The 57,671-nt window shown below is 46.7% G+C and carries 57 protein-coding genes, 1 tRNA gene and 2 pseudogenes (1 of these 60 cut by a window edge); 27 read left to right on the top strand and 33 right to left on the bottom strand.

Annotated features, from left to right (window positions below):
• Nucleotides 1-153 precede the first annotated feature (153 nt).
• Entirely contained in the window at nt 154-957 is an 804-nt protein-coding gene (dkgB, locus tag AACS05_RS03875) for a 2,5-didehydrogluconate reductase DkgB (protein WP_045440051.1), read from the top strand.
• Nucleotides 958-979: 22 nt separating this feature from the next.
• Here dkgB and yafC read toward each other — a convergent pair whose 3' ends face one another.
• Nucleotides 980-1,894, bottom strand: coding sequence for a DNA-binding transcriptional regulator YafC (yafC, locus tag AACS05_RS03880; RefSeq protein WP_045440052.1), 915 nt, complete (start codon nt 1,892-1,894; stop codon nt 980-982).
• Nucleotides 1,895-1,998: 104 nt separating this feature from the next.
• Between yafC and AACS05_RS03885 the strand changes: the two genes are divergently transcribed.
• The 3 genes from AACS05_RS03885 (at nt 1,999) to AACS05_RS03895 (ending at nt 4,955) form a co-directional block, all read left to right on the top strand.
• Nucleotides 1,999-3,174 (top strand): MFS transporter, encoded by a 1,176-nt coding sequence (locus AACS05_RS03885; RefSeq protein WP_045449445.1) that lies wholly within the window; start codon nt 1,999-2,001, stop codon nt 3,172-3,174.
• A 131-nt stretch (nt 3,175-3,305) separates the two neighbouring features.
• Entirely contained in the window at nt 3,306-4,106 is an 801-nt protein-coding gene (locus tag AACS05_RS03890; protein ID WP_045440054.1) for an endonuclease/exonuclease/phosphatase family protein, read from the top strand.
• 78 nt (nt 4,107-4,184) lie between these two features.
• Entirely contained in the window at nt 4,185-4,955 is a 771-nt protein-coding gene (locus AACS05_RS03895; RefSeq protein ID WP_045440056.1) for a class I SAM-dependent methyltransferase, read from the top strand.
• Nucleotides 4,956-5,004: 49 nt separating this feature from the next.
• On the opposite strand, the gene mltD is transcribed toward AACS05_RS03895, so the two are convergent.
• On the bottom strand, nt 5,005-6,363 hold the full coding sequence (mltD, locus tag AACS05_RS03900; RefSeq protein ID WP_045440059.1) for a murein transglycosylase D: 1,359 nt from the start codon (nt 6,361-6,363) through the stop codon (nt 5,005-5,007).
• A gap of 71 nt (nt 6,364-6,434) precedes the next feature.
• A complete protein-coding gene (gloB, locus tag AACS05_RS03905) occupies nt 6,435-7,190 on the bottom strand; it encodes a hydroxyacylglutathione hydrolase (RefSeq protein ID WP_045440061.1) in 756 nt (251 codons plus the stop codon).
• A 33-nt stretch (nt 7,191-7,223) separates the two neighbouring features.
• Here gloB and AACS05_RS03910 point away from each other — a divergent pair, with 33 nt between their 5' ends.
• Nucleotides 7,224-7,946 (top strand): class I SAM-dependent methyltransferase, encoded by a 723-nt coding sequence (locus tag AACS05_RS03910; RefSeq protein WP_045440064.1) that lies wholly within the window; start codon nt 7,224-7,226, stop codon nt 7,944-7,946.
• On the opposite strand, the pseudogene rnhA reads toward AACS05_RS03910, so the two are convergent.
• Nucleotides 7,943-8,521, bottom strand: a pseudogene (gene rnhA / locus AACS05_RS03915) (ribonuclease HI). The gene AACS05_RS03910 and the pseudogene rnhA sit on opposite strands and share 4 nt — an antisense overlap.
• Here rnhA and dnaQ point away from each other — a divergent pair.
• On the top strand, nt 8,475-9,203 hold the full coding sequence (gene dnaQ / locus AACS05_RS03920; RefSeq protein ID WP_045449447.1) for a DNA polymerase III subunit epsilon: 729 nt from the start codon (nt 8,475-8,477) through the stop codon (nt 9,201-9,203). The pseudogene rnhA and the gene dnaQ overlap by 47 nt on opposite strands.
• A 134-nt stretch (nt 9,204-9,337) precedes the next feature.
• A tRNA-Asp gene (locus tag AACS05_RS03925) sits at nt 9,338-9,414 on the top strand.
• Nucleotides 9,415-9,459: 45 nt separating this feature from the next.
• Here AACS05_RS03925 and AACS05_RS03930 read toward each other — a convergent pair.
• The 9 genes and pseudogenes from AACS05_RS03930 to fadE form a co-directional block, all read right to left on the bottom strand.
• Nucleotides 9,460-10,413 (bottom strand): phosphoglycerate dehydrogenase, encoded by a 954-nt coding sequence (locus AACS05_RS03930; RefSeq protein ID WP_045440069.1) that lies wholly within the window; start codon nt 10,411-10,413, stop codon nt 9,460-9,462.
• A 73-nt stretch (nt 10,414-10,486) separates the two neighbouring features.
• The gene (locus AACS05_RS03935) at nt 10,487-11,083 is read right to left on the bottom strand and encodes a KpsF/GutQ family sugar-phosphate isomerase (protein ID WP_045440072.1); all 597 of its coding nucleotides are present in this window, start codon (nt 11,081-11,083) and stop codon (nt 10,487-10,489) included.
• Nucleotides 11,076-12,260 carry a MalY/PatB family protein gene (locus AACS05_RS03940; protein WP_045440074.1) on the bottom strand — a complete coding sequence of 395 codons (1,185 nt, stop codon included), beginning with the start codon at nt 12,258-12,260 and terminating at the stop codon, nt 11,076-11,078. Before AACS05_RS03940 ends, AACS05_RS03935 begins: the two co-directional genes overlap by 8 nt.
• A complete protein-coding gene (locus AACS05_RS24920) occupies nt 12,260-12,601 on the bottom strand; it encodes a PTS transporter subunit EIIB (protein WP_370637135.1) in 342 nt (113 codons plus the stop codon). The genes AACS05_RS03940 and AACS05_RS24920 overlap by 1 nt, the downstream gene beginning before the upstream one ends.
• Nucleotides 12,578-13,846, bottom strand: a pseudogene (locus AACS05_RS03945) (PTS transporter subunit EIIC); the annotation flags it as partial. The gene AACS05_RS24920 and the pseudogene AACS05_RS03945, both read right to left, overlap by 24 nt.
• A 31-nt stretch (nt 13,847-13,877) precedes the next feature.
• Nucleotides 13,878-14,702, bottom strand: a complete 825-nt coding sequence (locus AACS05_RS03950; RefSeq protein WP_045449449.1) for a PRD domain-containing protein — start codon at nt 14,700-14,702, stop codon at nt 13,878-13,880.
• Nucleotides 14,703-14,988: 286 nt separating this feature from the next.
• Complete coding sequence (locus AACS05_RS03955) at nt 14,989-15,399, bottom strand: Spy/CpxP family protein refolding chaperone (RefSeq protein WP_045440080.1); 411 nt, start codon at nt 15,397-15,399, stop codon at nt 14,989-14,991.
• A gap of 151 nt (nt 15,400-15,550) precedes the next feature.
• On the bottom strand, nt 15,551-16,318 hold the full coding sequence (locus AACS05_RS03960) for an amidohydrolase (RefSeq protein ID WP_045440083.1): 768 nt from the start codon (nt 16,316-16,318) through the stop codon (nt 15,551-15,553).
• 109 nt (nt 16,319-16,427) lie between these two features.
• Nucleotides 16,428-18,872 (bottom strand): acyl-CoA dehydrogenase FadE, encoded by a 2,445-nt coding sequence (fadE, locus tag AACS05_RS03965; protein WP_045440086.1) that lies wholly within the window; start codon nt 18,870-18,872, stop codon nt 16,428-16,430.
• Between the two features lie 239 nt (nt 18,873-19,111).
• Between fadE and lpcA the strand changes: the two genes are divergently transcribed.
• The gene (gene lpcA / locus AACS05_RS03970; protein WP_045440088.1) at nt 19,112-19,690 is read left to right on the top strand and encodes a D-sedoheptulose 7-phosphate isomerase; all 579 of its coding nucleotides are present in this window, start codon (nt 19,112-19,114) and stop codon (nt 19,688-19,690) included.
• A gap of 213 nt (nt 19,691-19,903) precedes the next feature.
• Nucleotides 19,904-20,671: a class II glutamine amidotransferase gene (locus tag AACS05_RS03975; RefSeq protein ID WP_045440090.1), complete on the top strand. Its 768-nt coding sequence runs from the start codon at nt 19,904-19,906 to the stop codon at nt 20,669-20,671.
• On the opposite strand, the gene dpaA is transcribed toward AACS05_RS03975, so the two are convergent.
• The gene (gene dpaA / locus AACS05_RS03980) at nt 20,642-21,382 is read right to left on the bottom strand and encodes a peptidoglycan meso-diaminopimelic acid protein amidase (RefSeq protein WP_045440098.1); all 741 of its coding nucleotides are present in this window, start codon (nt 21,380-21,382) and stop codon (nt 20,642-20,644) included. The genes AACS05_RS03975 and dpaA overlap by 30 nt on opposite strands.
• A gap of 338 nt (nt 21,383-21,720) precedes the next feature.
• Here dpaA and AACS05_RS03985 point away from each other — a divergent pair, with 338 nt between their 5' ends.
• Complete coding sequence (locus AACS05_RS03985) at nt 21,721-22,482, top strand: C40 family peptidase (RefSeq protein WP_045440100.1); 762 nt, start codon at nt 21,721-21,723, stop codon at nt 22,480-22,482.
• 38 nt (nt 22,483-22,520) lie between these two features.
• Here AACS05_RS03985 and AACS05_RS03990 read toward each other — a convergent pair whose 3' ends face one another.
• Genes AACS05_RS03990 through AACS05_RS04020 form a run of 7 tightly spaced genes read right to left on the bottom strand, consistent with a single transcriptional unit; the run spans nt 22,521 to nt 28,778 of the window.
• The gene (locus AACS05_RS03990; RefSeq protein ID WP_045440103.1) at nt 22,521-24,614 is read right to left on the bottom strand and encodes a flagellar biosynthesis protein FlhA; all 2,094 of its coding nucleotides are present in this window, start codon (nt 24,612-24,614) and stop codon (nt 22,521-22,523) included.
• A complete protein-coding gene (flhB, locus tag AACS05_RS03995; protein WP_045440105.1) occupies nt 24,598-25,737 on the bottom strand; it encodes a flagellar biosynthesis protein FlhB in 1,140 nt (379 codons plus the stop codon). Before flhB ends, AACS05_RS03990 begins: the two co-directional genes overlap by 17 nt.
• A complete protein-coding gene (fliR, locus tag AACS05_RS04000; protein ID WP_045440107.1) occupies nt 25,727-26,509 on the bottom strand; it encodes a flagellar biosynthetic protein FliR in 783 nt (260 codons plus the stop codon). Before fliR ends, flhB begins: the two co-directional genes overlap by 11 nt.
• Nucleotide 26,510: 1 nt before the next feature.
• Nucleotides 26,511-26,783, bottom strand: coding sequence for a flagellar biosynthetic protein FliQ (locus AACS05_RS04005; RefSeq protein ID WP_045440110.1), 273 nt, complete (start codon nt 26,781-26,783; stop codon nt 26,511-26,513).
• Between the two features lie 12 nt (nt 26,784-26,795).
• Entirely contained in the window at nt 26,796-27,554 is a 759-nt protein-coding gene (gene fliP / locus AACS05_RS04010; RefSeq protein ID WP_045440112.1) for a flagellar type III secretion system pore protein FliP, read from the bottom strand.
• Nucleotides 27,551-27,922 carry a FliM/FliN family flagellar motor switch protein gene (locus AACS05_RS04015; protein ID WP_045440114.1) on the bottom strand — a complete coding sequence of 124 codons (372 nt, stop codon included), beginning with the start codon at nt 27,920-27,922 and terminating at the stop codon, nt 27,551-27,553. The genes fliP and AACS05_RS04015 overlap by 4 nt, the downstream gene beginning before the upstream one ends.
• Nucleotides 27,915-28,778, bottom strand: a complete 864-nt coding sequence (locus AACS05_RS04020) for a FliM/FliN family flagellar motor switch protein (RefSeq protein ID WP_045440116.1) — start codon at nt 28,776-28,778, stop codon at nt 27,915-27,917. Before AACS05_RS04020 ends, AACS05_RS04015 begins: the two co-directional genes overlap by 8 nt.
• 610 nt (nt 28,779-29,388) lie before the next feature.
• On the opposite strand from AACS05_RS04020, the gene AACS05_RS04025 reads away from it, so the two are divergent.
• From AACS05_RS04025 to AACS05_RS04065, 9 genes are read left to right on the top strand one after another with little or no spacing between them, the layout of a single operon-like run.
• Complete coding sequence (locus AACS05_RS04025) at nt 29,389-30,375, top strand: sigma-54 interaction domain-containing protein (RefSeq protein ID WP_045440118.1); 987 nt, start codon at nt 29,389-29,391, stop codon at nt 30,373-30,375.
• 46 nt (nt 30,376-30,421) lie between these two features.
• The gene (locus AACS05_RS04030; protein WP_045440121.1) at nt 30,422-30,784 is read left to right on the top strand and encodes a flagellar hook-basal body complex protein FliE; all 363 of its coding nucleotides are present in this window, start codon (nt 30,422-30,424) and stop codon (nt 30,782-30,784) included.
• 4 nt (nt 30,785-30,788) lie between these two features.
• Nucleotides 30,789-32,471, top strand: a complete 1,683-nt coding sequence (fliF, locus tag AACS05_RS04035) for a flagellar basal-body MS-ring/collar protein FliF (protein WP_045440123.1) — start codon at nt 30,789-30,791, stop codon at nt 32,469-32,471.
• Complete coding sequence (locus tag AACS05_RS04040; protein ID WP_045440125.1) at nt 32,449-33,465, top strand: flagellar motor switch protein FliG; 1,017 nt, start codon at nt 32,449-32,451, stop codon at nt 33,463-33,465. The genes fliF and AACS05_RS04040 overlap by 23 nt, the downstream gene beginning before the upstream one ends.
• 3 nt (nt 33,466-33,468) lie before the next feature.
• Nucleotides 33,469-34,179, top strand: coding sequence for a flagellar assembly protein FliH (fliH, locus tag AACS05_RS04045; RefSeq protein WP_045440128.1), 711 nt, complete (start codon nt 33,469-33,471; stop codon nt 34,177-34,179).
• Entirely contained in the window at nt 34,172-35,512 is a 1,341-nt protein-coding gene (fliI, locus tag AACS05_RS04050) for a flagellar protein export ATPase FliI (RefSeq protein WP_045440130.1), read from the top strand. The genes fliH and fliI overlap by 8 nt, the downstream gene beginning before the upstream one ends.
• 2 nt (nt 35,513-35,514) lie before the next feature.
• Nucleotides 35,515-35,955, top strand: coding sequence for a flagellar export protein FliJ (gene fliJ / locus AACS05_RS04055; RefSeq protein ID WP_045449451.1), 441 nt, complete (start codon nt 35,515-35,517; stop codon nt 35,953-35,955).
• Between the two features lie 42 nt (nt 35,956-35,997).
• Nucleotides 35,998-38,064, top strand: coding sequence for a glycosyltransferase family 9 protein (locus AACS05_RS04060; RefSeq protein WP_052369268.1), 2,067 nt, complete (start codon nt 35,998-36,000; stop codon nt 38,062-38,064).
• 8 nt (nt 38,065-38,072) lie between these two features.
• Nucleotides 38,073-39,206, top strand: coding sequence for a hypothetical protein (locus AACS05_RS04065; protein WP_045440134.1), 1,134 nt, complete (start codon nt 38,073-38,075; stop codon nt 39,204-39,206).
• Between the two features lie 135 nt (nt 39,207-39,341).
• Here AACS05_RS04065 and AACS05_RS04070 read toward each other — a convergent pair whose 3' ends face one another.
• The 12 genes from AACS05_RS04070 to flgA form a co-directional block, all read right to left on the bottom strand.
• Nucleotides 39,342-40,034, bottom strand: coding sequence for an acylneuraminate cytidylyltransferase family protein (locus tag AACS05_RS04070; RefSeq protein ID WP_045440139.1), 693 nt, complete (start codon nt 40,032-40,034; stop codon nt 39,342-39,344).
• The gene (locus AACS05_RS04075) at nt 40,031-41,083 is read right to left on the bottom strand and encodes a nucleotidyltransferase family protein (RefSeq protein WP_045440142.1); all 1,053 of its coding nucleotides are present in this window, start codon (nt 41,081-41,083) and stop codon (nt 40,031-40,033) included. Before AACS05_RS04075 ends, AACS05_RS04070 begins: the two co-directional genes overlap by 4 nt.
• A 10-nt stretch (nt 41,084-41,093) precedes the next feature.
• Nucleotides 41,094-41,750 (bottom strand): acetyltransferase, encoded by a 657-nt coding sequence (locus AACS05_RS04080; RefSeq protein WP_052369269.1) that lies wholly within the window; start codon nt 41,748-41,750, stop codon nt 41,094-41,096.
• Complete coding sequence (gene neuB, locus AACS05_RS04085; RefSeq protein WP_045440145.1) at nt 41,743-42,816, bottom strand: N-acetylneuraminate synthase; 1,074 nt, start codon at nt 42,814-42,816, stop codon at nt 41,743-41,745. The genes AACS05_RS04080 and neuB overlap by 8 nt, the downstream gene beginning before the upstream one ends.
• A 6-nt stretch (nt 42,817-42,822) precedes the next feature.
• The gene (gene neuC / locus AACS05_RS04090) at nt 42,823-43,971 is read right to left on the bottom strand and encodes a UDP-N-acetylglucosamine 2-epimerase (RefSeq protein ID WP_223306974.1); all 1,149 of its coding nucleotides are present in this window, start codon (nt 43,969-43,971) and stop codon (nt 42,823-42,825) included.
• A gap of 11 nt (nt 43,972-43,982) precedes the next feature.
• The gene (locus tag AACS05_RS04095) at nt 43,983-45,134 is read right to left on the bottom strand and encodes a LegC family aminotransferase (RefSeq protein WP_045440154.1); all 1,152 of its coding nucleotides are present in this window, start codon (nt 45,132-45,134) and stop codon (nt 43,983-43,985) included.
• A 14-nt stretch (nt 45,135-45,148) separates the two neighbouring features.
• Nucleotides 45,149-46,339: a UDP-N-acetylglucosamine 4,6-dehydratase gene (locus AACS05_RS04100; RefSeq protein WP_045440156.1), complete on the bottom strand. Its 1,191-nt coding sequence runs from the start codon at nt 46,337-46,339 to the stop codon at nt 45,149-45,151.
• Nucleotides 46,340-46,559: 220 nt separating this feature from the next.
• The gene (locus tag AACS05_RS04105) at nt 46,560-49,115 is read right to left on the bottom strand and encodes a glycosyltransferase family 2 protein (RefSeq protein WP_045440158.1); all 2,556 of its coding nucleotides are present in this window, start codon (nt 49,113-49,115) and stop codon (nt 46,560-46,562) included.
• 57 nt (nt 49,116-49,172) lie between these two features.
• Nucleotides 49,173-50,117 carry a hypothetical protein gene (locus tag AACS05_RS04110; RefSeq protein ID WP_045440161.1) on the bottom strand — a complete coding sequence of 315 codons (945 nt, stop codon included), beginning with the start codon at nt 50,115-50,117 and terminating at the stop codon, nt 49,173-49,175.
• Between the two features lie 138 nt (nt 50,118-50,255).
• Nucleotides 50,256-50,684 carry a flagellar protein FlgN gene (gene flgN / locus AACS05_RS04115; RefSeq protein WP_045440164.1) on the bottom strand — a complete coding sequence of 143 codons (429 nt, stop codon included), beginning with the start codon at nt 50,682-50,684 and terminating at the stop codon, nt 50,256-50,258.
• Nucleotides 50,685-50,696: 12 nt separating this feature from the next.
• On the bottom strand, nt 50,697-50,984 hold the full coding sequence (gene flgM / locus AACS05_RS04120) for a flagellar biosynthesis anti-sigma factor FlgM (protein ID WP_045449457.1): 288 nt from the start codon (nt 50,982-50,984) through the stop codon (nt 50,697-50,699).
• A gap of 94 nt (nt 50,985-51,078) precedes the next feature.
• Nucleotides 51,079-51,849: a flagellar basal body P-ring formation chaperone FlgA gene (gene flgA, locus AACS05_RS04125; RefSeq protein WP_045440167.1), complete on the bottom strand. Its 771-nt coding sequence runs from the start codon at nt 51,847-51,849 to the stop codon at nt 51,079-51,081.
• Nucleotides 51,850-51,931: 82 nt separating this feature from the next.
• Here flgA and AACS05_RS04130 point away from each other — a divergent pair, with 82 nt between their 5' ends.
• The 8 genes in view from AACS05_RS04130 to AACS05_RS04165 are tightly spaced (at most 31 nt apart) and all read left to right on the top strand, a layout consistent with a single transcriptional unit that may run on beyond the window.
• Nucleotides 51,932-52,279 carry a flagellar basal body protein gene (locus tag AACS05_RS04130; protein WP_045440169.1) on the top strand — a complete coding sequence of 116 codons (348 nt, stop codon included), beginning with the start codon at nt 51,932-51,934 and terminating at the stop codon, nt 52,277-52,279.
• Nucleotides 52,280-52,281: 2 nt separating this feature from the next.
• The gene (flgC, locus tag AACS05_RS04135; RefSeq protein WP_045440172.1) at nt 52,282-52,713 is read left to right on the top strand and encodes a flagellar basal body rod protein FlgC; all 432 of its coding nucleotides are present in this window, start codon (nt 52,282-52,284) and stop codon (nt 52,711-52,713) included.
• Nucleotides 52,713-53,597, top strand: a complete 885-nt coding sequence (locus AACS05_RS04140; RefSeq protein ID WP_045440175.1) for a flagellar hook capping FlgD N-terminal domain-containing protein — start codon at nt 52,713-52,715, stop codon at nt 53,595-53,597. The genes flgC and AACS05_RS04140 overlap by 1 nt, the downstream gene beginning before the upstream one ends.
• Before the next feature lie 26 nt (nt 53,598-53,623).
• Nucleotides 53,624-54,856 (top strand): flagellar hook protein FlgE, encoded by a 1,233-nt coding sequence (gene flgE, locus AACS05_RS04145; RefSeq protein ID WP_045440177.1) that lies wholly within the window; start codon nt 53,624-53,626, stop codon nt 54,854-54,856.
• Nucleotides 54,857-54,867: 11 nt separating this feature from the next.
• Entirely contained in the window at nt 54,868-55,605 is a 738-nt protein-coding gene (locus AACS05_RS04150; protein WP_045440180.1) for a flagellar basal body rod protein FlgF, read from the top strand.
• Between the two features lie 16 nt (nt 55,606-55,621).
• Nucleotides 55,622-56,407, top strand: coding sequence for a flagellar basal-body rod protein FlgG (gene flgG / locus AACS05_RS04155; RefSeq protein WP_045440182.1), 786 nt, complete (start codon nt 55,622-55,624; stop codon nt 56,405-56,407).
• 31 nt (nt 56,408-56,438) lie between these two features.
• The gene (gene flgH, locus AACS05_RS04160) at nt 56,439-57,104 is read left to right on the top strand and encodes a flagellar basal body L-ring protein FlgH (protein WP_045440184.1); all 666 of its coding nucleotides are present in this window, start codon (nt 56,439-56,441) and stop codon (nt 57,102-57,104) included.
• Between the two features lie 14 nt (nt 57,105-57,118).
• Nucleotides 57,119-57,671 carry the start of a flagellar basal body P-ring protein FlgI gene (locus AACS05_RS04165; protein WP_045440187.1) on the top strand. The gene runs 569 nt beyond the window's last position, so 553 of the gene's 1,122 nt are visible here — the first part of the coding sequence; it begins with the start codon at nt 57,119-57,121; the stop codon falls past the right edge of the window.

Raw genomic sequence — 57,671 nt, forward strand, 5'->3', positions numbered from 1 at the left:
AGAGCCCTGAGCTAATGCTCAGGGCTTTTTTTTATTCATTTTTATTATTGCCAAATACGCAAAAATCCTCTGCATTTTACACTCTTTTTCTGCAAAGATCTGACGGTCATAATCCTCCCAGTTAACAAACCCTGTGATTAAAAAGAGGAATTTATGGCTATCCCTGCATTCGGTTTAGGCACTTTTCGCCTGAAAGACGACGTTGTTATCGCATCTGTTAAAACCGCCCTTGAACTGGGCTACCGTGCAGTCGACACTGCGCAAATCTATGATAATGAAGCCGCAGTGGGTCAGGCAATTGCTGAAAGCGGTGTGCCACGCAGCGAATTGTATATTACCACCAAGATCTGGACTGAAAATCTGGGCCGGGACAAGCTGATCCCGAGCCTTAAAGATAGTCTGAAAAAGCTGCGTACTGAGTATGTTGATCTGACACTTATCCACTGGCCTTCTCCTAACGGTGCCGTATCCGTTGAAGAGTTTATGCAGGAATTACTGGAAGCAAAAGTGCAGGGGTTAACCCGTGAAATTGGGATCTCTAACTTCACTATCCCTTTGATGGAAAAAGCAATTGCTGCGGTGGGTGCTGAAAATATTGCAACTAATCAGATAGAGCTTTCCCCGTATCTGCAAAACCGTAAAGTAGTTAAATGGGCCAAACAACACGGTACCCATATCACCTCTTATATGACACTGGCTTATGGCAACGCGCTGAAAGATAAAGTGATTGCTCGTATTGCGGCTAAACATAATGCCACCCCGGCCCAGGCTATTCTTGCATGGGCAATGGGAGAAGGGTACTCAGTTATACCTTCTTCGACTAAACGTGAAAATTTGGCAAGCAATCTGCTCGCGCTACAACTGCAATTGGATACAGAGGACAAACTTGCGATCGCTGCACTGGATCGTAACGATCGCCTTGTCAGCCCCGAGGGTTTGGCCCCTGAATGGGATTAATGACTGCTGCCTTTGTGTTGAGTTAATCCTGTTTCACAGCTCCTGCGGGAGCTGTTCTTGCATGTTCACTCAAAAAGTCGATAAACGCGCGAATACGTGTACTTACAGCCCGATCGCTGTAATACACTGCGCTAAAGGGCATTTCAACGGGCAGACGTTTATCTGCCAACAACTCCACCAGTTCACCCTGCGAGATTTCTTTATCAATCATATAATCTGAAAGACAGGCAATTCCGTTCCCGTTCAGGCAAAGCTGTTTCAATGTTTCACCGCTGTTAGAAGAGAGTCCGCACTCAATTTCATGAAGCTGTCCATCGCTACAGGCAATAGGCCAGGTATTGAGTGAGACAGGCTCGGAAAAACCCAGACACAGATGTTGTTTAAGCTCCTCTACGCTCTCAGGCTCACCAAATCGGGCAATGTACTCCGGTGAGGCAATAATCTTACGATAGCTGGTAAATAGTGGGCGCGCGCGCAGGCTCGAGTCCGTAAGCGCACCTGCTCGTATTGCAACGTCAACTTTTCGCTCAATAAGATTGATAAATGTCTCCGAGGAAACCAGTGACAGCGTCATCTCAGGGTAACGTTCACGGAAAGGTTTGATGAGTGGCATCAGAAAATGCAACATCACCGGCGTCGCCGCGTCGATACGCAACAGGCCGCGCGGGGTATTACGAGACTCCATAATTTCTGTTTCTGCCGCAGCCATTTCCTGCAATATCAACTGCACTCGCCTGAAATAACGTTCACCTTCTTCAGTCAGACTGAGCTGTCGGGTTGTTCGGTTGAGCAAACTGACACCCAGCTTCATCTCCAGCTTTTTTACTGCCCGGCTAATAGCGGAATTGGCTTGTCCCAACTGCTCTGCAGCGCGGCTAAAACTACCGCTTTCCACAACAGCAACGAAAATGGCCAGTTCTTCTGAAGTTGCTTTCATTTTTGCACCTGGAGCAAAATTATATTGAGATTTTGAATATTTTTGTTATTAAAACATCCCGGCATACTTCGTGTCATCTGATTACTGATGATATGGAGTTATTTATGCCTCTCGCTTTATTTGCACTGACAATAAGTGCTTTTGCTATTGGTACGACTGAATTTGTAATTGTCGGCCTTGTGCCGACCATCGCCGAACAGCTGGCGATCTCTTTGCCTTCTGCAGGAATGCTGGTTTCTATCTATGCGCTGGGCGTGGCAATTGGTGCGCCGGTACTGACTGCTCTGACCGGACGTCTGCCGCGTAAGCAACTGCTGGTTGCGCTAATGGTGCTATTTACGGTCGGTAATTTGCTGGCATGGCAGGCGCCTGGTTATATGACGTTAATTGTTGCACGCCTGCTGACCGGTCTCGCACATGGCGTGTTCTTCTCAATTGGTTCTACTATTGCGACAAGCCTGGTGCCAAAAGAGAAAGCAGCTTCAGCCATCGCTATTATGTTTGGTGGGTTAACGGTGGCACTTGTGACAGGAGTTCCGTTGGGAACATTTATTGGTCAGCATTTTGGCTGGCGTGAGACTTTCCTCGCGGTATCTATGTTAGGTGTCATTGCTCTGATTAGCAGTCAGTTGCTGATCCCTGCGAATATCCCCGGTCGGGCTGCTGCCAGTATTCGCGATCAGGTGAAAGTCTTAACGCATCCTCGCCTGTTACTCATCTATGCCGTTACGGCGCTGGGCTATGGTGGTGTCTTTACGGCATTTACTTTTCTTGCACCGATGATGCAGGATCTGGCGGGATTCTCACCGGCAGCGGTAAGCTGGATCTTACTGGGGTATGGCGTATCTGTTGCCATCGGTAATATCTGGGGTGGCAGACTGGCGGATAAACATGGCGCCGTTCCAGCGTTGAAATTTATCTTCGCAGCCCTGTTTGTTCTGTTGATGGTCTTTCAGTTAACTGCATCCACTCAGTACGCAGCTCTGGCGACAATCCTTGTCATGGGGATTTTTGCCTTCGGCAACGTACCAGGGCTGCAGGTTTACGTGGTGCAGAAAGCGGAGCAATTTACACCCAATGCGGTTGATGTGGCCTCAGGACTGAACATTGCGGCGTTCAACATTGGCATTGCATTGGGTTCAGTGATTGGTGGCCAAACGGTAGAGCATTATGGGTTAGCGCAGACCCCGTGGATTGGTGCGCTAATCGTATTGAGCGCTTTCTTTCTGATGAACGTGAGCGGTCGTCTTGATAAACCCGCACGTGTAGCTCTGGGATAAATCACCGATGTAAGTACCTACTTACAAAACAAACTGCAATTGTCCGTTGAAAGTGAGTGCTAAAATCCCTATAACAGAAGAACCAGTCCGGTTGCGGGCTGGTTGACGTTACAGAGGTTTGAAAGTCTAAAGTGCGAAAAAACACCTATGCTATGCGCTATGTTGCCGGACAGCCCGTTGAGCGAATTTTACCGCCAGGGTCGTTTGCGCATATTGGCCAGGCATTGCCCGCAGGCGTTCCGTTAAGCAGCGAGGATCGCATCCGCGTCCTGGTGTGGAATATTTTTAAACAGCAGCGGGCAGAATGGTTGTCGGTGCTGAAGAACTTTGGCAAAGACGCGCATCTGGTGTTATTGCAAGAAGCACAGACTACGCCTGAACTGGTGCAGTTTGCGACCGCTAACTATCTTGCTGCCGATCAGGTTCCCGCTTTTGTGCTGCCTCAGCATCCCTCTGGCGTCATGACGCTTTCTGCTGCACATCCTGTTTACTGTTGCCCGCTGCGTGAGCGTGAACCCATATTGCGGTTGGCAAAATCGGCACTGGTGACAGTTTACCCACTACCTGATTCGCGTTTATTAATGGTGGTGAATATTCATGCTGTTAACTTCAGTCTCGGCGTGGATGTCTATAGTAAGCAGTTACTTCCCATTGGCGATCAGATTGCTCATCACAGTGGCCCAGTGATTATGGCCGGCGATTTTAATGCATGGAGCCGTCGGCGTATGAACGCGCTGTACCGCTTTTCTCGTGAAATGTCTCTGCGCCAGGTGCGCTTTACTGACGATCAGCGCCGACGCGCATTTGGTCGCCCCCTCGATTTTGTGTTTTACCGTGGTTTGAACGTGAGCGAAGCCTCTGTGCTGGTGACGAGCGCATCCGACCATAATCCTCTACTCGTTGAATTTAGTCCCGGCAAGCCTGAACAATAAAGGTGTGTCAGGTCTGCCGTAGGGCAGGCCTGTAGTGGTGCTGCCCTTTATATTTCACAACAACCGAAGGACAACACAATGACAACACGCTCCCATCATGACAACGTCGAAAAGCAGTTTGGCTCTCAGGCAAAGGCCTATTTAACCAGCGCGGTACATGCATCCGGGCGCGATTTGCAGCGACTGGCCGAGCGACTGTCCTTTTTTCCGCAGGCAAGTGTACTGGATATGGGATGTGGTGCGGGGCACGCCAGCTTTATTGCGGCACAGAATGTGAAGCAGGTGGTAGCGTATGATTTATCTTCGCAGATGCTCGAGGTGGTTGTACAGACGGCAAAAGAGAAGGGATTGGAGAATATTTCCATCCGACAGGGGTATGCTGAAAGTCTGCCGTTTGAGGATCAAACTTTTGATGTGGTGATTAGCCGATATTCAGCGCACCACTGGCATGATGTCGGGAAAGCGCTGCGGGAAGTGAATCGCGTACTTAAACCCAGCGGTGTGCTGATTATTATGGATGTGATGTCTCCCGGACACCCTGTGCGTGATATCTGGCTGCAAACCGTTGAAGCGTTGCGCGATACCTCGCATGTGCGCAACTATTCCAGCGGTGAGTGGCTGTCTCTGATTAATGACGCGAATATGATTGCCGATACGTTGTTCACAGATCGCCTGCCGTTAGAATTCAGTTCATGGGTTGCGAGAATGCGTACTCCCGTTGCACTGACAGAGGCTATCCGATTGTATCAGGAGAGTGCTTCTGCTGAAGTGAAGGCGTATTTTGAATTACAGGAAGACGGTTCGTTCACCAGCGACACGATCATGGTTGAAGCACATAAAACGGCATAAATAAAAAAGGCACTGGGGGGAAACCAGTGCCTTAATTTTTATAATCTCATCAGGAGTCCGGCATACCGTTGTTCTTTACAAACAACGTTAGCTGATCGCCTGGTTGCAGATTTTCCGTATCGCTGTTCCAGCGCATCACATCCTTAATGTTAACGCCGTGACGTTTAGCAATGCTCGAAAGCGAGTCGCCTTTACGTACACGATAGGTGATGCTATCGCTGTTGTTAGCCAGTCGCTGCGCACTGGTGCCAGCACCAACGGTCAGGCTTTGACCCACTTTCAGGGTAGATCCACGCAGATTGTTCCACTGCTTAAGATCCTTCGCATTTACGCCAAGACGTGAAGCGATGCCAGAAAGTGTATCGCCAGAGCGAACCTTGTAGCTACGGCTGTTTAGTGGCGTGTTATCCGCAACTAACGTTGACTGCACGGCTGCAATTTCGCCAGAGGCCAGAGATTCACGCAACTTCTCTGCGTGCTTCTTTGGCACCATCACGTATTGCGGGCCGCTGGCACCCAACGTAGAGCCCTTCACACCTGCATTGAATGTCTTCAGCTTGCTGACGGAAATACCCGCCATATCGGCAACCTGAGCCATCTCAACCGGGCTGTTAAGACGAACACGTGCTAACGCGCGGCTTTCGTCTGTGGTTGGCAGACGCACGCTATAGCGTTTGCTGTTCTTGAGAATATCGCTCAATGCCAGCATTTTGGGCACATATAGCTTCGTTTCCTGAGGCAAAGGGAGCGACCAGAAATCGGTGGGCTTACCACGAGATTTGTTCGCTTTGATTGCCTTCATCACGCGACCTTCACCGCTATTATAAGCAGCAACGGTCAGCAGCCAGTCGCCATCAAACATCTTGTTCAGACGCTGCATCATGTCCAGCGCGGCAGTGGTGGAAGCCACTATGTCGCGACGTGCATCATAACTGCGAGTCTGTTTTAAACCATAATTGCGCCCCGTGCTCGGAATGATCTGCCAAATACCTGCGGCATTGGCGCCAGACGTTGCGTGAGGATCAAAAGCGCTCTCCACTATGGGTAGTAGTACCAGTTCCATTGGCATGTTACGTTTCTTAACCTGCCCGGCTATCCAGTACATATACGGCTCTGCCCGTAAAGTTACATCGTGGAGATAGCTCTTATTGCGTAAATACTTCTGTTTTTGTTCGCGAATCCGGTTGTTTTCCGGAATTCCCATCTTTAGCTCGTCACCAATGAAAGCCCACAAATCTTGATCGGCCGCGATAGATGTCCCATCGTCCATCCATCGCGCCTGACTAGTGAACTTTCCTGCTTCCCCTTGACCAGCTGCAGAAAGGCTCTGTGCGTGCTGTTGGACGTTACCAGTATTCTGGCACCCAACAAGCAGGACAGAGGCGAGTAATATCGCTTTTGCCTTCATGTGTGTGTCAATAGTTGCTTAAAAGACGACCGATCATAACGGCGAAGTTTTCAAAAGGCAACCCGGAATTGTCAGAACGTATCTTTCTTTGACCTTAACCAGGCAAAACGCTCTTCAGGTTGTTGCAATATTGTTTCTTTGTTAATTTCATTAATTAAATCAATATCTTCTGTTCTTAAAAAAATATTATTTCGACGCTCATTTTTCAGAATTACGGGCAGTGTCATTTGTTTTTTTACGCGTAACTCATTAACTTTACGATAATAATCATTTATGAACGAATCGTGCGGAAGGATGCTTAAGGCAAACTTCATATTTGCTAATGTGTATTCATGTGCGCAACAAACCAATGTATCGTCAGGAAGGGCGCTTATTTTTTTAAGTGATTGATACATTTGCGAAGCTGTGCCTTCAAAAAGTCGGCCGCAGCCGCCAGAGAAGAGCGTGTCGCCGCAAAATAAATAAGGATGACTAAAGTAACAAATATGTCCTAAAGTGTGACCCGGGGTAGCAAATATACTAAATTCATGCCCTAAAACGAGGGCGATATCGCCATCTTTGACTATGTGCGTCGTTCCCTTATCTTGTGTTTCTGCTGGGCCATAAACCACTATTTGTGGAAAATGCTGTAGAAGTTCTTTCACTCCGCCAACGTGATCCTGATGGTGGTGGGTGAGGAAAATGGCCTCAGGTACCCAATTATGCTCAGTAATGGCTTTTAATACCGGAGCTGCTTCGCCAGGATCCACAATAAGGCAGTGGCCTTCATTATTTGTCAGGACCCAGATGTAATTGTCCTGAAATGCGGGAATGCTGTTAAGATTCATAAAATACCTCTCAATGCGTAACGGAAGGTTGTGATGAAACCGGCAAGGATCCCTCAAACTGTCGTAGCGCCCGTTAGCTGGGATGATTTACCCTGGGGCGAGCACTATCGTGAGGCGCTGGAGAATGAGCTTAACCCGTGGTTCGCAAAAATGTACGGTTTTCATCTGCTTAAGATTGGCAATTTAAGCGCAGAAATCAATTCTGAAGCGTGCGCGGTTTCTCATCAGGTAAATGTTTCTGCGCAAGGCTCACCGATGCAGGTGCTGGCCGATCCGTTACATCTTCCCTTCGCCGATAAATCCGTCGATGTCTGTTTGCTGGCACATACTTTGCCTTGGTGTGCCGATCCACATCGCTTAATGCGGGAGGCAGACCGTGTGCTTATTGATGATGGCTGGCTGATAGTCAGTGGATTTAATCCGGTTAGCCTGATGGGCTTGCGTAAACTGGTGCCGGTATTACGTAAAACATCGCCCTATAACAGCCGGATGTTTACGCTGATGCGTCAACTGGACTGGCTCTCTTTGCTGAATTTTGAAGTGTTGCACTACAGCCGTTTTCACGTTTTGCCCTGGAGTAAACAAGGGGGGAAACTGTTAAGCGCACATGTTCCGGCGTTAGGGTGTTTACAACTGATTGTTGCACGTAAGCGAACAATCCCGCTTACGCTTAATCCGATGAAACAAAATAAAAGCAAAGCACGTATCCGCCAGGCCGTTGGCGCAACCCGGCAATACCGGAAGCCTGATGCTTAAGTCTCGGCCTGATATCCAACATCATCCTGACTGGGACTCATCGCTGCAGCGCGCGCAAGTTCATCACAGCGTTCGTTTTCCGGGTGACCCGCGTGGCCTTTTACCCATTCCCATTTAATTTGATGCTGGCCCAGCGCGGCATCCAGACGCTTCCAGAGATCGACATTCTTCACTGGCTTTTTATCTGCAGTTTTCCAGCCGCGTTTTTTCCAGTTGTGGATCCATTGAGTAATGCCCTGACGTACATACTGGCTATCGGTACTGAGAACCACTTCGCACTGTTCTTTTAGTGCCTCCAGCGCGACGATTGCGGCCATCAACTCCATACGATTATTGGTGGTCAGGTTATACCCTTCGCTGAAGGTTTTTTCACGTCCGCGATAGCGTAGAATTGCCCCATAACCACCAGGCCCTGGATTTCCCAGGCAAGAACCATCGGTGAAAATTTCTACCTGTTTAAGCATCTCTGGTAGACTTCCTGTTTTAGCAAATCGAAATCAAACGATAAGTCTGACATAAATGACCGCTATGAGCACTGGAATTACACGACAGATCGTCCTCGATACCGAAACCACCGGTATGAACCAGATTGGCGCCCATTACGAAGGCCACAAGATTATTGAGATCGGTGCGGTTGAAGTGGTGAACCGCCGCCTGACCGGTAATAACTTCCATGTTTACCTTAAGCCGGATCGGCTGGTGGACCCGGAAGCATTTGGTGTACACGGAATCGCGGATGAATTCCTGCTGGATAAACCCACGTTTGCCGATGTGGCCGATGAGTTTTTAGACTATATTCGTGGCGCTGAACTGGTCATTCATAACGCATCGTTCGATATCGGCTTTATGGACTACGAGTTCGCGAAGCTTAATCGTGATATCCCGAAAACAAATACATTCTGTAAAGTGACTGATAGCCTGGCGCTGGCGAGGAAAATGTTTCCTGGTAAGCGTAACAGCCTTGATGCATTGTGCTCACGTTACGAGATAGACAACAGTAAGCGTACATTACACGGCGCGTTACTCGATGCCCAGATTCTGGCCGACGTTTATCTGATGATGACTGGTGGGCAGACAACGATGGCGTTTTCAATGGAAGGCGACAGTCAGCAGCAGAATGATACCGGGATCCAGCGCATTGTGCGCCACTCCAGCAAGTTACGCGTTGTTTTCGCCACTGAGGAAGAGTTAGCGGCCCATGAATCGCGCCTCGATCTGGTTCAGAAGAAAGGCGGAAGTTGTCTCTGGCGGGCATAGTTTACGCATTTACAGTGTAGAAATGGCCATTCGGGTGATTTTTGCAGCAAACGATTAAAAAACGTGAGAAAAAGCGTTGACGAGGTGCGAGGCAATCCGTAATATTCGCTTCGTTCCCAAGCGGAACACAACGCGGAGTGGTAGTTCAGTTGGTTAGAATACCTGCCTGTCACGCAGGGGGTCGCGGGTTCGAGTCCCGTCCATTCCGCCACTATTCAGAGAGCCTGAATCAGCAATGATTCAGGCTTTCGTCGTTTTACTCATTACAAATATTTTCTATTGCTTTACCAGCAAAAAAATCAATAACTGACTTCGCAGCATGGATCCCTGTCTGATGGTACGATTCTACCGTCGCAGCAGCGATGTGCGGTGTAGTGATAATATTTCTGGAATGTAGCAAAGGGCTGAATTGTGGTAGCGGTTCATGCTGAAATACGTCGAGAGCGGAATGTACATTCCTTTCATCAGTTACCTGCAACAACGCTCGTTCATCTATTAATTTCCCTCGAGCAGCATTGATAAGCAAGGCACCATTTCTCATCATAGAAAGATATTTGTGACTGATAAAATTCTCTAATGATGGTGTGTATGGGAGAAGAACGATAATGACGTTAGACTGCATGAAGATGTCGTCAATTGACACAAACTTTACCGCCATTTTATCAGCCATCTCGTGATCCGGGAATTTGTCGTATGCGAGAATTTCAATGTCGAAACCGGATAACCTCTTAACCAGGGTTTTTGCTATATTCCCAAAACCTAATAATCCCACTCGTTTACTATTTAATTCATTTCCCAGCGAGTATCCCCAGTAACCATTTTGCATGTCCATGTGATTACCGGGAATATTTCTTAGACCAGAGAAAATAAGTCCGATTATAAACTCAGCAACCGCATTGGCATTGAGTCCTCGGGCATTATTAACCACAATACCTGCTTTTTTTGCCGCCTCTGTATCTATATTATCAATACCGGTGCCAAATCTTGAGATGATTTTCAGTTTTGGTAGAAGAGAAAACACACTTGCGTCATAACAATCTGTTCCGGCAATGACTGCATCAATAGATTCACGCACGTCATCCGGTTCAGATTGAATAAGATGAGTAATATTGTTCTTAAAAATGAGATTAAACTGGTTATCGCGCAGTAACTTGCAACCTGTAACACAACGAGCTGAAAAACTGGAAACGGTGATTAATATATTTTTCATATCTAATACCTCAGACCTGAGAACGCCATCAGGTTGTGATGGCGTAGACCGGTTACAATAAAAATGACACAAGTTATGAATTTGCTTTAACGCCGAGAGCACCTCCAGGATGAAATAGACCAAAATCGGTCCGGGTAAACTGCTTTAGTTCTGACAGGGCGAGGGCCACGGCATCTCCCACGACAAGAACAGCAGTTGAAGAACAGGATGGAGCAAGACCTAAGTTATCTGCTTCGTTTCTCACCGGGATTTCTACAGATAAATTGCAATTAGTAGCCAGCGATGAGTTGTGGCTTCGGGTAAATGAGACTAAAAAATTATTCATCTTTTTTAGACTTGGCAAGGTAGCTAACAGTTCTGTTGTTTCACCACTATTGGATATCAAGATAACTACATCTTCGCTGGTAACCATACCCAGATCACCATGAACAGCTTCTGTTCCATGAATAAAAAATGAGGGGGTGCCTGTGCTGGAAAATGTAGCAGCCAGTTTTTTAGCAATTATTCCTGATTTTCCCACGCCGATAAAAACAACTTTCCCTCTGCAAGATTGGATTACTTTGACCAAACTTGCTGTTTCTGAAAGTGGCGCGTTAATTATTTCTTCAACTGCTTTGTGTTCATTACGCATGAAGGTTTTAATGAGAGAGATGATATCAGTATTATTCATGTTTATTTTCCTGATTTATTTTATCAATAACATAAGCGACCCGACATAAGCCCTGATGTAGTTTTTCTCTACTACATGCCAGATTAAGCCGTAAGAAGTTCTCTCCGCCAGGCCCATATACACTGCCAGCCATAATCCCGACTTTTCCTTCATGAATTAATCTTGAATAGAATTTATCGAACGAACAACTGATTTGTGAGCAGTCTATCCACGCAAAGTAACAACCTTCAGACTCTTTGAGTAGCAGCGATGAAATATTTTCCTTAACATAATTAACTGCAAAATCAACGTTGGATCTAAGATGTGTTCTTAATTCGTGTAACCATCCATCACATTCATTATAAGCAACGATAGTGGCAATGATATTCAATACTGATGGCGAGTTGACAAAATCCCTGTATCGAGTTATCAACCTGAATTTCTCATTAAAATTATTATCAGGTGTAATAAGATAAGAACCCGTTAGAGCTGGGACATTAAATGTCTTTGAGATGGAGTTAAAAACAACTGTTTTATCATAATGTAACTTAAGTACAGAGGTGAATTTGTGGCTAAATGTGAAATCGCTGTGGATCTCATCGGATAATAACCAACAGTTGTTTTTTGAACAGATTTCTGAGATCTTTATCAGTTCATCTTCAGACCACACTTTTCCTGTAGGATTATGTGGATTACACAATAAAATTATCTTTGCATGCTTTGCCTTGGTATTAAAATCCTTCCAGTCAAGGCTATATCGACCGTCTTCTTCCCGAATCAATGTTGAAGTAGTTAATTTTCTTCCGGTGTTTTTGATAACATCAAAGAATGCATTATATGCCGGAGTAAATATCAGAATGTTATCTTCATAATCAGTTAATAACTCTAGCGCTTTGGCGATAGAGTACATCACACTTGGGCTATAGGTGATCCAATTAGCATCGATCTCCGTATCATATTTCTGACCATACCAATGGCATATCGAATTGAGATACTCGCTATGTTGCCAGCGACTATATCCGAGGATAGGATGTTCCAGTCTTTTTCGTAATGCGTTGGTTATCGCTTCCGGCATCGGTAAATCCATATCTGATATTGAAAACGGAATAATATCTTTTACACCGAACCTATCTTCGCAGAAGTCCCACTGAGTACAGTACGTTCCTTTTCGGGAAACAGGAGTGTTAAAAAATTCCATCAGTATGACTCCATATATTGGTCCATTTCTTTACGCAAGGCGATAACTTTTGTACCAATAATGACTTGCAGGGTGTTTTTGTCGAGTTTAACAATAGCGATCCCTCCCTGTCTTTTAATGGCCGTCTCGTCTATTATCTCCATATCGTTGATTGTCAGACGTAAACGTGTAACACAGTTATCCAGTGATACGATATTTTCCTTACCACCCAGGGCCTCAATCATTTTTTCTGCTGTGCTGGGACCCATATTGGTATTTATCTCAGGTTGTGCAACAGGTACTACAACCTCAGTTGCTGTTGCTGAAGGTGTCTGGTCACTATCTTCTCTGCCGACGGTCATCAGGTTATATTTAAGAATGGCCCATTTAAACACCGCGTAATAAATAAAGAAGTAGGCTATTTCTACACAGACAGCCACTGGCCAGCCGGTTCTTGTTCCGCGCAATACGCCAAAACTCATAAATTGAATCAAATCGCCAGTAAATCCCATTTTAACACCGAGATACGGTAGGAACATATTAGCAAAACCATTCATGAAAGCATGGAACACAAACAAAACAGGACTGACAAACAGAAATAAAAACTCTATTGGTTCGCTAACACCACCAATAATTACAGTCAGCACCGCAGAAATCAAAAGTGCTTTAATAGCCTTACGATTTTGTACATGGGCAGTCTGATACATTGCGAGAGCTGCGCCAGCTAAACCATACTGGATCATTAGCTTTCCCTGTTCCATTTTACCAGCAAGGTCCAGAGGAATGACGGCATTCTCTTTGACATAGGCCATAAACATATTGAGGGTACCGTAATATTCTTCACCGTTGATGATCGCTGAACCACCGATTGGTGTAAATCTGAATACGGAAGTGACTAAATGGTTTAGTCCGAAGGGAATCGTTACGCGCTCTGCAACGGCATAGAAGAAATAACCTATTGGGCCAGAGGTAGATATCCAGTGGCCGATTAACATAAAGAGGTTAAAGAACGGCGGCCATACGAAGGGAATAATGATACCGAAAACACTCATGACAATTAACGTAATGATCGGCGCAAGGCGCGGGCCGCTATAGAATCCCAGCGACTCAGGGATGCGTAGATTGACGATCCGCTTATACATAGTGAATACCATCAACCCTGCAACAATCCCCCCCAGTACGCTGGTGTTGTATGACTGAATTCCCAGAATGATAGTTTGTCCATGTGTAGACATCTGGTCGACGGGAACTAACAGACCATGGGTTTTCAGATAGAAGTTTGTCCCTAAATGCATTGCCATAAAACCCACCAGGCCGGAGAATGCACCATATGCTTTATCTTCTTTTTCTTTCAGCAGGCCCAACGGGATAGCGATTGCAAATAACACCGGTAAATTAACAAAAGCAAATAGCCCTAAATTAACAACAAAATCCAGAAATGATTTAACGATAGGGAATCCTAGTACAGGAATTAATTTGGCCATTTCCTCACTGGCTAATCCACTTCCCAAACCTAACATCATGCCGCATACGCTTAACAGAGCGATTGGGTACATAAATGCCTTCCCCAGGCTCTGAAAAAAACTCCAGGCTTTTTTCTGTTTCATATTAACTGTCTCGTGATAAAGTGAAAGGTAATCAGTCCATCAATACTTTAATGCGAATTGAAAGATATAATTTCTCTTCCATTGCTAGTCTATAGTTAAATTCGGATTTTAAATATTTTTCAATTTCAATAATGGAACATTGTAAAATTAAATCTTTTTCCAGGAAATATTCATAAATATCACCAATATCTTTATTTTTTATCTTTTCGTTGCATAGCACTCTACAAGAAAAATATTTCAAATGGGTCATGAAACGTGAGTAATTGAATGCATTCCGATCTACTCTTTTCTCGTAAACTTTTTCGATAATGTCTGTGATTCGTTGCGAGAATTCTATAATTCTGAAGGACTCATAGTCGGAGGTGTTTTCATAATTATTTAAAATATGCAGGGCAATGAAGCCAATCTCATCATCCGGAAGTTGGATCTTAAAATACTCATTAATAATAGATAAAGCGTCGCGACTGATAGCATACTCCGATTTGTATAATGCTTTTATTTCGTCAAGAAATATATTGCTTATTTGGATGCCTGATGCGCACCGTGAGATTGCATTGGAAATATGATCTGCAAGAATCAGCAAAAGTGATGGGTTTAATTTTTTGTCAAGATTCATTTCCGCATAGCGAACTATATTTTCAGAGACAAAAACATAATCAATATCTACTCGCTCTATGAGTTTGTATAGTTTACCTTTCTCTTCATTTCTGACATAAAAGAATCGGTTAGCCGGATGAGGCGGAACCGGCATACCATTCTTTTTATTGTAACCAACGCCAGGACCAGAAATGATGACTTCCTGACCACTCATCGATGCCAGCACACAATTGTTATTCATGACTTTTTCGATGATCATTTCATGGCTCCAAAAAAAAAGGCAAGACAAGTAAGAAGTAATAATTACTTCAAACGTTGTCTTGCCTGATTTAACAGTTACAAGATTATTCACTAATGCGTATACCCTACACAGAACTATCTTAAATAAATGAGATGTACGTCCTGTTTTAGGATTAACATACCAAATCTGAAGTGCAAACCTCACATACAGCATTCAAATGGTTTTTTTAGTGAATACATTCCTTGTATGTATATTGTTTTTCTATGTGTGATGTTGCCCGCCTTTCTTCGACAGCGTGTAAACGTCATTCGCTCAGTGTCTGCGCGATATCTTTTTGAACCTGCTGGCGTTGTTCCGGAGTCAGCACTTTGCTCAGGTCAAAGTAGTACTTCACCCGATAATAACGCGCCTGTTGTTCGATGTTGCTGAACGCGGAAAGTTGTTTCCTGACTGCGGCATCATCCCATTTTCCGGACTTGATGACGTCAATCAGCGCACCGTCTTTAACATCCTTCACTGAAATCTGGCTAACATTGGTTTCAAGCTGCTGGTGCAGCTTTTTAATCTGTGCGACCTGGTCGTTGGTCAGTTTAAGATGTTGTACTACTGGATCCTGGGCTGGAACCGGAACGTTGGATACGTTTGCTGCGAGCGTGCTAAAAGAGGCACCAGCCAGGGTAGCAGCCAGCAAAGTCATGCGTACGAATTTTTTCATTTTGATATCCTGAAAAAGAATTTACGTGTGATTGTCATTTTCAGAATACGTTGCTTGAGGCATGTCGCCACGCGAATTTGTTTTGCGGTTGGTTACGGAGTGAAACAATCCCGCTACGGAAAATTTGCGCCGTAGCAGGAGAAGGCGATATCTACAGCGTGAATGCGTCGGCATCCAGCCAGGCTGGAAACTTCTCACGATACTCCCGCAGCATAGCGAGCGATAATTCTGCGTCAATCCGCGTTGCCTGATGTGGCTCGGCGGTCGCAATGATTTCACCCTGCGGATTAATAACCCGACTGTCGCCGCGATAATGATGACCATTACCGTCAGTGCCTACGCGGTTACATCCTGCTACATAAGCCTGATTTTCAATCGCTCGAGCGGTAAGCAGCGCCTGCCAGTGCACTGAGCGTGGTGCTGGCCAGTTTGCGACATATAACGCCAGGTCGTAATCATTGCGATTACGTGACCATACCGGAAAACGCAGGTCATAACAGATCAATGGCAGAATACGCCAGCCACGCCATTCAAAGATAACGCGCTCTTCGCCTGCCTGATAATACTGATGTTCATCCGCCATGCGAAACAGATGGCGTTTATCATAGAGATGAACTCGACCCTCAGGTTCAACCAGTAAAAAGCGATTTACCGGACCACGTTCTGACTGTAACGCAACGCTGCCTGCTATCAGGGCATTTGCCTGCTGCGCTTTGGTATGCATCCAGTTGACAACCTCTTCCTGCGAAAGCGATTTGGTTGCTGCATCCATTGCAAATCCACTGGTAAACATCTCAGGTAACACAATGACGTCACGTCCGGTGACGGTTTCCAGTTGTCTGTCGAAATGGCGCAGATTAGCGGGGCCATCCATCCAGATCAGTGGTTGTTGCAGCAGAGTTATTTTCAAACCAGGCACGATCGAGGCTCCTCGTTGAACATTATTTTGACACTGTAGCATGAGCTTTAACAAAAATGTGGCAATAAAAAGCCCCGCCATAAGCGGGGCTAGCAGTCGAGCATTTGTGTTATGCTGCTTCGACTTTACGCACTTTCTCTGGCAGCTTTACCGGCTGAGTCGCCAGCGCTTCAGGTTCAAAATCATCAACGTTGATACTGCGCAGACGGCTCTCTTCGGCTTTCACCAGAATCGCAGCTTCGTCTTTATCAATCAAACCTTTTGCCAGAGCATTGCGTGCCAGTTCATCCAGACGAGTAAATGGCAGGTTTTTACCTAACTCTTTACAGATACGCTGGTGGATAGGATCGGCGGCAATCACGTCCAGCAAAGCTTCTTCCAGTAAACCAACCGGGTTGTGCTCGCTTGGCGTCAGGTACTGACCGCGACCAAGACGAGAACGCGTGGCGCTTGGAATCTGCAAAATCTTCGCAACTTTATGGTCCAGCTTGTCAGACGGTGCATGATAGTGGCGCCCGGTAGGGAAAATAACCACATTCAGCAACCCGGCAACCAGGCGGTTCGGGAAGTTTTTCAGCAGGTCATCCATCGCCTGTTCAGCCTTATACAATGCATCCTGTACGCCCCAGTGAACCAGCGGCAGGTCTGCTTCGTTACGGCCTTCATCGTCATAACGCTTCAGCACGGCAGAGGCCAGGTACAGCTGACTTAATACATCGCCCAGTCGGGCTGAGATACGTTCGCGACGTTTCAGACTACCGCCCAGTACGGCCATGGATACGTCTGAGAGTAAGGCCAGGTTCGCGCTCAGACGGTTCAGGTGCTGATAGTAACGTTTAGTGGCATCGCCAGTCGGCGTGCTGCTGGTTAACCCGCGAGTCAGGCCAAGCCAGAAACTGCGCACTTTATTACTGCCAACATGACCAATGTGTTTGAACAGCAGTTTGTCGAACGCATTGACGTCGTTGCTTTGTGCGGCAGCCATCTCTTCCAGGACATAAGGATGGCAGCGAATCGCGCCCTGGCCGAAGATCATCATGCTACGGGTCAGAATGTTCGCGCCTTCAACGGTGATGGCGATAGGTGCGCCCTGATAAGCACGCGCCAGGAAGTTGCTTTCCCCAAGCATAATGCCTTTACCGCCAGTAATATCCATCGCATCGATGATTGACTGCTGTCCGCGGTGGGTACAGTGATATTTCACGATAGCTGACAGCACCGCCGGTTTTTCGCCGAGCATAATGCCGTAGGTAATCAGCGACGCAGCAGCGTCCATCACATAGGCGTTACCCGCAATACGTGCCAGTGGCTCTTCAATACCTTCCATCTTGCCGATAGAGATTTTGAACTGGCGGCGAATATGGGCGTAAGCACCCGTTGCCATCGCAACAGATTTGACGCCACCTGTAGAGTTAGACGGCAGAGTAATACCACGACCGACAGACAGGCATTCCACCAGCATACGCCAGCCCTGACCGGCCATTTTCGGTCCACCGATAATGTAATCAATCGGTACAAAAACATCTTTACCCAGCGTCGGACCGTTCTGGAACGGGACGTTCAACGGGAAGTGGCGACGACCAATTTCCACCCCAGGCGTAGACGTTGGGATCAGTGCGCAGGTAATACCCAGGTCCTCTTCACCACCCAGCAGTTTTTCTGGGTCAGAGAGTTTAAACGCCAGACCCAGCACGGTAGCGATAGGGGCCAGAGTGATATAGCGTTTGTTCCAGGTCAGGCGCATACCTAATACCTGCTGACCTTGCCATTCACCCATGCAAACTACACCGGTATCAGGAATTGCACCTGCATCGGAACCGGCTTCCGGGCTGGTCAGTGCAAAGCAAGGAATTTCCTGCCCACGCGCCAGGCGTGGCAAATAATGGTTTTTCTGCTCTTCGGTGCCGTAATGTTGCAGCAGTTCACCAGGGCCTAAGGAGTTAGGCACGCCGACAGTGATCGCCAGGATCCCGGAAACACCGGAAAGTTTCTGCAGAACGCGGGCCTGAGCATATGCGGAGAATTCCAGTCCGCCGTACTCTTTCTTAATGATCATCGCGAAGAAGCGGTGTTCTTTCAGGTAAGCCCATAATTCCGGCGGCAGATCGGCTAATTCATGGGTGATCTGGAAGTCGTTTGCCATACGGCATGCTTCTTCTACCGGACCATCAATAAAAGCCTGTTCTTCTGCCGTCAGGTGTGGCTGAGGGTAGCTGTGCAATTTTTTCCAGTCAGGTTTACCCTGGAACAGATCTCCTTCCCACCAGGTGGTACCGGCATCAATTGCTTCTTTCTCAGTACGTGACATCGGCGGCATGACTTTACGAAAACCGCGGAATACCGGTGCGGAGATCATCGATTTGCGCATCGGCGTAAAGTTAAACGGTACGAGAATAATGGCCAGAGGAACCAGCAGCCAGACCGACCACAGGCCAGCGACGCCAAGCGCCGCCGTCCAGGCGAGCAAAATTAAGCTGCCGAGGAATAAGCTCACGCGGTGATAAAACAGTACGCTGAGCAGAACAACCGTAGCGATAATACTCAAAATCATCATAACGAAAAGCTCCCTTGCTTGTAGGAGGTCTGACCACTTGTGATGATATGGTTATAGTGTATGTGAATTCTTTTAGCAATAATTTTACAAAATAATTACAACAGGGTTCACATTGTTGCTGTTTTGACCGGCACAAAAAATCAAAAGCCATGGGCATTCCTGTGGCTTGTACTTCTCGCTCGTAGCGCTATCCGGTACACTGCATCTTGTCATTTACATTCATGCTGAAGGATATCCTCATGTACCAGGATCTTATTCGTAACGAACTGAGCGAAGCGGCGGAAACGCTGGCTAATTTTCTTAAAGATGACGCCAATATTCACGCCATTCAGCGCGCGGCGGTCCTGTTGGCAGACAGTTTTAAAGCGGGTGGCAAGGTACTTTCCTGCGGTAACGGCGGCTCCCATTGTGATGCAATGCACTTTGCCGAAGAGCTAACCGGGCGCTATCGCGAAAACCGTCCCGGCTACCCGGCTATCGCTATCTCTGACGTCAGCCATATCTCCTGCGTCGGCAACGATTTCGGTTACGATTATATTTTCTCTCGCTATGTCGAAGCGGTGGGGCGTGAGGGTGATGTCCTGTTAGGTATTTCGACCTCAGGTAACTCTGGAAACGTGATTAAAGCGATTACCGCTGCTCGCGAGAAGGGCATGAAAGTCATTACCCTGACCGGGAAAGATGGCGGGAAAATGGCGGGTAGCGCAGATATTGAAATTCGTGTCCCGCACTTTGGTTATGCTGATCGAATTCAGGAAATTCACATTAAAGTGATTCATATCCTGATTCAGCTTATCGAAAAAGAGATGGTTAAATAACTATACCCGTCATACTTCAAGCTGCAGGTGCGTTGGCTGCACTCAGAAACCCCAGTCACATAGTTATCTATGCTCCTGGGGATTTCCTCCCTTGCCGCCTACCTGCAACTCGAATTATTTAGGGTATAGGAAGCGGTTTTATTTGCTACTTTGAATCCAAACTGGCTGCAACAATTACGCCTTCCCGCTTTAAGGCGTTTGTGGAGGTGATGTATGTGCGAACTGCTCGGGATGAGCGCTAATGTGCCAACCGATATCTGCTTTAGCTTCACCGGGCTGGTTCAGCGCGGCGGAGGTACCGGGCCGCACAAAGATGGCTGGGGTATTACGTTTTATGAAGGTAAGGGCTGCCGTACGTTTAAAGATCCGCAACCCAGCTTTAATTCGCCTATCGCCAAACTGGTACAAGACTATCCCATCAAATCCTGTTCCGTCGTTGCCCATATTCGCCAGGCAAATCGTGGTGAAGTCGCGCTGGAAAATACGCACCCTTTCACACGTGAACTGTGGGGCCGCAACTGGACCTATGCCCATAACGGGCAGCTTAGTGGTTATAAGTCACTGGCAACGGGGAATTTTCGCCCGGTCGGTGAAACCGACAGCGAGAAAGCCTTTTGCTGGCTCTTACATAAACTGGTCGAACGTTATCCTCGTACGCCTGGTAACATGGCGGCAGTGTTTAAATATATTGCGGTGCTGGCAGGGGAACTACGTAAGAAAGGCGTCTTCAACATGCTGCTGTCTGACGGGCGCTATGTGATGGCCTTCTGCTCGACCAATTTGTACTGGATTACCCGACGTGCGCCATTCGGTGTTGCTACGCTGCTTGATCAGGATGTCGAAATTGATTTTAGCTCGCAGACCACACCTAATGATGTGGTCACCGTGATCGCCACTCAGCCGCTGACGGGTAATGAAACCTGGCAAAAGATCATGCCAGGCGAGTGGGCGCTATTTTGTCTCGGGGAGCGTGTAGTTTGACGCCAATTGTGGCTGAACCACTTCGTGACTCAACGGCTTGCTGACAACGTAACGGCCATCGACGACTGACACTGTCGGTGGCTTACGTGTTTGTTCAAAGTAATCGTATCCCGGTTTTAGCTGCGTCCAGAAATCTTTGTAATACGAAAACTTATGGCGCTGCATATTCGCGTCGGTCATACGGAACGGGTAAATGCTAACCTGAACGCTGGACTGCCCGAACACCAGAGCACCGGTCACAAACTGGAAAATCTCATCAATGCCGTTGTCGGTCATTGCGTAACAGCCGACGGAAACGCAGGCACCATGGATCATCAGGTATTTACCTTCGTAACCATGAGCACGATCGTAGGCGTTGGGAAAGCCAATATTAATCGCTTTATAGAAGCGACTATCCGGCTTGAGCTGACCGCGCTGTACGCTGTAAAACCCTTCCGGACTTTTAAAATCACCCTGACGCTGTTTTGGTCCCAAGCCACCGGAATAGTTACAGATCTTGTAACTGTCGAGCAATTGATACTGTTCACCCATCTTAACGTACAGATCAAGCGTTCGTTCTTCTTTGAAGATCTGAATATAGACAGGAGATCCCATCAATTGCTGCTTATATTCTTTGCTGATTGGCGTGGTCGGGCTACTGCTGCTCAGCAAACCGGCAAATGAGACGCACGGCATCAAAAGCATCGCAAGAAAAAATGCGATTTTACGCATACTGCTTGTTCCTTGATAAAACGGTTACACACGCCAGGACGGCAAAAAGAGTCCCCAAATCAGAAAAATCTGGATTTGGAGCGCTCACATTAGCACCAAGAAAGTTTTTCGCAAGTCTCTCGTGAGGCGTTTACACCTTATACTGAAAATTGGGATTAGAAGCAGTCAGACACTGACCTATTTTGTTGGGGCGCGTAATACGTGGAGCAAGCAGAATACATCAACGCTAATATATTGAATTAATAATATTAATTATTTAATAATCAAATATTAAAACGGTTCGATCGGCAATAGCAGTAGACTGCGACGAACGTGTTTGACCAGGTAATCTTTTTTTCATGTTTTTTGCATCCTCTCCCCGACGCTTTTTGCCGGGCCTGCTGTCTTTGTGTGTCGTGTTTTCCGTATCCTCAGCAGCCAAAGTTCAACCTTCCTTATCCGACGCGCACTTAAGCTATGCGGCGCAATTGCGTATGCGTAACCGCACCCGACTGCTGAAGCAGTATCATACACAGCTAAAAAAGCAGGCGGGTTACATTGTGGAAGGAAACGCAGAAAGCAAAAGAGCACTACGCCAGCAAAACCGTGTTCTGATTAAACAGCACCCGGAGTGGTTTCCTGGTCCGCTTAAAGCCAGCGACCATCGCTGGCAGGAACTGGCAGAGAACGACCATTTTCTCAGTAGTGATCACTTGCACAATATCACTGAGGTGGCGATTCATCGTCTTGAGCAGCAACTGGGCAAGCCTTACCAATGGGGGGGGACCAGCCCGGATGAGGGGTTTGATTGTAGTGGGTTGATTTTTTATGCCTACAATAAAATTCTGGCGGCGAAGCTACCCCGCACCGCAAATGAAATGTATCACTATCGCCGGGCGACCATTGTCTCTCATCGCGATATCCGTCGTGGCGATTTGCTGTTTTTTCATATTCACAGCCAGGATATTGCCGATCATATGGGCGTTTATTTGGGGCAGGGGCAATTCATTGAATCACCGCGTACGGGAGAAACCATTCGGGTCAGCAATTTAGCCGATCCTTTCTGGCAGGATCATTATCTCGGCGCCCGCCGTATTCTGACGGAAAACACTATCCTGTAATAAAAAAGGCGGTATTTTCATTACCGCCTGGGGAATCGTTAACTCAACGCTCCCATGATTTTTAATTCCAGTTCATCCGGGACTTCGTTGTAAGACAGCACCTGTAAGCCTGGCGCAAATAGCCGTGCGTAGCGGGCGAGCAGAGGGCGTAATTGTGGGGCGACTAACAGCACGGGTTCTTTACCCGCCGCTTTCATTTGCTCTTTAATCTGCGGCATATTGGTCTGGAACTGATTGAGCATATTCGGATCGACCGGGACGCTGTCGAGCATCACTTTGCCGCTTTGTTGCGCCTGATTGACCACATTAGAGAGCAAATTCTCCAGTTCATTATTGAGCGTATAGACAGCAAGCTCATCTTTACGGATAAACGGGTGTGTGATGCTGCGACGCAGCGCCAGACGTACATCAGCCGTCAGCAGAATGTGATCCTTCGTCACGGCACTGCTGGCGACCAGTACGGTGGCAATGGTGACGATATCGCGTAAGGATACCCCTTCGATTAGCAGCGTACGATATACCTTCAACAGCTGGCTGTAATTCAACGCCGTATTAAGATCTTCTGCCAGGCGTGGTGCCATCGATGACAGGCGGTTATGTAACTGAGTAATATCGTCATAGTTAAACAGGTCAGGGATATGCCCGCGAATAACCTTATTCACATGGGTGGCAATAACGCTGGCGCTATCGATCACCTGATACCCCATATTTAAAGCCTTTGCTTTTTGCGCAGCCGCAATCCAGGTAACGGGCATTCCATATGCCGGATCGTGTCCTAAAATGCCGTCGATCTCGCCATAGGTTTCGCTGGAGGGCAGCGCCATCAACTTATCCGATGGAATATCCGCCTCATCAGCTTTAATGCCATTGATGAAAATAGCGTATTGCGTTGGTTTTAGCCTGAAGTTTTCACGGATGCGAATTTCTGGCAGCAAAACGCCATTACTGTCTGAAATAACCTGCCGCACACCGCGAATTCGTTGGGTAAGAGGATTCCCTTTTGATTTATCCACCAGCGACACCAGCTTATACCCCAGACTCAGGCTAATGGGTTCAATTAAAGGAATCGTCTCCCAGCTGACCTGTTGCTCGGTGGTTTCGGCAATGGTCTTGGTCAGCGTTTCGAGATTTTTCTCTTCGGTCTCAGCAACCTTCGGGCGTTTGCTCATGCGCCAGGCGGTGAACCCCAGCAGGGCGCTGAAAACCAGAAACGGAAAGTGGGGCATGCCCGGAACAATCGCCAGCACAAACATAATGCTGGTGGCGGTATAAAGGACGGATGGGCTTGCCAGCAACTGGCTGCGCACGTCAGTAGCAATATCGCCACTGTCGCTCACGCGTGTCACGATAATCGCCGCAGCCGTTGACAGCAGCAGAGATGGGATTTGTGCGACCAGACCGTCACCGATAGTCATCAGTACGTATTGCTGGAATGCCGCTTCGGCACTTAAGTCATATTTAAATATCCCAATACAGACGCCGCCTATCAGGTTGATGGCCAGAATCATCATCCCGGCGATGGCGTCTCCACGGACAAACTTAGACGCGCCATCCATTGCGCCATAGAAATCGGCTTCTCCCGCCACGTCCTTACGTCGAATTTGCGCTTGTGCCTGGTTAATTAATCCTGCGTTCAGATCGGCATCAATCGCCATCTGCTTACCGGGCATGGCATCCAGCGTAAAGCGAGCCGAAACTTCGGAGATACGTTCCGCACCTTTGGTGACCACAATAAAGTTGATGATCATCAGGATGATGAACACCACAAAACCGACCACAAAGTTACCGCCAATCACCACCTGTCCAAAGGACTCAATGACTTTACCGGCGGCACCTGCTCCCATATGACCATGGAGCAAAACCACACGTGTTGACGCCACGTTCAGCGTCAGTCGCATCAGTGTGGTGATCAGCAGGACGGTTGGAAACAGGCTGAATTCGAGCGGACGTTTCGCAGAAACAGCCACCAACAACACCATTACCGCCAGCACGATGTTAAAGGTGAACAGAATATCCAGCAGGGCGGGAGGTAATGGCAGGATCACCATCGCCAGGATGGACAGGATAACCAGCGGCACGCCGATATTACCGTTGCGCAATAGCGCGAGGAATTGCTTAGTTGTTTTCGGCATCCAGTTTAAGAACCTCTTTAGGAATGGAAATATGTCTGTTCAGTGATGGGCGTGCCTGTGAACCGTCACGCCAGTGTTTCATTTGCAGTACGTAGGTCAGGACGTGTGCAATCGCCCGATACAGTTGAAAAGGGATTTGTTGATTGATCTGGGTGGTGTAATAAACAGAGCGCGCCAGTTTTGGAAATTCAACAATTTCGATCTTGTTTTCTGCTGCCACCTGACGGATATACAATGCAATTTCATCGGTCCCTTTCGCGACAACGAAAGGGGCGGCGGCACGAGCCTGGTCATACTGGAGGGCCACGGCGTAATGTGTTGGATTAGTGATCACCACATCGGCTTTTGGAACCACTTTACGAATTTGACCCATCGCCATTTGACGCTGTAGACGGCGGATCCTGGCCTTAACTTCTGGCTTACCTTCCTGATTTTTGTACTCTTCTTTAATTTCCTGCTTGGTCATCTTCAGTCCTTTGAGGAACATTTTTTTGCTCAGAGGAACATCAAGCAGGGCAAAGAAAATAAACAGGATGACAAAGTTGCGCATCACGCTGCTATAAAGCGATAACCCTTCGGTAATGGCCTGCTTAAAGAACAACTCCTGTAACCCAAGGAACGCTGCGAAATTGTTGCGCAGGCTAATCCACAACATCACGAGCAGGACTAATGCTTTCAGCGTCATTTTTCCAGTATCAATAAGGTGGTCCGTTGAAAACAGGCGACCGATCCCTTTCAGCGGGCTTAGTTTGCTGAAGTCTGGCAAAATTTTCTTCGGTAGAAATAGCCATCCGCCGGGCACCAGTGAGGCAAACAGGGCGGCGACGGGCATGGGGAGTAGCGTCAGGATGAATTTCCCTAAAATCAGTAGATGATGCTCAAGAAATTGCCCGATAATGTCTGGATTATTAATATCTTGTGCATACTGATGCACGCTGGTGAAGCTTTCGCGCACGAAATCTTCATACCATGGGAAACTACTGGAAATCACCATAAAGGCGGCAAAAAGACTGGCAGCAAGGCCCATGTCTTTTGAACGCGGAATTTGACCCTCTTGTCTGGCTTTGCGAAGTTTTTGCGACGAGGGTTTTTCTGTTTTTTCTTCGCTGCCGTTATCCGCCATAGTGCCCCTTCAGCGCGTCGAGCTGTTGCAGAACAAAATTCGCCAGATGCAGATAGTGATCGGGCAGGTTGTAAAGCAAAGTGGCAAAACACACCAGGCCGGCCAGCATGTTGATGGGGAAGCCTAACGAGTACAGGTTTAATGGCGGGGCGATGCGGTTAAGCAAACCAAAGCAGCCTTGTACGACCAGCATAATAAACGTGGTCGGGAGTGCGAGCAGCGTAGCTGCAGCTAACACCCAGCCCAGCGCCAGAGAAATTGTGCGTAACGACTGCGGATGCAGCGCATTGCCAATTGGCCACCAGGTAAAACTCTTGAACAGAATACTCACCAGCAATAGATGCCCGTCCATGGCAAAAAACAAAATCACGGCGTAAATGTTGATCATTTCTGCCAACACCGTGGTTGACGCGCCGCTGCTGGGATCGTTCATCACGGCCATACTCATCCCCATATTGAATGAGAGGATCTGACCAGCCAGCTGGAGTGCCAGAAATAAAAACTGCAGCATCAGGCCGAAAAGCATTCCCCACAGGATCTGCTCCACGGTTAAAATAATGCTGTTTATCGACAGCAGACTGTCGGGAACGGGATGAGGGACCAACGGCGTGATGATGAAGGCCAGCATCAGCGAAAGAATAATGCGCACGCGGATCGTCAGTGCTGCGTTATCCAGTACCGGCACATAGCGAATAAACGCCATAATGCGCACGAATGGAAACCACATGCCCAGTATCAGGCTGCTTAACTGTGTGATGTCTGTTTCGCGCATTTCAATGCACCAAAATGGCGGCCTGAGTGAACAGATGAACGCAGAGATCGCTTAACTGGACGATCATCCATTTCCCGCAAATACCCAGTACGGCCAGGGTGACAATCAGTCTGGGTAAGAAACTGAGCGTTTGTTCATTAATCTGTGTTACCGCCTGGAAAATGCTGACCAGGATACCCACCAACAGGCTCGGAACGACCAATACGCAGACTAAAATAATCACGACCTTTATACCGCTGGCGACAATATCTGCTGCTACATCAATGGTTAACATATCTTATCCCCGTTAGCCCAGACCCAGACCGCGAATGCTGGAGGTGAGTGTGCCAACGGTGAGCGCCCACCCGTCAATAAGCACGAAAAGCATGAGCTTAAAGGGCAGGGAAACGATCAACGGAGAAAGCATCATCATCCCCATCGCCATTAATACGCTGGCTACGATCAGGTCGATCACAAGGAACGGGATGTAAATCATGAAACCGATCTGGAAGGCCGTTTTGAGTTCGCTCAGGACGTAGGCTGGCACCACAATAGAAAGATCCTGATCGGCGGCGTTACCTTGCGCATTGGCGATGGTCATGATCTGTGTTATCGCTTTTTTGTTGGTCTGCGCCAGCATAAAGCGCTTCAGCGGCGCAGCGGCAGTGCTTAGTGCGTCAGGGAGCGTTAGCTGATCGTTTTCAAAAGGAACAACGGCGTGATCGTAGATGTTTATCCAGATTGGGCGCATAACCAGCATGGTTAATGCCAACGCTATACCAATAAGTATGCGGTTTGGCGGTGTTTGCTGCAGACCCAATGCCTGGCGTAATAGCGATAACACGATAATAAAGCGTGTAAAACAGGTCATCATGAGTACCAATGTAGGCAGAATACCCACAAGGGTCATCAGAAGCAGAACCTGTATTTTTACGCTGTATTCCTGGCTATTACCGTGAGAAATCACGTTCAGCAATGTGATTTCTCCCCCTTGCGCGCAGGCAAAGGGAGAAAGGATGAGTAATGAGATACCCAGCGTGAGTGTGAGTTTTGACGCGAGTTTCATGGTGCCAGGTCATTGATTTCATGAGTGTTGAATTCAAGGACGCGCAGGCCATACTTTTCGTTGACCACCACCACTTCAGCTTTACCTAACAGGATATTATTTACTTTTATATCCAGAGGTTCGCCGGCGAGTTTATCCATTTCAATCACGGTATCGTCGTCAATATTCAGCAGATCGGACAGCATGATTTCGACGGAAGAGACTTCCAGTGTTAATGTCACCGGAATGCGTTTAAGTAACGTCATCGACTCTGAAAAACGATCTTCTAAACGCGCGACCAGTGTTTCGGTAACTGACGCAGTGGGCGGCGTTGTGGTTTCAGGTGCTAACTCGAAACCTTGCTCTAAAATATCTTCTTGCTTACTCATAGGATTTCTCAGTCTTACTCGTTAACTCGGATAAAAACAGTTTGTCTTTATCTTCTACGATCAGGGCATTAAATAATTCGGATTTCCCGATATAAACAGGGAAGCTATCAGGCATCGCAATAGGTAAAATGTCCCCAGGCTTAATCGTTGTCAGGTCGGCGACATTTAAGGGGATCTCTGCAATCTTTACATTCATGGTCAGCGGTAGCGTATTAATGATTTCTTTGACTAGCGATTTTTTACGCGTTTCAGAATCAATCTTATCGACCTGCTTCTTTTTCTCGCCGTGTTCACTACGACGAATTAAATTCAGAATGTAATCCGTGTGTGAATCGTCCAGTAAGATTCTGAAACTGCAATTCTCATCGTCGCCTAGTATAAAGGTGAGCTGATAGGCCCAATGTGTTTGTACTGTACTGCTGTCGGCTTTGAGTGTGAGTGGAATACCAGAGATGTTTTTATTAAAAATAATATTGCTGATATCCAACGCCAGCCTGCTTTTCAGACGGGTTTCGGTTTTTGTCGGTAGATCATCTTGCGGCGTTTCGTCAGTCAGTGATGATGTCAAACCGTAAAAGTTGCCTAACAGCATTAACAATAACGAACGATCTATATCAAAAGCCAGGTGACCGACCTGAGAAACTAACAACTCAGCACTTTTATTTATAACATCCATTTCACAATGTATTTTTCTGAGTGTTATATTTGTGCGATGCTTTTTCAGGAAATAGTTTCCGAGATGTGATTCAATTGTATCAAAATTACCCGTAAACATAGTCGGCAGACGATGATATGGACGCCCAAGCCGGTTCCCTTCAAGTTTAAAGATCCCGGGTGTTTGACTATATTTCAGCATGGTACACGTTCTCAGCTGTAATTTTGTGGGCGGATGAATTGATATCAAATCCCGCAGTTATTGAAGAAAATACAAATCCATTTAATTTTTTGTTCATCCCTGACGCTATTCTCTTGTTGGAGTTCATTAACGTATGAAATGTTCTAACGTATGAAATGCTCTGCCCACGATCGTCTTTGATGCGGGATTATCATTAGATAGTCTGTCTTCTTCTTCTGCAAGTTATTAATATCCTGATCCTATAATTAAAAAATAATTAATTACGTATTCGTGATGTTCGCCTCTTTCAGACTTAAGCCTTTTAGTACGTTGTGATTGCTTGTTTTTTGATCTACTGGTTTTGTAACTTACTGTTTTTGAATGAATAATGTTTTTATTATCTTTTAATTCATAATTGTTTTCGCCACCAGTGGTAGTATTTTTTTAGGAAAAACCTTATTTGAGCATAGTCTTGGGTAAGACCACGCTTTGAGAGCGCGGTAAAACATGAGCAAGGATGAGATTAAAACACGGTACGGGCGATATCTATATTATTCGATGATTGTGTTTTGGAATGATTTATATATTTCTCGTAATGGACGTTAACTTTACTTCTAAGTGTAAGATAATCATGTTTGAACTTATTGCCGAAGCAGCTTCCAGCATCAATGCCTTTTCACTGGCCAGGCGAATCGCTGCTTTTAATGTTCCTGTCCTTATTCATGGTGAAACGGGAACAGGTAAAGAATGTGTTGCCAAGTTTATACATTCTATTGCGTTTCCGCAGGACCAATGTGCACCTTATATCGGTGTTAACTGTGCCGCTATTCCTGAAAATATGCTCGAGGCAACTTTGTTTGGTTATGACAAAGGTGCGTTTACGGGAGCCGTTGCAACCGTACCGGGGAAAATGGAATTAGCCAATAATGGAACGCTGCTGCTCGATGAGATCGGTGATATGCCTTTAGCACTGCAGGCTAAGATATTGCGTGTATTGCAGGAACAACAGGTTGAACGTTTAGGCAGCAATCGTTTAATAAAACTGAATTTCCGCTTAATTGCCTGTACCAATAAGAATCTTGAAGAAGAGGTTGCTGCGGGGCGATTTAGAGAGGATCTCTATTATCGTTTATCGGTGATTCCTGTGACTATGCCACCTTTGCGTGATCGTATGGAAGATATTATCCCGCTGGCTGAGTCCTTTATTAAAAAATACTCCACGGTTCTGGCTAAGAATATCAAACTCTCTGAATCATCACGACGTGCATTACTCAGTTATGCGTGGCCGGGAAATGTACGCCAGCTAGAAAATGCCATTCAAAGGGGCATGATCCTTAATCGTGATGGGGTGATTTATCCCGATACTTTAGGTCTTCCGTCAATTGAGTCGGATTCCTGGAGCGAACCGGAATGGCATCCTAAACCCAGTTTGCAATTAACTGAAAGCGACAATCTGGGCCAGCATGGTCGCAGTGCGCAGTATCAATACATTGCTGATCTGATGCGCAAATATCAGGGCAATAAAACAAAGATTGCTGATTTATTAGGAATTACCCCGCGTGCGCTTCGCTATCGTCTGGCGTCAATGCGAAAACAGGGAATAGAAATCTTCTCCTGAATCAGTCTGTTGTACATAGAGCGCTTTTTCATTTTAAGAGTAGGTCATGAGCATAAATACGATCACCCCAGCCAGTACGATGCAAACGCAGATGATGCAGGACATGCAGCAAATGAAAACGGTCGCTCAGGCGCCCGTACTCTCGCCGATTCAGATTAACGTTGTTGGCACACCGTCGGCGTCATCTCAGGTTTCATTCAATCAGGTCTTGCAGGGGGCGCTTAACCATGTTGATCAGTTTCAGCAGGTTGCGGAGCAACAGCAAACGGCTATTGAGACGGGGAAAAGCGATGACCTGGCGGGAGCAATGATTGCGGGTCAGCAGGCGTCTTTGTCCTTCTCCGCGCTGGTACAGGTAAGAAATAAAATCGCTTCCGGATTCAATGACCTGATGAACATGTCAGTCTAACGCTATGAATGAATTAATAAAGAAGTTTACTCAGCTATTGCCTTCATTCTCTTTCAGGCTGGAGGGTAATAAACGCTGGGCGTTACTGGCAGCTGCAGCTATTGCGGCTACTGCGATTATTGTGAGCATCCTGTGGAACGGGAATCACGGCTATGTCTCGCTGTATGGTCGGCAAGAAAATCTCCCAGTTTCACAAATAGTCACCGTGTTGGATGGCGAAAAGCTGGAATACCGTATTGATCCGCAAAGCGGCCAGATTCTGGTGCCGGAAAATGCGCTTTCTAAAACGCGGATGGCGCTTGCGGCCAAAGGCGTTCAGGCGATGTTGCCTGCTGGCTATGAACTGATGGACAAAGATGAAGTGCTGGGTGCCAGTCAGTTTGTGCAGAACATCCGCTATAAACGCAGTCTGGAAGGTGAACTGTCTCAGAGCATCATGACGTTGGATGCCGTAGAAAGCGCCCGTGTGCATCTGGCTTTGAACGAAGAGAGTTCGTTTGTCGTCAGCGACGAACCGAAAAACAGCGCCTCGGTCATTGTGCGTCTGCATTATGGTAGCAAACTGGATATAGACCAGGTGAATGCCATTGTGCATCTGGTGTCTGGCAGCGTTCCCAATCTGAATGCTTCAACGGTCAGCGTCGTCGATCAGGCCGGCAACCTATTGTCCGACGGTATTGGCGCAGGAGAAGCTGTTTCTGCAGCGACGCGCAAACGCGACCAGATCCTCAAGGATATTCAGGATAAAACTCGTGCCAGTATGGCAAATGTCCTCGACTCGCTGGTAGGAACAGGCAACTACCGGGTCAGCGTTATGCCGGATCTCGATCTCAGCAATATCGACGAGACGCAGGAACATTATGGCGACACGCCGAAGGTGAATCGCGAAGAAACCATTCTCGATAGCGATACAAATCAAATCGCGATGGGGATCCCTGGCTCGTTAAGCAACCGTCCGCCAGCGGCTGTAAACCAGACGGGAAATGGTGCCAATGCGAATACTGCAGAGGAACCGCGCCAACCAGAGGCGCTATCGAAGCATAGCGAAAACAAGCGTGACTATTCCTGGGACCGTAGCGTCGAGCATATTCAGCACCCCGGATTCGATATTAAGCGTCTGAATGTGGCTGTGGTCCTCAACCAGAGTGCTCCTGCGCTGAAAAACTGGAAACCGGAACAAACTGAACAACTGACAGCCCTGCTGAATAATGCTGCCGGGATTGATACAAAGCGTGGCGATAATCTTTCACTATCGTTGCTCAATTTTGTTCCACAGTCGATACCCGCTGAGCCGCAGATCCCGTTATGGAAAGATGACAATATTCGGGCCTGGGTACGCCTGATTGGTTGTGGCCTGCTGGCGCTATTGCTGCTGTTGTTTGTAATCCGTCCGCTAATGAAACGTCTGGCTGCCGATCGCCGGAGAACTGATGCACCTGAACTGGCGCTGAATGCGGGCTCTCCGGTAGCTATTCCTGCGGCAGAGCCGCATTTTGCGGCGACAGATGATGAACGTAAAAGTATTGAACTGCCTTCTTTCCCTGGTGACGACAGCCTGCCCTCGCAGAGTTCCGGGCTGGAAGTGAAGCTGGAGTTCCTGCAAAAACTGGCGATGAGTGATACCGATCGCGTAGCTGAAGTTCTCAGACAATGGATAACCAGTAATGAGCGAATTGACAACAAGTAACGGCAGTAACAACAGCTATCTGGAACAGGCCGCAATTTTATTGTTGTGCCTTGGAGAGGAAGCGGCGGCCACGGTGATGCAGAAACTCAGTCGCGAAGAGGTGGTTCGTCTGAGTGAAAATATGGCGCGTTTGTCTGGTGTGAAAACCAGCATGGCGAAAAGAGTGATCAATAACTTTTTTGATGAATTCCGCGAGCAGAGCGGCATCAATGGTGCATCACGTTCAATGCTGCAAGGTATTCTGAATAAAGCGTTGGGGACAGAAATCGCCAGTAGCGTCATAAACGGGATCTACGGTGATGAGATCCGTTCGCGAATGTCGCGTCTGCAGTGGGTTGAACCCCGCCAATTGGCGATATTGATCTCGGAAGAACACCTGCAATTGCAGGCCGTATTCCTGGCATTCCTGACACCGGAAATTTCCGCCACGGTGCTGTCTTATATGGGGGAGTCAGTCCAGAACGAGATCCTCTATCGGGTCGCGAAACTGAACGACGTAAACCGTGATGTCGTGGATGAACTGGATCGCCTGATTGAACGCGGGTTGTCTGTGTTGTCCGAACATGGCTCGAAAGTGAAAGGCATCAAGCAGGCGGCGGATATTGTTAACCGCTTCCAGGGCAACCAACAGTTGATCCTCGATCAACTCCGTGAACGCGATGAAGGTGTGCTGGAACAGTTGCAGGATGAAATGTACGACTTCTTTATTCTCAGTCGTCAGAGTGATGAGGTTCGCCGCCGTCTTCTCGATGAAGTTCCGATGGAAGACTGGGCGGTGGCGCTCAAAGGCACTGAGGTGCTGCTGCGTCGCTCTATTTATGCCGTGATGCCAAAACGTCAGGTTCAGCAGCTGGAGTCGATTACTTCGCGTCTGGGTCCGGTGCCTGTCAGTCGAATTGAACAAATCCGCCGTGAAATCATGGGAATTGCCCGCGAGCTGGAAGAAGCGGGTGAAATTCAGCTACAGCTGTTTGCTGAACAGACGGCGGAGTAAAACATGGCAATTGAAACCATTCGTGGACGTTACCGATTACACCGTTTTCCTCCTCGCCAGCGCCATCTGCAGACGGAGCAGCTAACACCGGGTATTACGCCAGCGGATTACCAGCGCCAGTTAATGGACGGTTTCCAGGAAGGGATGCAAAAAGGCTTTGAACAGGGAATGGCTGAGGGGCAGGAACAAGGTTTCCAGGAAGGGCATCAAAAAGGGAGCGAAGAGGGCCAGCGCCAGGGGTATACCGAAGGTAGTCTGGCGGGACAACAGGAAGGACGCAAACAGTTTATTCAGGCCGCGCAACCCCTGGACAACATCTCCGGCAAAGTGAACGATTTTCTCGCACACATTCAGCGCAAACAGCGTGAAGATTTGCTGCAACTGGTTGAAAAGGTGACCCGGCAGGTCATTCGCTGTGAACTGGCACTACAGCCAACTCAGCTATTGTCGCTGGTGGAAGAGGCGCTCTCTGCTTTCCCGACCATGCCTGAGTCGTTACAGGTGCTGCTGAGTAATGAAGAGTTTAATCGCATCAAAGATGCGGCACCGGAAAAGGTCAACGAATGGGGGCTGACACCGTCTCCGGATTTACAGGCGGGTGAGTGTCGGGTCATTACTGATAAATCTGAACTGGATATAGGCTGTGAACATCGACTCGACCAATGCATGACTGCATTAAAAGAGACGTTGAGCCCGGAGCCGCAGAATGAGTGATCTCTCGTTCTTCGATAATGCATTGCGTTCTATTGAAGCTATCCCGTTAGCCCGGATTGCGGGACGACTGGTACGAGTGAACGGTATTTTGTTGGAAAGCGTGGGGTGTCCGCTGATGACCGGCCAGCTTTGCCGCGTCGAAAGCGCCAACCATACGCTGATAGATGCCCAGGCGGTTGGCTTTAATCGGGATATCACCTACCTGATGCCCTTCAAACATCCCGTAGGGTTGATGGCGGGTGCGCGCGTGTTCCCTGAAGAAAAAGCTCAGGAGATCCTGATTAGCGAAAGCTGGTTGGGTCGGGTCGTCAACGGTTTGGGGGAACCGCTGGATGCTAAAGGGCGTCTGAACGGTAATGATGTTCTGCCGCCTCAGGCTCCTTCGATTAACCCACTCACGCGTCAGTCGGTTTGCCAGCCGCTTGATGTGGGTGTCAAAGCTATCAATGGGTTACTCACGATCGGCAAAGGCCAGCGTGTGGGGTTAATGGCCGGAAGCGGTGTCGGGAAGAGTGTACTGCTGGGAATGATCACTCGACAGACCAAAGCCGATATCGTCGTGGTTGGGTTGATCGGTGAGCGTGGTCGTGAAGTGAAAGAATTTATCGATCACTCACTGGGTGCGGAAGGCCTGGCAAAATCGATTATTGTGGCCGCGCCGGCGGATGAATCGCCGTTAATGCGTTTAAAAGCAACAGAGCTTTGCCACTCTATCGCCGCCTGGTTTCGTGACCGCGGGCACCACGTTTTACTGCTGGTGGATTCATTAACGCGCTATGCCATGGCACAGCGTGAAATTGCGCTCTCGCTGGGAGAGCCGCCAGCGACCAAAGGCTATCCTCCTTCTGCATTTGGCATGATCCCAAAACTGGTGGAGAGTGCGGGCAACAGTGAAAGTGAAGGATCAATGACCGCCATTTACACCGTGCTGGCGGAAGGTGACGATCAGCAGGATCCGATCGTTGATTGCGCTCGAGCGGTGCTGGACGGGCATATCGTTCTGACCCGTAAACTGGCGGAATCCGGCCATTATCCCGCGATTGATATCGGGCAGTCGATCAGCCGCTGCATGACACAGGTGACGAGCTATGAGCATCAACAGTCTGCCCGGCTACTCAAGCAAAATTATGCCACCTACATGGATATTAAGCCGCTGATCCCTTTAGGTGGATATGTGGCAGGCGCCGATCCTGGCGTAGATAAAGCCGTCAAAGTATTCCCCGCTATTGAGCGTTTTTTACGCCAGGAAGTCAGCGAGCCTGCTTCCCTCGAACTGGTGCAAAGCCGCTTGCAAACCCTTTTCCCGGTCGCAAAGAAAACAGAAGGTAAATAATGATGCGGCAGATTATTGATACGCTTGCGCAGTTACAGCGCCTGCGAGACAAATCGGTAAAAGACATGACGGTACAACTTGCTCAGCAGCAGCAGGTTTGTGCCGGATACGAAAATAATATCAAAGCATTGGGCTACCTCATTCAAAAAACCACCACCGGTGTCGACCTTCCTTCTGCTGAGTCGCTGAAAAATGTGACCGGATATAAAGGCACGCTACGTACGGTAATCGCCTGGCAGGAACAGGAGAAAACGCTGGCCAAAATTAAAGAATTGCGTATTCAGAAAAACCTGGTTTCTGCTGCCTGCGAAGAGAAAATTGTCTCCATAACACTGGATGAAAAGCGCTATGCGTTGAGCCATGAGGCGCTTGCCAAAGAACAAAAAACAGTCGATGAAATTGCCACACAGTGCTGGCTGCGACAGAAGATGTTGGGACAATAATTTATCATTACTAAAGTCGGAACATACGATTAGGAGTTATTTTTGCGTAATTTAAATATTTATATCTGGGGCAATGAGCAACATAATATTTATCATTTGATAGATTATGCAAAAAACGATAATGATAATACTGTTTCGCTTTTCTTTTTACGCAAGCCCCCTGCGGAATTAGCAAACAGGAAAAATGTTTATACATTTGATTTTCCTGACCGTATAACACCCGCATGGATTGATGGTATATATAATATCTTGAGAAAGATCAATGCTACTTCAGTAAGAATACACTCGGCTATTGAGTATTCAGAAAATATTAATTATCCACTGGTGAAAAAATTTCACCAGGATGTGCCATGTGGAATGCAATTATCATTGTTTTTGTATGAGGCCAGTTTCAATGATATTGCATACCGCCAACAATTAAATAATCTGTTGGGTAAAGGTTTGTGTTATCTTGATTATGCTGAAAAACTAAAACAAAAGACAGTTGATGACAATAATAACTGGCATGCAATATATAATTATCTTTTCAATTACATCGTTGATACACATTATTTTTTTAACAGGCTGTATCTAAATGCTGATAAATCACTGTTTTCAGCATCTCATTATCATTATGCTGACCACCTGAATGCTTATGCCGATGAAATACTATTAGCACAGTTAACTTCATTGTCAGGGGTTAAAAGTAATACTATTGCTTTAATTAAGAAAATATGTGAGCAGAAGAAAACTCTCTTCTTTATTGATGATGGTGCCGATTTTCCGTTGGGCGAAGAAGATAAAGATACTGTCCTGTTGCAAGGTGTACTGGAACAGGGCTTCGAATTCGTATTTCTAATTAATTATACGGGAAGTATCGACAGTAAATCTTACCCAACAGTAAATTTTATCCGCTTGCCAAATGCTATAACCCCGGAATTATTAACAATTGCGGGGGTATCCCCTGATGTTATTTATGGACTATGCTCACTCTCGATTTTTTCCTGTGACAGTGAAAAAGTAAAAAAAGTATACTTCCATGAGCATAAAAAAAATTCTGAAAATATCAGGTTAAGCCATTTTCTCCGTTCTCATTATAGCAAGAGTATTCCATTTTTATTTATCAACGAAACGCAAAAACGGTTAGAAAAAAATTACACTGAGAAACATATTTTTTATATTGGCGAGTCAATGGGTGATGCTCTTTTTGCTATTGGCAGCATGAATGCCCTTAGGCGTGAATTATCCGGGGCATTCATTTTACTGGCACCTAAAATTTATCATGAATTATTAGTATTATGCCCTTATGTTGATACTGTTTGGGATAGGGATAATTTAGATAAAACGATGAAGGAAGATATCTATATCTCTACCATCCTTGGTAAATATCACCAGCCATGTTCCGGGGCGCATATTTTTGCGTCACAACATCAAATCGACTCTATTCTAGATTGTTATAACAAGAAAAATATCAGCAATGCCCGAAAAGAAATTGTCTTGTCACTAGATGATATAGATAAGAAAAAAGTTGATGGCTTTATTGAGAGTAACAATCTCACCAGTAAAGTTGTACTGATTCATCCAAATGAAGGCGTTCCAAACAGAACGTGGCCAAAAGCTTCATGGGAAGCCTTAATAGAGTTGTTCCTGAATGATGGTTGGTCTGTTGTTTTGATTGGCGCTAATAATAATTTCTACACCCATAAAAAAACGGTAGAGATTGGTAGTAGCAGGGTATTCAATGCAATTGATAAATTTACTATGGGTGAAACTGTCTACTTGATGTCAAGATCGTCGCTGCTTGTTGCCTGTGACTCTGGGCCTGTTGCTTTAGCTGCGGCAACTGATATTGCTATCTGTGGGCTCTATTCTGTGGTTCCGGGTAAATACCGCTTGCCATATCGGCACGGTATCCTGGGCTGGAATGCACTGGCTATAAATTTGTCCTGCCAGTATGTCCATTGTGCAAAATATTACCCACTTGATACTCGTGGCACATTTGATGCGTGGTGCCCAAATAATAAGACTTACTCTTGTATTGAAAAGTATAAAGTGAACGATTTTTACCGAGAGATAAATCGATTTTTAGATTCAAAGAAATTTATCGATCAATTACCTGATTATATTTAGAGTATTCAATGAAAACGGTCAAGCTTTATATCGAGCCGGCATCACTTCCGCTGACTCAGCAACTTTTGAACTATATCAGAAGTTATAAGAATGATAATGTTGTTAATATCATTGCTTTTCAAAGACTTAAAGTTAATACAAATTACACCAATAAGAAAAATACTGTTTTTATTGATAATGTTAATATTGGTCTGAATGAAAAGTTAACCGCAATGGCTAACTTTATCAAAGGCGTACAACCTTCACGAGTTGAAGTCCATACGAATATACATCGTGAGCGAGACATTCTTTTTCCGATGATGAAGTTGCTTGCGCCATTTTTCTCGCTTGATAACATTAAGTTGCATCTTTATGATGATGGTTCAGGTTCATTAATTGAACGCGACGCTATTGAGTCGCTTGACTCAGTAGCTTTTGATCATCTGATGCAGCAGCGAAAAAAACAATTACTGGCAGTGCTGAAAGCAACAGAAAGTAAAGAGTATACCTGGAATATAATTGATAACTATATCTGGCACTATTTGGTTGATACTCAATATTACTTTATTAGTTCACGTAAAAAAAACCACACTAATGCATTTTATAATAAAATAGAACGGCACGTAATATATACTAATTTTAATCTCCAAAAAATTATTACGCCAGAAGAGCAACAACTGTTACTTAAACTGGTCAACTTCCCCATGGCGTTATATCACAAACTGGAACAGCTTAATAAGGATCCTAATGCCTTGATGTTTGTCACAAGTTATTGTCTGGATCCTGTGAAGGCGATGACTTATCACCAACGACTTATTGCATTAATCCAACAACTAAAAACTGATGGGAAAATTCCAGATTCTGCGAAAGTTATATTCAAAGGACATCCAGAGAATAAAAAACTAAATCATGAAATCAGTCAGGCGATAGGTAATGATGTCCTTTGTGTCCCTGATGAAATCCCAATTGAGTTTTTAAGCTCCTTTAATTTACTTCCGCATAATGTAGGCGGGGAGTTTAGCTCAACTTTTTTTTGCATGAAAGATATCAATGTTGAATTCGTTATTCTCAAAGGTAGTGAGGCTGAAATGGATAATAAAATATTTTGTGATATTGCCAATAAATATAACGCATTTGAGATGGATAAGGTTATATATTTGTGATTAGAGTGGGCGATATTTTAATGTAGCATTCTGTGACGTGGGGAGCACAGCGGTGCCCCCGAACAGAATACTATTCTGCGGAGAGTTGATACAGTCTGGTTTGATTGTTGAGCGGGAGTGTTCTACATATAAAAATCAGGATGGTTTAGATAAAATTATCTCTGCCAATATAAAATCTAATTCCTGATCTATATCGATAGAGTTTTCTCTTTTCATGATATAAGCAAATGTGTTTTGCTCATACAGATTAGTTAGATTACTGACGTATTTTCGATCGAAAATATAGATTGCGCCATTCAATCTCCAGGATGGTTCAAGTTCCTGCGAACGTTTGTTATCTTGAGTCTTAATAAATCCGGCCATTGATAAATCTATCGGGAGCGTATTACAAAATTGAATTGGATGCTCTGTCTGGCAAACAGAAACGATCGCTGATGCTTGTTTCGTATCATACATGTTCATCGCCTGCGCAATGTCATCTGCAGTACGTAAAGGTGATGTAGGCTGTAGTAACGTTACACATGACACTGTCCCCACATTTTGCTCAATCCAGTCGACAGCATGGCTGATGACCTCATTGGTAGAAGATGTGTCTGTTGAGAGTTCGCTGGGCCTTAAGAAAGGGACGCTGGCACCCGCGGCGCGTGCGATGTTGGCTATTTCTTCAGAATCCGTAGTCACTAATATGACATCAAACAAATTACTGGTTATCGCGGCTTCGATTGTCCAGACAATCAATGGTTTCCCTGCGAGTAATTTTATATTTTTACCGGGTAAGCGTTTACTGCCTGCTCTGGCGGGGATGATAGCTACATTCAGTGCTCTCATACTAATTCCTTGACGTCATGTTGTGCTTTATGGAAGTCGTCCATGCGTCCAATATCCAGCCAATATTCGTGTAATGGATACATGAGTACGTCATGAGATTCAGATATTTGCTGGTCAAGTAACGAAGGCATATCAATTCTTTCGTGTTTGGGAACCTGTAGAAATAATTCTGGGCTAATGACATAAATACCGGCATTAACGAAGTAGTGATGTACTGGCTTTTCTTTTATATCTACAATCCGATTTCCACTACTGTTGATAACTCCGTAAGGAATCTGGTATTCGTACTGTCGGACACACATTGTGGCTATAGGGTTGTTTTCCAGATGGAATTCAAGAAGACGTATAAAATCAGTATCTGTTAATACATCACCATTGATCATAATCAAGGGTAGTTTTTGTATGTTATCAGGTAACAGACCTAATGCACCGCCGGTACCCAGAGGACTATCTTCATGAACATACTGTATATTTGCCCCCCAGTCTGAACCATCGCCGAAATAGCTGATGATTTTTTCCGCCATGTAGTATGTGGATATATAAATGTTTTTAAACCCAGATTTAATAAATTGTGTCAACAATATTTCAAGGATAGGTTTATCTCCCACTTTTAGCATTGGCTTTGGACAATCATTAGTTAGCGGTCTTAGCCGTGTCCCTAACCCTCCGGCCATGATGAATACAGGATTCTCATATGCGGGGGTGGATATTTCTTTTTCCCAGGTTTCTAGTCCGAGAATTTTATTCTCAGCGTCTACTATGGGTAATGCCAGAATACTTTGCGCTTGCATTATTTTTCGACGCTGTTTATGAGAAGTATTACTGGATACGGTAATGGGTTGACGATTCATAATAGATGAAGTTTTTTCATGGAGCGATATGTCTTTTAATATCGCCCGGCGAATATCACCATCGGTAATTACGCCTAAAAGTTTATCATCTGTATCAACAACTAAACATATTCTAAGTGCACCGTCATTTATTACCGAGAGCGCATCTAATACGGAATGTTCTGACGACAGAACTATTTTTCCCCAGTTTTTTTTCATGTGGGATACCTTAAAGTGGGCGATGTCTAAAATGGTTTTGGTGTTGGGGGTGTACTATATATTTAGCCGTAACATCATTTGTTATGATTGTGCCTGCTCCAATAATAACATCATCTCCGATTTTTATATTTTGTATGACAGTTGATCCAGCACCTATGAAGGTCCTTTTCCCGGTGACTACTGCGCCACAGAGAACCGCTCCGGGGGCTATGTGGTTATGTGGACCAATAGTACAGTCATGTTCAATAACTGCGCGTGTATTGATAATGCAGTTTTCGCCGATATGAGCTCCTGCTTGAATTATTGTACCGGGGAGAATTTGAACACCAGCGTCCAATAAGGCGAATGGTGATACTATTGATTGCTCGGAAATGATATTTTTGAATTGATACCCTTGTTTCGTATAATCAGTATAAATGTTTTCTCTGAGCGCAGAGTGAGGCAGCATACCGATACCGTTAACTAATATAACCTCTTCAGGGCTATATTTTTTTATAAACGAATTGTCGTCAATTATGCTTATGCCATTGAATAAAGATCGTGTTTTTTGGACTCTACTGGTCACGATAAGATGCACGGTTTCGTTATTGTTGCACAGTATGTCGAACAAGACAGATGCGTGTCCACCAGCACCCAGCATAACTATTTTTTGTGATGATTTATTCAATGATAAGATCTCCGGAGTGATAGCTCTGAGTTGATCTTTTACCGATAACACTCCAATATAAATACGGTGACATACCGTTCCCCGGCCTCTTAATAACAACGTTTTCTTCGGTAAATTGCTCACCAGTATTAATATCTCTGGCAGCCACTAAGCTTTTCCTGACAATATCTTTATTTTTAATTTCAGAGGTGGTGGCTGCTTTAATTTTATGCCCCAGAGCCTGTTCAACCTGGCGAATAGCTTTGACCATTTCAGTTAATTCAGTGGGTTCGAGAGAGGCTTTGTGATCCGGACCTGTCATATTCTTGTCGAGGGTAAAATGTTTTTCAATGACGGTAGCTCTTCTGGCAACTGCGGCAACAGGGACAAATATTCCTTCGCTATGGTCCGAGTAACCTACGGGAAGATCGAATGCTGAATGTAATGTATCGATAACACGTAAATTAATTTCGTTTATCGGCGCCGGGTATTCTGTCGTACAATGAAGTAGGGTAACTTTTTGCTTTAGTGCTTTTTGGCCTGCACTTGAAATGTAAGCCTGTTCAAAGGCAGTTGCACATGGGACTGTATCTTCTGACGTGGTATAGCCGAAAGCGACCACTGCCAGCGCAGCCTCAATTTCAGCTAATGAAGCCATTCCTGTAGAGATAATAATGTCACAGCCAGTTCTGGCATACTCCAGGACTAATGGCGCATTTGTTAACTCGCCCGATGGTAATTTTAAGCGTTTTAACCCCAGTTCGCTTACAAGGAAATGGAGACTTTCAGAGTCGAATGCCGTAGAAAGAAACTCGATACCCAATGAATTGCAGTAATTAACCAGTGCATGATGTGTCTCCCAGGAGAGCTCAAGCCGGCTTAACATTTCGAGTTGTGATTCCCGCTTTTGCGTATTGACGATCTGATACGCTGCTTGCTGGGCATGCCCGGTAACAAGGTTTTTGGCTTTAAATGTCTGAAATTTTATAATATCTGCGCCTGCTTTATACGCAGCATCAACAAGTTCAAAAGCAAGCTTTTCATCGCCGTTATGATTAACACCGGCTTCAGCAATAATTAATGTCATATCAATTCACTTCAAATTATAAAATATTTTTTGCTGGCAAAATGGAGTTGTTCTAATCATTGCCAGGATTTTTTCACTGGCATTTCCTTTGCCATAGGGATTAACAATGGTTTCACCTGGAGATGTGTACGCATGATGAATAGCTTGTTTAATTGTTTGAGTAATCTCTTCTTTCGTGACAGCACTATTGAGTACGCTTTTGGCTGCTATTCGGCCTCGCTGTCGTTCACCAATATTTACTGTGGGTGTATTAAATGCAGGGGCTTCAATAATGCCACTGGAAGAATTCCCGATGACAACAGCCGCGTTTTTGACGGCGCTGAGATAACGATGTTGCCCAAGAGAAGGAATTGCCAAGATTCTCTCTCGATCTCTCTGAGCATATTTTTCTATCAGAGAAATAATTTTTCTGCCTCCATCGTCGGCATTAGGCCAGGTCAAAATAACCTGATATTCTGGAAATGCATCCAGCGCAGCTAATAATATGTTGAAGCTTTCTTCCGGCGGTTCATACCCTAATGTGACGGAGTGATAAGTCACAAGAAAGAAGGGACGCTGTAATGGGAAATTAAGTGAGCAAGCCAGTTCTTCTACTGTCAGAAACGTCCTTCTGTTGAGATGGTCAAGACCGACTGCCCCCACATTTACGACTCTGGACGGCTCTTCGCCTAACTGAATAACCCTACGGCGATGTTCTTCAGTCGATACGCCGTGAAGATAACTCAGTTTGGTGATGGCATGACGGATGGCATCATCGTACGCTCCTTCCGTTATTTCCCCGCCATGGAGGTGCATAACTGGAATACGCAGGAACATCGCCGTTTGCGCGGCGGCAAGTGCTTCAAATCTGTCGCCTAACAGCAGTAATACATCAGGTTGTAACCGTATTAAGGCATCAGAAAATCCCAAAATGCCTAACCCCACGCTTTTGGCTACCCCGACGGCCGAATCTGAGGAGAGCAGGATTTCGATTTTCTCATCAATCCTGAAACCATCTTGCTCTATTTGCTGCCAGGTCAGGCCAAATTCTGGTGAAAGGTGCATCCCGCTGACCAGTAACTGGAGCTGAAGATCGGGGGCATCCTGGATATCTTTCATCAGCCAATACAGCAACCCATATTCTGCACGCGTACCGGTAAAGACCGCGATTTTCATTTTCTTTGTGGTCATGATAATAAATGGGATGCAGAACTCGGTAAGTTTACCAGGCGCTCTTCAATATAGATTGATTGTTTTAATTCATCGCGCATAGCTTGCGCGAACATGGGTAATCGATGCATCAGTTTCCATACCGGACGAACCATAATCTTCGAATTATTCATTTGGGAAAGAAAAGCATCCTGCTCATCTTTATTCTCGCAGATAATAGAATTAAGCCAATAATTCGAACGCGCATATACAGGTTCCTCAACGAATTTAAACCGGGAACCGGCAAAAAAATCAGAATAATTTTTTGCGAGGATTCTCTTTTGTTGAAGAAAAACCTCCAGCATTTCTATTTGACCACAACCCAGAGCAGCATTGAGGTTGGGCATACGGTAATTGAATCCGGGCTCATCATGATAGAATTCATAGGGGTGAGGGACTTTTGCCGTCGTGGTAATATGTTTTGCCTTGATGCCAGCCTCGACAGAGTTACACAGCACCATACCGCCGCCACCAGTAGTGATGATTTTGTTTCCGTTGAAGCTTAAAATTCCATATTTGCCAAATGTCCCGGTATGGGCATTTTTATAAAACGAGCCCAGGCTTTCAGCGGCATCTTCAATTAATGTAATATGCCATTTGTTGCACACCGAGATAATCTCATCTATTTCTACAGGATGACCGAAAGTATGCATAGGGACTGCTGCCCGAATAACCTGGCGCGTTTTCTTGTGCATGCAAACGTTCTCAACAAGCTCTGCATTTTCTGCTAGCCAGTTCTCCATGGCAGTGGGGCAAAGTCCCAAACTGGTGCTGGAGATATCGATAAAAACAGGTTTTGCACCAAGGTGATAAAGCGCATTGCAGGTCGCAACAAAAGTCAGTGCCTGGGTGATGACAAGATCATCCGGCTTCACACCTGCAAGATAGAGGGCAGTACTGAGCGCTGTCGTACCATTTACTGTTGCGACGGCGCGTGAAGCTCCCGTAACGTTTTGTATTTTACTCTCAAAATCATCAACATATTTACCAACGCTGGAGACGAAAGTATTGGTCAGTGTATCAAGGACATAGCGTTTTTCATTGCCATCAAAAGATGGTGCATGTAATGGAATGAAATCGTTGGATCTATATATATCACGGATGAATTCGACAACGGATAGGGTATTCATACAGCGCACCTTTATTACATTTTACTATCAAGGTATTTCCCGGTTTCTTTATGTTTAAAATCAGGGAGCATTGTCATAAATAATTTAATGATATCTTCTTTGTTCCAGTGAAGAGTGCTACGCAATTTGTGAATTTGATATTCAAAGTGCTGTAATAATTCATGGTTGTAATTTAACTCATTTTTAATGATGCCAATTTTCAAAAAATGAGTCAGATCTATTTTTTCATTCGCTGTATAAAATTCCTCAAAATCTTTTTCACCGGTGGTGTCGCTGGAAGTAAACAGACATGGCCACTTTCCCTTTATCGGCAGGGAGTTAGCCAGTGTGCGGGCTTCATCTTCGGACTCGCACAGCCAGGGTGTATATCCTTGCTGTTCCAGATAACGCACAGCAATATCTGAAAATGATATCAAATGTTGTTCTTCATCCAGTTTTGGGAAAAAAATATCCCGATTTTCTCCGAAAATGCAAGACAGTAGACAAAGTTCACCTGATTCTTGCGGAGTCACGAAATAACGTTTTATATCATTAGGCGCTACAATAGGTTGGCGTTTGTTTATTCTTTGCTGAAAGCCATGTAACAGCGAGCCGTCAGAAAATGCGACGTTGGCAAAACGGGCTGTTGAGATCTCGATATGTTCACTTTGGCGCATCAAAAACATTTCCATTATGCGTTTCGAAGCCCCCATCATATTGACTGGATTGGCTGCCTTATCTGTAGAAACGCAGAAGAATTTTTTCGCTTTCGCTGCGATAGCATGTTGAATTGTTTTTTGCGTATTAAGTATATTTACTTCAACCATACGCATCAAAGTGAAGGGATCTTTCTCACTGCGGACATGTTTGAGTGCCGAAAGGTTGAGAATGTAATCATATTCACCATCCGCGTTGATAAAAGCATGATATTCGAGAGATCCAATATCCAGCGCAAATGTCTGAAAATCACCCTTGATATAGCCATATGAGCTTCTGATATCGCGAACCAGTTCGACCATGTTATTTTCGCTGATATCGACGACGTGTAATTTTCTTGGCTGACGTTTTATGATCTCTTTGACTACAGCCTGACCGATAGAACCCGCGCCACCGAGAACGAGAAAACTGGAGCCAGATATTATTTGTTGTAGTTCATTTTGACGTGCGCTGATGTCATCAGAAAATATGTTATATTCTCTGCCTATTAATTGTGAAACAGTAGTCATTGTAAACCTGCAGATCGAAAATAATTTGTTGTAATGTATCGATTAATTTAGAACGATGCCAAAGAGTAACAAGATGTATGCCGCAAAAAATGGTTGGCACGCTTTTATTAATTTCAGGCACGCTACCGCCCTGATTTTACAGTGTTCTAATTCTGTAAAACCTGGGGGTGTTTGAATTTTTTTGCCAGTTTTACTGGCAATCTATCTTGCAAATATGAATCTATTTTTCTGTGAGCAATATGTTTTTAGAGAACAGCTTTTCTTGCAGACTCGCTAATAATAAATTCTCTTTTATTGTTTCACTCTGTGTTATCGCTTCAACGATAGCTGATGCCGCTCTTTCCCCTGCGTTGCCATCCATAAAAGCATCGCAATACTGATGGCGAATATTGTCGACTGCTATTTGTTGTGCCGACCAGTCGTAAACATTGGAAAGAAATAGTCTTAATTCATTCATATCATTGGCAACAGGTGCTATTTTATGAATGTCTGTTGCCATATTTCGGTTATCTGTTGGCTTTTCTGCCCCAGACTCATCAAGCCGAATAACACGTTTATTGAGATGGAAAGCATCAAATACATATTCATCACTGTCAGTGAGAATATAGTCAGCCAGTTCTAATGCTGGAAGAATATGATCATGTGCAGCAATCTGCTTTTTAAAGCAGCGATTACAGAGAGCCAGCCATTTTTCTCCATCACTTCCATAAGGAACTCTGTGTTGGGTCAGTAACAAGAGGTTGTAGTCATGTCCCAGACGCGACAGCTTTTCCGCCCAGTGAGGAACTGAACTGGATGCACCATATGCTGGTGCATACAAAATTGTCATTTTTTTAGGATCGAGTTTAAGTGCTGACGGTAGAGTGGCTGTTTCACTTTTCGTATGCCAGTCATCAAAGCGTGGATTGCCTACGATTTTGGCGCTGCCATTAATATCCAACGCGCGTTGACTGTAAGATGCATAACAAAGTATCTGCTGGTAAAACGTGTTCCACCATGCATGGTTCCATTGTGCGTTTGCGAGCCCATGAATGGCGCGAATATGTATGCCGGCCAGACCATCCAGCTCTGCAATATAGTAAGGGCTTACCAGACATTTATAGCGCTGTCCTTGCGCCAGAACGTGGGAGAGCAAATTTCCGCCAAGATCTGAATGGCTGATGGTTTTAAGTAAATTCAGCATCTCGTCTCGCAGCGGTTTTGCTACGCGATCGTTAACTAACAACGCACAGCGCTGTCCTTGTGACTGAAGCGAAGCAATAATGGGGCGATAAATTTGGTAGTGGAAGGCTGTTTCCATAAAGAAACCGATCGTTTCGCCTACGTTATTGGCGAGTGTTTGGTTTTTCTTATTCGTGTCAGCTGGCATTTGATTGATTTTATTGAAATAAAAACCAATATTGTCAGTTTCTTTATTCTCAATATCGCTGTAACCTGCACGTTGATAGCTAATGCTTGGATAACAGGCCAGCCATTTTCCTTCACGCAGTAACGACTGCCATTGCTCCTCAGGCGCGTCTGAGCGGTCGCGTTCCATTTGCTGAGCCAGTTCGTTGTAATAATGGCTATTCACCAGATAGGCGCAAACTTTATTGCAGTCACGTGCATGGATTATACCGCTGAGACTTTTAAGGACATTCCCACGCTTAATTTCCCCGCCAAGTAGGATCACTTCCCACGGTAATTTTGGCAGGGCTGCGAGTAGGGTATTTAGCACCTGGATGTGTTTTTCCTGCTTCAGGATGACGGTGTCATCTTCCAGCAACAGATAGTTTTTCCAGCCTTGCTGCTGCGCCAGTTTAAGCGCCTGTAAATGGGACTGGCGGCGACCCCATTGACCATTTTTTTCATCACATGCCGTCAGGCGGGTTATTTTACTGGCTGGAAAATTCAGTTGCGCCAGCTCCTGCTGAATAAGCGCCAGACGATCCGGACGTTTATCTAAATTGACGATCACCGCCTGATCAATACCGCTCCATTGGATAGGTTGATTATGCGTTGCGTTATGCAGACTCAAATACCATGTTTTGAGCATGGGGTCGGGAATGTACTCGTCAAGGCTGGCCCCTGTGGACTGGCTGGAGCCCAGGACAAAGTCTTTGTCAAAGGTATTCTGGCTGTGTGAGACGCAAAGGATGGTGCGTTCCCCGGGCAATTGCAGTGGATTCGCCGTAAATTTATTGGTAAATCCTTCCTCTTCGCCTAAGTTACATGCGTCATCATAACGGTGCTTTTTCAAATAATTACGGTGATAGCAAAAGGTGCCGTTGAGAATATTTTGCGGGCCGAAGCTGCGGGTTTTGAAAATCCGATTTATGTGGCTGTACCAGATTGGGATCTGGTCCGAGCCGGATATTAATGCCCGGTGACGTTGCATCATCGCAATGGTGTAAGAGATCTTATCTGCCGGATAATAATCATCGTCATCCATGCAGAGAATATATTCACCTTTTGCCAGCGCGTTGAGCATATTACGCTTTTTCCCCAGATCCAGTTTTTCCGGGTGGTGGATATAGCGAATATTGTATTTTTCAGGATGCCCTTGTGTGAGTTGCTCAATAATCGATAAATGGTTTTGCGCTGAATCATCAAGGATAACCAGTTCTCTGCGGTCCGCGGGGTAGTCCTGGTAGCGATACATGTAAAGTAAATACGGTAGAAAAGCGGCACGATTCCAGGTTGGGGTCACGACGCTAACAAACGGTTTTTCACGACCAGTTTCTAACGTTTTAACGATGTCAGGCAGCGTGGTGCGAGTTTTAGCGGTATTGGGCATGATGGTTTGCATTTCGCGGATCGAAAAAGGACCGGGATTTCGCCCGGCCAACAGGCACTAACAAAAAAGCAGTGAGAATGCTGAGAGCAAGTGATCAGCTGGCAACTGATTGGCTAATTGCTGACGTGCGAATACGGCATCTTCACTAAGTCGCCAGCGTTCATACAGGGCGAACAGCGCGAAAATATCGTCGTCCGTCAATGCTGAACTGTCGAGCGTCCAAAGGCTGAACAAAGTACGAAGCAGGTAGAAATCGGTCACCAGTTCGAAATAACGCTGGCTGACGTCTTCGCTGTCATGTTGCGGAAATACATCGTGATACAGTCGGTAAATCAGATAGTTATTCAAAATCCACGGAGCCTGTGCAAAGCACTGCTCATAGGTTTTCTGCCACTGACCCTGTAATTGCTGTTGCAACAGCGCTTCACTGTTGGCGTCCTGCAGCATGAGTAAGCTGACCTGTAAAGGGAGACTGATTTTGCGGGAGCTGTCCGGCAGTATTTGCCAGTCAAAGTCGAATCCTCCCATGCGAGTCAGTAACTGGCACTGAAGTGCAAGTACGGCAGGCAACTGAGCAAACTGTTCCTGTAATTTTCCATCCTCAGCATGTCCTGCCAGAGCCTGCGGCAAAGAGGCGAGTTGACGTAAGACATCAGGAGTGTCGCCGGGCAATTTCTCCGAGTAAGAAAGTATAATTCCCAGCGCGTAGAGCCTCAGCTCTGGCGGTAATCCTGCCAGGGTTACGGTATCCAGCGCGGCCTGATTCAGTACCTGGTCACGCGGAGAGAGTGCGCGGCTTTCCGGTTCTCTGTCGCAACAGGAAACATGTAAAGTAAAAGCATGGGGTTCGCCCAGCGCTGCTTTGCTGCTGGCAATGTCTGTCAGTAGCAGGCTGTGTCGAATTTCATTTTTGCGCACTATTCTGGTGTGCAAAGGAGAATCTGGATTGTGGGATAAAAACGACCGGACAAAGTCAGGTTCGTAACTTTCAATCTTACTCATAACGTGTTCTCAGTAACCCCAATAGACAAATCTGGCTAACGTAATGCAAATTGCATGCCTGAATTTTATATGGGTAAATATCAACGAGTTATTTGCACAGAGGAAAAAAGACTTCCGCGAAACGGAAGGCGGAACACGTTAACGGTGGTAAATAAAATCTGCTTCAGTACCTAAAAATGACTGAATAAATTCATATTGTCGGATCAGCAGTTCGCCGTTTTTTTCATTGTAGGTTTTGCAGCGTTCTGCTTTCTGCTCAAGATTTTGCCACCAGCTGTGCGCGGCGCTTTTTTGTGGTACAGGTAACCAGTTGAAAACCTGCTCCAGCCCCGCGCGATTGACGCTTACCCCCAGCTGTTGCAGGATTGAGCGGCGTTGCTGACTGCTGTTTTTCAGCCGTTCATAGTGCTGTTGAATGGTGTCATTGACGGTCAATAACTCTTCACTGGCGCGACGAATCATGCACAGACGCTGCTGTTCAAGCTGGGCCCGAAGTGTGTCATACAGCATTTCATCTTCACGAATGCCCTGAAGCAGGGTTTTGACCTGCTGTAGCCTGGTGCTCACTCTTTCCGCCTCTTATTTCTGAAAAAAGCTGAGCATATCGCCAGCCAGTTGATCGCTGTCAACCTGCAGGTCACCCGATGCCAGCATGGCCTGCATTTGCGCGACTTTGTCGTAATCAACGTCATTTTGCGCATCACTGCTCAGCGTTTGCTGTGCGGTTTGTAAACCCGCCTGAGTAATGTCGTCGGCAGAAAGCATTGTTGCGCTGGTTGCCGTAGCTTGCGCAGCGTTCTTGTCTGAGCGGTCCGTTCCGGTCGCAGATGTCGGGCGATTACCAGGCAGAGTAGGTGTAATTTTCATATCAACCTCGAGCATGTTCCGTGTGGTTGTGTATCTGTTATCGGATAAAAGCGACTGCTGGGGGGAAAACTTTAATCCCATCACAAAAAATCTCTTATTGTTCCGCCGTTAGCGTGGTGACAACACCCGTATCCTCTACCACGCCGCTAATCACCCGCTGGCTGCTGCTATTGCGAATTTTTATCACATCCCCTTTATGGCCATTTTTCATTGCAACACCGGGCATAGACGCGGTGATCCCTTCCATGTGCGACACAATCATCACCGGTTGATCTCGTTTGACCAGTACGGGAGAGACCAGCGCCGCACGGGTAAGGGGTTTTCCTGGCTGTAAGGTGCGCTTGCTGGTCAGCCCGATAGCCTCCTCAACATTCATCATCAGTCCTTCTCGTTGGCCGCTGATATTGAATTTTTTGAGCTGCAGGACATCGGTGGTCAGCACCGTATCCCGCACAATCAGCGACTTAGGCATCACCACAGGCACAAATACATCAGGGCGTACTGCCACGTTAACTTGCCAGCCAGCACTTCCTGGGCAGGCGACTGAAAAATTCATTCGTGTCAGGACCGCCTCCGGGGAAGAGGTGAAAGTGGCTTTCGGAGCTGTAGCGCATAGCGCGCTGGTGCTTACCACGGAGGGGATATAGATATTGAAGGTGTAGCGATAGTCATGCCACTGCTGCTTTTGCGCCAGGGCTTCAATTTCATGGCTTGCGGCATTGAGAACCTGCGCGTTGATTTGTTCCCGGGCGCTGTGTTGAACGGGATGGACAGCGGCATATGCAGGTAAGGCACAGAATAAGGCCAGCATAATTTCCACGGAAAAGAGGAAAGAACACTTCCTTCGGTTGATTGTTAATTTCATAAAACCATTTCTCATCAGTCACTTAAAAGTTGGCATGTATATTGCTTAAAGAAGCGATATTGATGCAGGAGTGATGCGAGAAATGGGAATCAGTTTTCAACAGGCATTGGGTGTACATCCGCAGGCAGTGAAGTTACGTCTTGAGAGGACCGAGCTGCTGACTGCGAATTTAGCGAATGTCGATACGCCAAATTTCAAGGCTAAAGATATTGATTTTTCCACTGAGATGCAACGGGCAAGTCGCTCAAATGTTATGCCAGAGGTTGATGTGAAATATCGTGTGCCGATGCAACCCTCAGAGGATGGCAATACCGTGGAGTTGAATACCGAGCAGGCTCGGTTTTCACAAAATAGTATGGATTATCAAAGCAGTCTGACCTTTCTGAACCTGCAGCTTAGCGGTGTCAGAGAGGCCATTGAAGGGAAATAACGATGTCGTTTACTGATATTTATCAGATCTCGGGTTCGGCGATGACGGCGCAAACCATTCGCCTGAATACCGTCGCCAGTAACATGGCAAATGCCGAGTCTCCAGCCAGCAGCGAGGCGCAGGCCTACAAAGCAAGAAGCCCCGTCTTTGCTGCCGTTTACAACAATAGCCTGATTGGTGGGCACAACCATCACGCTATTGATGGTGCGAGTGTTCAGGTGCAGGACGTCATGCAAAGCGGTGGGGCGGTGAAACGCTATGAGCCTCATCATCCTATGGCGGATCGAGATGGTTATGTCTGGTATCCGGATGTCAACGTCGTCGAACAAATGGCTGACATGATGTCCGCATCCCGAGATTTTGAAACCAACGTTGATGTGCTGAATAACGTCAAAAGTATGCAGCAAAGCTTACTCAAACTGGGAGAAGTGTAATGAATAGCCTGGCTTTGTATGCCCAATCTCAGGCGCTGTCTTCTTCTCAGGAGAAGACAGCAGTCGCAGAAAATAACGTGGGGGCGACGTCGCAAAGCACCAATCTGGGGGACAGCAGCTCCTCAAACACTACTAGCACAACGGATACCAGTGGTACCAGCAACACCCCGACGACGACAACGTCTACGGAGCCGTCAGGTGTGCAAACGTTCCTGACATTATTCGTGGCTGAAATTGAAAACCAGGATCCAACCAACCCTACCGATCCGACCGCTTATATCGATCAGCTTTCCTCAATGGCACAGGTGGCGATGATGGAAGAGATGAGCGTACAGGCGAATACCAATGCCGTGCTGATGAGCAACATTCAGGTAATGGCGCTGGGGAATATGGTGGGTGACAACATCATGGTGCAGACCACATCACTGGACGTGAGCGATCAGGAGATTCAGGGGCGTGTCACGCTGGATGATGCCTGTACCGATGTTGACCTGCATTTTACCGACGAAGCGGGCAACGATTACACCGTCTCGCTGATCCCGGAAGGTGAAACCTCTGCAGGACCAGGACAGGTGGATTTCGATATTAATCCGGCTGATTACGGGATCCCGCCCGGCGATTACAGCGTATCTGTGGTGACCAATACCGGGGAGGAAGAGGTCCCTATCGAGGTTTCCGGAGAGGTTAAAGATGTGCGTATTCCGCTTGATGGAAGCACACCGGTGCTCAATGTTGATGGTGTCGGTGAAGTGCCTTTCACCATGATCACTCAGTTCGGTATACCGGATGGTACCGATGATGTTACGCCAGTGCCACCGGATGACGGTAGCGATGATGTTACCCCAGAGCAGACGGACAGTAGCAGCGAAAATCTCGTGCTTTGATGAAGTTTAAATAACAGGAATAAACAATGAGTTATGAAATTGCAGCGACGGGGCTGAATGCCGTCAACGAACAACTTGATGGGATCAGTAACAACATCGCTAACTCCGGAACGGTGGGGTACAAATCCATGACCACGCAGTTTTCCGCCATGTATGCGGGAACGCAGGCGATGGGCGTGAGTGTGGCCGGCTCTGCACAAAGCATCTCGACGGGGGGCTCCATGGTTTCAACCGGAAACGCGTTGGATCTGGCCATCAATAACGACGGTTTTTTTGTGACATGCGATAGCGCAGGAAACATTTCCTATACGCGTGCCGGGTCTTTCGTGACCGATAAAAACGGCTATATCGTAAACGCTACCGGTGATTATCTGCAGGGCTATCCGGTTGATGACAGCGGTACGCTGCAAACCGGTACAGTCACTGATATTCAGATTAAAACCGGCAATATTCCGGCACAGGCAACGGACAGTATGACGTTCACGGCAAACTTTAATGCCAGTGATGAGGTTATCGATCGTGATGGTGATGCAACTGCGACACCACCTGTTGATGCTGTACCTTTTGATCCTAACAACAGCGATACCTATACCGACAGCTACACCACAACCGTGTATGACTCATTGGGTAATGAACACTCGGTCAGCCAGTACTTTACCAAGACGGCGGATAATACCTGGGAAGTTGATTATACCTTTGATGGCGAGAAGCAGGACGGCGTACCACCCACCACGCTGACGTTCGATCCGAATACCGGCAAGCTGGTCTCTCCAACTACACCACAAACGATCACTTTTACTACCGATGAAGCCGCGCCAATTTCAATGACTGTCGATTACTCAGATTGTACTCAGTACGGTTCTGATTTCTCGGTGACTACAAACTCAGCGACCGGTTATGCCTCCGCAACGCAAAACGGCGTTCAGGTTGATGACGACGGTAAAGTTTACGCCACCTACAGCAACGGCGAACGTATGTTACAAGGCCAGGTTGTACTGGCAACCTTCCCGAATGATAGCGGGCTGCAAGCGGTGAGCGGCACTGCCTGGGTGCAAACCGGTGAATCCGGTACGCCGTTGATTGGCGTCCCTGGCTCTGGTACCTGCGGCACGCTCGCTTCCGGCATGCTTGAAAGCTCCAATGTGGATATCACCAATGAACTGGTTAACCTGATGACGGCCCAGCGTAACTACCAGGCGAACACGAAAGTGATCTCGACCAGTACGCAGCTGGATCAGGCCCTCTTCCAGGCGATGTAAGGCACTCATAAATGGATCGGTTGATATATACCGCACTGAGCGGTGCCACTCAGACACTGCTGGAACAGCAGATTAGCGCCAATAACCTCGCCAATGTGAACACCAATGGTTTTCGCGCGGATATGGCGATGGCGAGTAATGACAAAGTGAAGGGTGGTGGTTTCGATACGCGTTTTATGGCGAAGGAAAGCCCGAGTGGCGTCAATGACAGTATCGGCGTTGCGGAAAAAACAGAGCGTCCGCTGGATGTTTCTATTCAGGGCGGTGGCTATATCGCCGTGCAGGATAAGGCGGGAAATGAGGTCTATACCCGTAACGGCAATATTCAGCAGGACGACCAGGGGCAATTGACGATCGACGGCAATATCGTCCTCGGTGATAACGGTCCGATTATTCTGCCGCCGAACGCGATCGCCTCTTTCGGTAGCGACGGCACACTCTCGGTGACACCAGATGATGGTGATGTAACTGCCACAATGGATATTGATCGTCTGAAGCTGGTGGATATTCCGGTCAGTAATCTGGCGAAAAATACCGAAGGTATGTTGGTTACGGCTGACGGCGTACCGGCACAGCGTGATGAAAACATCAAAGTAAGCGGTGGTTTTCTGGAAAGCAGCAACGTGTCTGCGGTTAGCGAAATGATGTCTTCCATTGCGATGAACCGCCAGTTTGAAGCGCAAATCAAGATGATGAAAACCGCCGAGGAACTGAGTGACTCGGGCAACCGATTGTTACGTGGCTCTTAATCAGGGATAAAGTTTTATGAATGCAGCGTTATGGATCAGTAAAACCGGCCTGTCGGCGCAGGATGCTGAGATGAGTGCGATTGCCAACAACATCGCCAACGTCAACACCACGGGCTTTAAGCGCGACCGCGTTATGTTCCAGGATCTGTTTTATCAGACTCAGGAAGCGCCGGGCGCAATGCTTGATCAAAACAACATCATGCCGACCGGAATGCAGTTCGGCAGCGGTGTACGCATTGTTGGTACGCAGAAAACCTTCACCGAAGGGAATGTGGAAACTACTGATAATGCGATGAATGTGGCGATCATGGGACAGGGGTTCTGGCAAGTGCAAAAGGCTAACGGGGATATCGCTTATACCCGTGACGGCAACATGCAGATTAATGCTGATGGGGTGTTAACTAACTCCGAGGGGCTACCTCTGCAACCAGAGATTGATGTGCCAACCGGTGCGACCAATGTGGCATTTGGCGAAGATGGTACCGTGACGGCGATCCTTCCTGGCGATAGCGATCCGACCGAACTGGGGCAACTGACGTTGGTGAATTTCGCCAATCCGGCAGGCCTTTCAGCCGAAGGCGACAACCTGTATCTGGAAACCGCCGCCAGTGGTCAACCGACGGAAGGTATCCCGGGAGAAGATGGCCTGGGGACCTTGCAGGACAGTGCGCTGGAAGGCTCGAATGTGGATATCGTCAACGAAATGGTGGCGATGATCACCGTTCAACGTGCCTATGAGATGAACGCCAAAATGGTCTCTGCGGCAGACGATATGCTGCAGTTTATTAGCCAGACGCTGTAATACGAGAATGTAAAACGGAAATAGACAGAACGTGAAAAATTATCTCTGGCTGATAGTCCTGCTTCCCCTGTTAAGCGGGTGTGAATCGCAGGCTATGCTGGTCAAAAAGAATGACGAATTCTTCGCCCCCCCGAAAACGGAGGCACAGCCGACGGCTGATGGCCGTGCAGGGGGCGTGTTCGAAACAAGTTACAACTGGTCGTTGACGGCGGATCGCCGAGCCTATCGGGTGGGTGACATCCTGACCGTTATGCTGGAAGAGTCCACCCAATCCAGCAAACAGGCGAAAACCAATTTCGGCAAGAACAATACCGTCGATATCGGCGCGCCGACTATTTTTGGTCATACCAAAGATAATCTGTCGGGATCTATTGATGCCAATCGCGATTTCAATGGTACGGCGACATCGCAACAACAGAACAGCTTACGCGGTGAAATTACAGTATCTGTGCACTCTGTACAGCCGAACGGCATTCTGGAAATTCGCGGCGAAAAATGGCTCACCCTCAACCAGGGGGATGAATATATTCGCCTGAGCGGGCTGGTGCGTGCCGATGACATCCAGAACGATAACTCAGTTTCTTCACAACGTATTGCAGATGCGCGGATCTCGTACGCGGGTCGTGGTGCGTTGAGCGATGCCAACGCGGCAGGCTGGCTGACACGTCTGTTTAACCATCCTCTCTTCCCGATCTAATGCAGGATTTTGATATGCAACACCTAAGCGGGCGCTGGATGAAGGCGTTAAGTGGCGTCTTGATCGCTCTCAGCCTTGTTGTGTCTGGTACGACGCAGGCGCAATCTCTGGAATCTCTGGTCAACGTCCAGGGTGTCAGGGAAAACCAACTCATCGGTTACAGCCTGGTTGTTGGGCTGGATGGGACCGGGGATAAAAACCAGGTCAAGTTTACAAACCAGACCATCACCAACATGTTGCGTCAGTTCGGTGTTCAGTTACCGTCCAAGATTGATCCAAAGGTGAAAAACGTCGCGGCGGTGGCCGTCAGTGCATCACTGCCGCCAATGTACTCACGTGGGCAGACCATTGATGTCACAGTCTCTTCAATTGGCGACGCCAAAAGCCTGCGCGGTGGCACATTGTTGCTTACCCAGCTACATGGCGCTGACGGAGAAGTTTATGCCCTGGCGCAGGGGAGCGTGGTGGTCGGCGGGATGAATGCGACCGGTGCCAGCGGCTCCAGCGTTACAGTGAATACGCCGACGGCGGGACTTATCCCGAACGGTGCATCAGTGGAGCGTGAAA

Source organism: Citrobacter sp. S-77 (genome assembly GCF_963864895.1).
Taxonomy (GTDB): Bacteria; Pseudomonadota; Gammaproteobacteria; order Enterobacterales; family Enterobacteriaceae; genus Citrobacter; species Citrobacter murliniae.

What these genes read in the sequence shown, in the direction of transcription:
- dkgB (WP_045440051.1), top strand. Translation starts at nt 154, where the DNA reads ATGGCTATCCCTGCATTCGGTTTAGGCACTTTTCGCCTGAAAGACGAC.
- yafC (WP_045440052.1), bottom strand. Translation starts at nt 1,894, where the DNA reads ATGAAAGCAACTTCAGAAGAACTGGCCATTTTCGTTGCTGTTGTGGAA.
- AACS05_RS03885 (WP_045449445.1), top strand. Translation starts at nt 1,999, where the DNA reads ATGCCTCTCGCTTTATTTGCACTGACAATAAGTGCTTTTGCTATTGGT.
- AACS05_RS03895 (WP_045440056.1), top strand. Translation starts at nt 4,185, where the DNA reads ATGACAACACGCTCCCATCATGACAACGTCGAAAAGCAGTTTGGCTCT.
- mltD (WP_045440059.1), bottom strand. Translation starts at nt 6,363, where the DNA reads ATGAAGGCAAAAGCGATATTACTCGCCTCTGTCCTGCTTGTTGGGTGC.
- gloB (WP_045440061.1), bottom strand. Translation starts at nt 7,190, where the DNA reads ATGAATCTTAACAGCATTCCCGCATTTCAGGACAATTACATCTGGGTC.
- AACS05_RS03910 (WP_045440064.1), top strand. Translation starts at nt 7,224, where the DNA reads ATGAAACCGGCAAGGATCCCTCAAACTGTCGTAGCGCCCGTTAGCTGG.
- dnaQ (WP_045449447.1), top strand. Translation starts at nt 8,475, where the DNA reads ATGAGCACTGGAATTACACGACAGATCGTCCTCGATACCGAAACCACC.
- AACS05_RS03930 (WP_045440069.1), bottom strand. Translation starts at nt 10,413, where the DNA reads ATGAAAAATATATTAATCACCGTTTCCAGTTTTTCAGCTCGTTGTGTT.
- AACS05_RS03935 (WP_045440072.1), bottom strand. Translation starts at nt 11,083, where the DNA reads ATGAATAATACTGATATCATCTCTCTCATTAAAACCTTCATGCGTAAT.
- AACS05_RS03940 (WP_045440074.1), bottom strand. Translation starts at nt 12,260, where the DNA reads ATGGAATTTTTTAACACTCCTGTTTCCCGAAAAGGAACGTACTGTACT.
- AACS05_RS24920 (WP_370637135.1), bottom strand. Translation starts at nt 12,601, where the DNA reads ATGACCGTCGGCAGAGAAGATAGTGACCAGACACCTTCAGCAACAGCA.
- AACS05_RS03950 (WP_045449449.1), bottom strand. Translation starts at nt 14,702, where the DNA reads ATGATCATCGAAAAAGTCATGAATAACAATTGTGTGCTGGCATCGATG.
- AACS05_RS03955 (WP_045440080.1), bottom strand. Translation starts at nt 15,399, where the DNA reads ATGAAAAAATTCGTACGCATGACTTTGCTGGCTGCTACCCTGGCTGGT.
- fadE (WP_045440086.1), bottom strand. Translation starts at nt 18,872, where the DNA reads ATGATGATTTTGAGTATTATCGCTACGGTTGTTCTGCTCAGCGTACTG.
- lpcA (WP_045440088.1), top strand. Translation starts at nt 19,112, where the DNA reads ATGTACCAGGATCTTATTCGTAACGAACTGAGCGAAGCGGCGGAAACG.
- AACS05_RS03975 (WP_045440090.1), top strand. Translation starts at nt 19,904, where the DNA reads ATGTGCGAACTGCTCGGGATGAGCGCTAATGTGCCAACCGATATCTGC.
- dpaA (WP_045440098.1), bottom strand. Translation starts at nt 21,382, where the DNA reads ATGCGTAAAATCGCATTTTTTCTTGCGATGCTTTTGATGCCGTGCGTC.
- AACS05_RS03985 (WP_045440100.1), top strand. Translation starts at nt 21,721, where the DNA reads ATGTTTTTTGCATCCTCTCCCCGACGCTTTTTGCCGGGCCTGCTGTCT.
- AACS05_RS03990 (WP_045440103.1), bottom strand. Translation starts at nt 24,614, where the DNA reads ATGCCGAAAACAACTAAGCAATTCCTCGCGCTATTGCGCAACGGTAAT.
- flhB (WP_045440105.1), bottom strand. Translation starts at nt 25,737, where the DNA reads ATGGCGGATAACGGCAGCGAAGAAAAAACAGAAAAACCCTCGTCGCAA.
- fliR (WP_045440107.1), bottom strand. Translation starts at nt 26,509, where the DNA reads ATGCGCGAAACAGACATCACACAGTTAAGCAGCCTGATACTGGGCATG.
- AACS05_RS04005 (WP_045440110.1), bottom strand. Translation starts at nt 26,783, where the DNA reads ATGTTAACCATTGATGTAGCAGCAGATATTGTCGCCAGCGGTATAAAG.
- fliP (WP_045440112.1), bottom strand. Translation starts at nt 27,554, where the DNA reads ATGAAACTCGCGTCAAAACTCACACTCACGCTGGGTATCTCATTACTC.
- AACS05_RS04015 (WP_045440114.1), bottom strand. Translation starts at nt 27,922, where the DNA reads ATGAGTAAGCAAGAAGATATTTTAGAGCAAGGTTTCGAGTTAGCACCT.
- AACS05_RS04020 (WP_045440116.1), bottom strand. Translation starts at nt 28,778, where the DNA reads ATGCTGAAATATAGTCAAACACCCGGGATCTTTAAACTTGAAGGGAAC.
- AACS05_RS04025 (WP_045440118.1), top strand. Translation starts at nt 29,389, where the DNA reads ATGTTTGAACTTATTGCCGAAGCAGCTTCCAGCATCAATGCCTTTTCA.
- AACS05_RS04030 (WP_045440121.1), top strand. Translation starts at nt 30,422, where the DNA reads ATGAGCATAAATACGATCACCCCAGCCAGTACGATGCAAACGCAGATG.
- fliF (WP_045440123.1), top strand. Translation starts at nt 30,789, where the DNA reads ATGAATGAATTAATAAAGAAGTTTACTCAGCTATTGCCTTCATTCTCT.
- AACS05_RS04040 (WP_045440125.1), top strand. Translation starts at nt 32,449, where the DNA reads ATGAGCGAATTGACAACAAGTAACGGCAGTAACAACAGCTATCTGGAA.
- fliH (WP_045440128.1), top strand. Translation starts at nt 33,469, where the DNA reads ATGGCAATTGAAACCATTCGTGGACGTTACCGATTACACCGTTTTCCT.
- fliI (WP_045440130.1), top strand. Translation starts at nt 34,172, where the DNA reads ATGAGTGATCTCTCGTTCTTCGATAATGCATTGCGTTCTATTGAAGCT.
- fliJ (WP_045449451.1), top strand. Translation starts at nt 35,515, where the DNA reads ATGCGGCAGATTATTGATACGCTTGCGCAGTTACAGCGCCTGCGAGAC.
- AACS05_RS04065 (WP_045440134.1), top strand. Translation starts at nt 38,073, where the DNA reads ATGAAAACGGTCAAGCTTTATATCGAGCCGGCATCACTTCCGCTGACT.
- AACS05_RS04070 (WP_045440139.1), bottom strand. Translation starts at nt 40,034, where the DNA reads ATGAGAGCACTGAATGTAGCTATCATCCCCGCCAGAGCAGGCAGTAAA.
- AACS05_RS04075 (WP_045440142.1), bottom strand. Translation starts at nt 41,083, where the DNA reads ATGAAAAAAAACTGGGGAAAAATAGTTCTGTCGTCAGAACATTCCGTA.
- neuB (WP_045440145.1), bottom strand. Translation starts at nt 42,816, where the DNA reads ATGACATTAATTATTGCTGAAGCCGGTGTTAATCATAACGGCGATGAA.
- neuC (WP_223306974.1), bottom strand. Translation starts at nt 43,971, where the DNA reads ATGAAAATCGCGGTCTTTACCGGTACGCGTGCAGAATATGGGTTGCTG.
- AACS05_RS04095 (WP_045440154.1), bottom strand. Translation starts at nt 45,134, where the DNA reads ATGAATACCCTATCCGTTGTCGAATTCATCCGTGATATATATAGATCC.
- AACS05_RS04100 (WP_045440156.1), bottom strand. Translation starts at nt 46,339, where the DNA reads ATGACTACTGTTTCACAATTAATAGGCAGAGAATATAACATATTTTCT.
- AACS05_RS04105 (WP_045440158.1), bottom strand. Translation starts at nt 49,115, where the DNA reads ATGCCCAATACCGCTAAAACTCGCACCACGCTGCCTGACATCGTTAAA.
- AACS05_RS04110 (WP_045440161.1), bottom strand. Translation starts at nt 50,117, where the DNA reads ATGAGTAAGATTGAAAGTTACGAACCTGACTTTGTCCGGTCGTTTTTA.
- flgM (WP_045449457.1), bottom strand. Translation starts at nt 50,984, where the DNA reads ATGAAAATTACACCTACTCTGCCTGGTAATCGCCCGACATCTGCGACC.
- flgA (WP_045440167.1), bottom strand. Translation starts at nt 51,849, where the DNA reads ATGAAATTAACAATCAACCGAAGGAAGTGTTCTTTCCTCTTTTCCGTG.
- AACS05_RS04130 (WP_045440169.1), top strand. Translation starts at nt 51,932, where the DNA reads ATGGGAATCAGTTTTCAACAGGCATTGGGTGTACATCCGCAGGCAGTG.
- flgC (WP_045440172.1), top strand. Translation starts at nt 52,282, where the DNA reads ATGTCGTTTACTGATATTTATCAGATCTCGGGTTCGGCGATGACGGCG.
- AACS05_RS04140 (WP_045440175.1), top strand. Translation starts at nt 52,713, where the DNA reads ATGAATAGCCTGGCTTTGTATGCCCAATCTCAGGCGCTGTCTTCTTCT.
- flgE (WP_045440177.1), top strand. Translation starts at nt 53,624, where the DNA reads ATGAGTTATGAAATTGCAGCGACGGGGCTGAATGCCGTCAACGAACAA.
- AACS05_RS04150 (WP_045440180.1), top strand. Translation starts at nt 54,868, where the DNA reads ATGGATCGGTTGATATATACCGCACTGAGCGGTGCCACTCAGACACTG.
- flgG (WP_045440182.1), top strand. Translation starts at nt 55,622, where the DNA reads ATGAATGCAGCGTTATGGATCAGTAAAACCGGCCTGTCGGCGCAGGAT.